General features: G+C 46.7%; 54 protein-coding genes, 1 tRNA gene and 2 pseudogenes. 31 read left to right on the forward strand and 26 right to left on the reverse strand.

Annotated elements, in window-relative coordinates; translation table 11 throughout:
- Positions 1–63: 63 nt before the first annotated feature.
- The 6 genes from Q0380_RS00985 to Q0380_RS01010 all read right to left on the reverse strand — a co-directional run bounded on the left by Q0380_RS00985 (position 64) and on the right by Q0380_RS01010 (position 6,774).
- Complete coding sequence (locus Q0380_RS00985; RefSeq protein ID WP_298959044.1) at positions 64–1,782, reverse strand: proline--tRNA ligase; 1,719 nt, start codon at positions 1,780–1,782, stop codon at positions 64–66.
- Entirely contained in the window at positions 1,772–3,325 is a 1,554-nt protein-coding gene (gene hemA / locus Q0380_RS00990; RefSeq protein WP_298959047.1) for a glutamyl-tRNA reductase, read from the reverse strand. Before hemA ends, Q0380_RS00985 begins: the two co-directional genes overlap by 11 nt.
- Entirely contained in the window at positions 3,325–4,317 is a 993-nt protein-coding gene (locus tag Q0380_RS00995; RefSeq protein WP_298959051.1) for a polyprenyl synthetase family protein, read from the reverse strand. The genes hemA and Q0380_RS00995 overlap by 1 nt, the downstream gene beginning before the upstream one ends.
- Before the next feature lies 1 nt (position 4,318).
- Positions 4,319–4,564 carry a DUF2018 family protein gene (locus Q0380_RS01000; RefSeq protein ID WP_291936998.1) on the reverse strand — a complete coding sequence of 82 codons (246 nt, stop codon included), beginning with the start codon at positions 4,562–4,564 and terminating at the stop codon, positions 4,319–4,321.
- Between the two features lie 935 nt (positions 4,565–5,499).
- A complete protein-coding gene (locus Q0380_RS01005; protein WP_298959055.1) occupies positions 5,500–6,414 on the reverse strand; it encodes an HAD family hydrolase in 915 nt (304 codons plus the stop codon).
- Positions 6,415–6,774, reverse strand: a complete 360-nt coding sequence (locus tag Q0380_RS01010; protein ID WP_177387463.1) for a hypothetical protein — start codon at positions 6,772–6,774, stop codon at positions 6,415–6,417.
- A gap of 191 nt (positions 6,775–6,965) precedes the next feature.
- Here Q0380_RS01010 and Q0380_RS01015 point away from each other — a divergent pair, with 191 nt between their 5' ends.
- From Q0380_RS01015 to Q0380_RS01045, 7 genes are all read left to right on the forward strand, one after another.
- Positions 6,966–8,237, forward strand: a complete 1,272-nt coding sequence (locus Q0380_RS01015; protein WP_298959058.1) for an aminotransferase class I/II-fold pyridoxal phosphate-dependent enzyme — start codon at positions 6,966–6,968, stop codon at positions 8,235–8,237.
- Entirely contained in the window at positions 8,237–8,650 is a 414-nt protein-coding gene (locus tag Q0380_RS01020; RefSeq protein ID WP_298786519.1) for an Rrf2 family transcriptional regulator, read from the forward strand. Before Q0380_RS01015 ends, Q0380_RS01020 begins: the two co-directional genes overlap by 1 nt.
- A 9-nt stretch (positions 8,651–8,659) precedes the next feature.
- Positions 8,660–9,574 carry a cysteine synthase A gene (gene cysK, locus Q0380_RS01025; protein ID WP_298959062.1) on the forward strand — a complete coding sequence of 305 codons (915 nt, stop codon included), beginning with the start codon at positions 8,660–8,662 and terminating at the stop codon, positions 9,572–9,574.
- 705 nt (positions 9,575–10,279) lie between these two features.
- Positions 10,280–11,482 (forward strand): replication-associated recombination protein A, encoded by a 1,203-nt coding sequence (locus Q0380_RS01030; RefSeq protein ID WP_298959065.1) that lies wholly within the window; start codon positions 10,280–10,282, stop codon positions 11,480–11,482.
- A complete protein-coding gene (locus Q0380_RS01035; protein WP_298959068.1) occupies positions 11,479–11,835 on the forward strand; it encodes an MmcQ/YjbR family DNA-binding protein in 357 nt (118 codons plus the stop codon). Before Q0380_RS01030 ends, Q0380_RS01035 begins: the two co-directional genes overlap by 4 nt.
- 116 nt (positions 11,836–11,951) lie before the next feature.
- The gene (locus tag Q0380_RS01040; protein ID WP_298959071.1) at positions 11,952–12,950 is read left to right on the forward strand and encodes a hypothetical protein; all 999 of its coding nucleotides are present in this window, start codon (positions 11,952–11,954) and stop codon (positions 12,948–12,950) included.
- 62 nt (positions 12,951–13,012) lie between these two features.
- On the forward strand, positions 13,013–13,210 hold the full coding sequence (locus tag Q0380_RS01045; protein ID WP_298959072.1) for a hypothetical protein: 198 nt from the start codon (positions 13,013–13,015) through the stop codon (positions 13,208–13,210).
- Here the strand turns inward: Q0380_RS01045 and Q0380_RS01050 are convergent.
- The 5 genes from Q0380_RS01050 to lolA all read right to left on the reverse strand — a co-directional run bounded on the left by Q0380_RS01050 (position 13,197) and on the right by lolA (position 16,579).
- Positions 13,197–13,961: a hypothetical protein gene (locus Q0380_RS01050; RefSeq protein ID WP_298959074.1), complete on the reverse strand. Its 765-nt coding sequence runs from the start codon at positions 13,959–13,961 to the stop codon at positions 13,197–13,199. The genes Q0380_RS01045 and Q0380_RS01050 overlap by 14 nt on opposite strands.
- 94 nt (positions 13,962–14,055) lie before the next feature.
- Positions 14,056–14,985 (reverse strand): hydroxymethylbilane synthase, encoded by a 930-nt coding sequence (gene hemC, locus Q0380_RS01055; protein WP_298959077.1) that lies wholly within the window; start codon positions 14,983–14,985, stop codon positions 14,056–14,058.
- Positions 14,982–15,434 carry an FxsA family protein gene (locus Q0380_RS01060; RefSeq protein WP_298959080.1) on the reverse strand — a complete coding sequence of 151 codons (453 nt, stop codon included), beginning with the start codon at positions 15,432–15,434 and terminating at the stop codon, positions 14,982–14,984. The genes hemC and Q0380_RS01060 overlap by 4 nt, the downstream gene beginning before the upstream one ends.
- 65 nt (positions 15,435–15,499) lie before the next feature.
- Positions 15,500–16,060, reverse strand: coding sequence for a low molecular weight protein-tyrosine-phosphatase (locus tag Q0380_RS01065; RefSeq protein WP_298959083.1), 561 nt, complete (start codon positions 16,058–16,060; stop codon positions 15,500–15,502).
- Between the two features lie 6 nt (positions 16,061–16,066).
- Complete coding sequence (gene lolA, locus Q0380_RS01070; protein WP_298959086.1) at positions 16,067–16,579, reverse strand: LolA-like outer membrane lipoprotein chaperone; 513 nt, start codon at positions 16,577–16,579, stop codon at positions 16,067–16,069.
- Between the two features lie 120 nt (positions 16,580–16,699).
- On the opposite strand from lolA, the gene secA reads away from it, so the two are divergent.
- Positions 16,700–19,318, forward strand: coding sequence for a preprotein translocase subunit SecA (gene secA, locus Q0380_RS01075; RefSeq protein WP_298959091.1), 2,619 nt, complete (start codon positions 16,700–16,702; stop codon positions 19,316–19,318).
- A 726-nt stretch (positions 19,319–20,044) separates the two neighbouring features.
- Positions 20,045–21,235: an ABC transporter permease gene (locus tag Q0380_RS01080; RefSeq protein ID WP_298959094.1), complete on the forward strand. Its 1,191-nt coding sequence runs from the start codon at positions 20,045–20,047 to the stop codon at positions 21,233–21,235.
- Between the two features lie 27 nt (positions 21,236–21,262).
- On the opposite strand, the gene Q0380_RS01085 is transcribed toward Q0380_RS01080, so the two are convergent.
- Complete coding sequence (locus Q0380_RS01085; protein ID WP_298959097.1) at positions 21,263–21,391, reverse strand: hypothetical protein; 129 nt, start codon at positions 21,389–21,391, stop codon at positions 21,263–21,265.
- Between the two features lie 198 nt (positions 21,392–21,589).
- Between Q0380_RS01085 and Q0380_RS01090 the strand changes: the two genes are divergently transcribed.
- From Q0380_RS01090 to Q0380_RS01140, 11 genes and pseudogenes are all read left to right on the forward strand, one after another.
- Positions 21,590–21,727, forward strand: coding sequence for a hypothetical protein (locus Q0380_RS01090; RefSeq protein WP_298959100.1), 138 nt, complete (start codon positions 21,590–21,592; stop codon positions 21,725–21,727).
- Positions 21,728–22,028: 301 nt separating this feature from the next.
- Positions 22,029–22,886: a bifunctional methylenetetrahydrofolate dehydrogenase/methenyltetrahydrofolate cyclohydrolase FolD gene (gene folD, locus Q0380_RS01095; protein ID WP_298959103.1), complete on the forward strand. Its 858-nt coding sequence runs from the start codon at positions 22,029–22,031 to the stop codon at positions 22,884–22,886.
- The gene (gene lepB / locus Q0380_RS01100; protein WP_298959106.1) at positions 22,887–23,732 is read left to right on the forward strand and encodes a signal peptidase I; all 846 of its coding nucleotides are present in this window, start codon (positions 22,887–22,889) and stop codon (positions 23,730–23,732) included. It abuts the gene before it with no gap.
- A gap of 9 nt (positions 23,733–23,741) precedes the next feature.
- A pseudogene (locus tag Q0380_RS01105) lies at positions 23,742–23,906 on the forward strand (RpiB/LacA/LacB family sugar-phosphate isomerase); the annotation flags it as partial.
- 306 nt (positions 23,907–24,212) lie between these two features.
- Positions 24,213–24,455, forward strand: a pseudogene (locus tag Q0380_RS10465) (RpiB/LacA/LacB family sugar-phosphate isomerase); the annotation flags it as partial.
- Between the two features lie 650 nt (positions 24,456–25,105).
- Positions 25,106–25,348: a hypothetical protein gene (locus Q0380_RS01115; protein WP_298959109.1), complete on the forward strand. Its 243-nt coding sequence runs from the start codon at positions 25,106–25,108 to the stop codon at positions 25,346–25,348.
- Positions 25,345–25,893, forward strand: coding sequence for an adenine phosphoribosyltransferase (locus Q0380_RS01120; RefSeq protein WP_298959111.1), 549 nt, complete (start codon positions 25,345–25,347; stop codon positions 25,891–25,893). Before Q0380_RS01115 ends, Q0380_RS01120 begins: the two co-directional genes overlap by 4 nt.
- Positions 25,894–25,895: 2 nt before the next feature.
- Entirely contained in the window at positions 25,896–26,513 is a 618-nt protein-coding gene (locus Q0380_RS01125) for a DedA family protein (protein ID WP_298959113.1), read from the forward strand.
- Positions 26,488–27,948: a leucyl aminopeptidase gene (locus tag Q0380_RS01130; RefSeq protein ID WP_298959116.1), complete on the forward strand. Its 1,461-nt coding sequence runs from the start codon at positions 26,488–26,490 to the stop codon at positions 27,946–27,948. Before Q0380_RS01125 ends, Q0380_RS01130 begins: the two co-directional genes overlap by 26 nt.
- The gene (ychF, locus tag Q0380_RS01135) at positions 27,949–29,052 is read left to right on the forward strand and encodes a redox-regulated ATPase YchF (RefSeq protein ID WP_298959119.1); all 1,104 of its coding nucleotides are present in this window, start codon (positions 27,949–27,951) and stop codon (positions 29,050–29,052) included.
- An 886-nt stretch (positions 29,053–29,938) separates the two neighbouring features.
- A complete protein-coding gene (locus tag Q0380_RS01140) occupies positions 29,939–30,388 on the forward strand; it encodes a hypothetical protein (RefSeq protein WP_297896481.1) in 450 nt (149 codons plus the stop codon).
- Between the two features lie 508 nt (positions 30,389–30,896).
- Here Q0380_RS01140 and Q0380_RS01145 read toward each other — a convergent pair.
- The 3 genes from Q0380_RS01145 to tmk form a co-directional block, all read right to left on the reverse strand.
- Positions 30,897–33,902, reverse strand: coding sequence for a TonB-dependent hemoglobin/transferrin/lactoferrin family receptor (locus Q0380_RS01145; protein WP_298959122.1), 3,006 nt, complete (start codon positions 33,900–33,902; stop codon positions 30,897–30,899).
- 653 nt (positions 33,903–34,555) lie between these two features.
- Positions 34,556–35,152 (reverse strand): hypothetical protein, encoded by a 597-nt coding sequence (locus Q0380_RS01150; RefSeq protein WP_298959124.1) that lies wholly within the window; start codon positions 35,150–35,152, stop codon positions 34,556–34,558.
- A gap of 314 nt (positions 35,153–35,466) precedes the next feature.
- Positions 35,467–36,093, reverse strand: coding sequence for a dTMP kinase (gene tmk, locus Q0380_RS01155; protein ID WP_298959127.1), 627 nt, complete (start codon positions 36,091–36,093; stop codon positions 35,467–35,469).
- Positions 36,094–36,451: 358 nt separating this feature from the next.
- Between tmk and Q0380_RS01160 the strand changes: the two genes are divergently transcribed.
- A complete protein-coding gene (locus Q0380_RS01160; protein ID WP_298959129.1) occupies positions 36,452–36,586 on the forward strand; it encodes a hypothetical protein in 135 nt (44 codons plus the stop codon).
- Here the strand turns inward: Q0380_RS01160 and Q0380_RS01165 are convergent.
- The 6 genes from Q0380_RS01165 to murA all read right to left on the reverse strand — a co-directional run bounded on the left by Q0380_RS01165 (position 36,583) and on the right by murA (position 41,915).
- Entirely contained in the window at positions 36,583–37,674 is a 1,092-nt protein-coding gene (locus Q0380_RS01165; RefSeq protein ID WP_298959133.1) for a hypothetical protein, read from the reverse strand. The genes Q0380_RS01160 and Q0380_RS01165 overlap by 4 nt on opposite strands.
- A 73-nt stretch (positions 37,675–37,747) precedes the next feature.
- Positions 37,748–38,224: a pantetheine-phosphate adenylyltransferase gene (coaD, locus tag Q0380_RS01170; protein ID WP_298959134.1), complete on the reverse strand. Its 477-nt coding sequence runs from the start codon at positions 38,222–38,224 to the stop codon at positions 37,748–37,750.
- On the reverse strand, positions 38,224–38,778 hold the full coding sequence (locus Q0380_RS01175; RefSeq protein ID WP_298959137.1) for a UbiX family flavin prenyltransferase: 555 nt from the start codon (positions 38,776–38,778) through the stop codon (positions 38,224–38,226). The genes coaD and Q0380_RS01175 overlap by 1 nt, the downstream gene beginning before the upstream one ends.
- Positions 38,779–38,854: 76 nt before the next feature.
- Positions 38,855–38,929, reverse strand: a tRNA-Gly gene (locus Q0380_RS01180).
- A 61-nt stretch (positions 38,930–38,990) separates the two neighbouring features.
- On the reverse strand, positions 38,991–40,172 hold the full coding sequence (locus Q0380_RS01185; protein ID WP_298959141.1) for a molybdopterin molybdotransferase MoeA: 1,182 nt from the start codon (positions 40,170–40,172) through the stop codon (positions 38,991–38,993).
- Between the two features lie 474 nt (positions 40,173–40,646).
- A complete protein-coding gene (murA, locus tag Q0380_RS01190) occupies positions 40,647–41,915 on the reverse strand; it encodes a UDP-N-acetylglucosamine 1-carboxyvinyltransferase (RefSeq protein WP_298959144.1) in 1,269 nt (422 codons plus the stop codon).
- 124 nt (positions 41,916–42,039) lie between these two features.
- Here murA and Q0380_RS01195 point away from each other — a divergent pair, with 124 nt between their 5' ends.
- The 4 genes from Q0380_RS01195 (at position 42,040) to Q0380_RS01210 (ending at position 45,775) form a co-directional block, all read left to right on the forward strand.
- Positions 42,040–42,675, forward strand: coding sequence for an NlpC/P60 family protein (locus Q0380_RS01195; RefSeq protein WP_297990381.1), 636 nt, complete (start codon positions 42,040–42,042; stop codon positions 42,673–42,675).
- Between the two features lie 765 nt (positions 42,676–43,440).
- On the forward strand, positions 43,441–43,998 hold the full coding sequence (locus Q0380_RS01200; protein ID WP_298959147.1) for a rhomboid family intramembrane serine protease: 558 nt from the start codon (positions 43,441–43,443) through the stop codon (positions 43,996–43,998).
- 44 nt (positions 43,999–44,042) lie between these two features.
- Positions 44,043–44,717 carry a histidine phosphatase family protein gene (locus Q0380_RS01205; protein ID WP_298959152.1) on the forward strand — a complete coding sequence of 225 codons (675 nt, stop codon included), beginning with the start codon at positions 44,043–44,045 and terminating at the stop codon, positions 44,715–44,717.
- A gap of 410 nt (positions 44,718–45,127) precedes the next feature.
- A complete protein-coding gene (locus tag Q0380_RS01210; protein WP_298959155.1) occupies positions 45,128–45,775 on the forward strand; it encodes a ferritin family protein in 648 nt (215 codons plus the stop codon).
- Positions 45,776–46,719: 944 nt separating this feature from the next.
- On the opposite strand, the gene Q0380_RS01215 is transcribed toward Q0380_RS01210, so the two are convergent.
- Together Q0380_RS01215 and Q0380_RS01220 are read right to left on the reverse strand one after the other, a co-directional pair.
- Positions 46,720–47,781 (reverse strand): tyrosine-type recombinase/integrase, encoded by a 1,062-nt coding sequence (locus tag Q0380_RS01215; protein WP_298959158.1) that lies wholly within the window; start codon positions 47,779–47,781, stop codon positions 46,720–46,722.
- Positions 47,778–50,366 carry an AsmA-like C-terminal domain-containing protein gene (locus Q0380_RS01220; RefSeq protein WP_298959163.1) on the reverse strand — a complete coding sequence of 863 codons (2,589 nt, stop codon included), beginning with the start codon at positions 50,364–50,366 and terminating at the stop codon, positions 47,778–47,780. The genes Q0380_RS01215 and Q0380_RS01220 overlap by 4 nt, the downstream gene beginning before the upstream one ends.
- A gap of 130 nt (positions 50,367–50,496) precedes the next feature.
- On the opposite strand from Q0380_RS01220, the gene mltG reads away from it, so the two are divergent.
- The 6 genes from mltG to Q0380_RS01250 all read left to right on the forward strand — a co-directional run bounded on the left by mltG (position 50,497) and on the right by Q0380_RS01250 (position 55,662).
- A complete protein-coding gene (gene mltG, locus Q0380_RS01225; protein ID WP_298959166.1) occupies positions 50,497–51,447 on the forward strand; it encodes an endolytic transglycosylase MltG in 951 nt (316 codons plus the stop codon).
- A 110-nt stretch (positions 51,448–51,557) separates the two neighbouring features.
- A complete protein-coding gene (locus tag Q0380_RS01230) occupies positions 51,558–52,439 on the forward strand; it encodes a malate dehydrogenase (RefSeq protein ID WP_298959169.1) in 882 nt (293 codons plus the stop codon).
- Positions 52,440–52,832: 393 nt separating this feature from the next.
- Positions 52,833–53,144, forward strand: a complete 312-nt coding sequence (locus Q0380_RS01235; protein WP_177388316.1) for a 4Fe-4S binding protein — start codon at positions 52,833–52,835, stop codon at positions 53,142–53,144.
- Positions 53,144–54,265, forward strand: a complete 1,122-nt coding sequence (locus tag Q0380_RS01240; RefSeq protein WP_298025446.1) for a 2-oxoglutarate synthase subunit alpha — start codon at positions 53,144–53,146, stop codon at positions 54,263–54,265. The genes Q0380_RS01235 and Q0380_RS01240 overlap by 1 nt, the downstream gene beginning before the upstream one ends.
- Positions 54,266–55,111: a 2-oxoglutarate ferredoxin oxidoreductase subunit beta gene (locus tag Q0380_RS01245; RefSeq protein ID WP_298959172.1), complete on the forward strand. Its 846-nt coding sequence runs from the start codon at positions 54,266–54,268 to the stop codon at positions 55,109–55,111.
- Positions 55,108–55,662 carry a 2-oxoacid:acceptor oxidoreductase family protein gene (locus tag Q0380_RS01250; protein WP_298959175.1) on the forward strand — a complete coding sequence of 185 codons (555 nt, stop codon included), beginning with the start codon at positions 55,108–55,110 and terminating at the stop codon, positions 55,660–55,662. The genes Q0380_RS01245 and Q0380_RS01250 overlap by 4 nt, the downstream gene beginning before the upstream one ends.
- Before the next feature lie 115 nt (positions 55,663–55,777).
- Here the strand turns inward: Q0380_RS01250 and Q0380_RS01255 are convergent, their stop codons facing one another.
- The 3 genes from Q0380_RS01255 to Q0380_RS01265 all read right to left on the reverse strand — a co-directional run bounded on the left by Q0380_RS01255 (position 55,778) and on the right by Q0380_RS01265 (position 57,570).
- Positions 55,778–56,281, reverse strand: a complete 504-nt coding sequence (locus tag Q0380_RS01255; protein WP_298959178.1) for a hypothetical protein — start codon at positions 56,279–56,281, stop codon at positions 55,778–55,780.
- Positions 56,282–56,331: 50 nt separating this feature from the next.
- Positions 56,332–56,844, reverse strand: a complete 513-nt coding sequence (locus tag Q0380_RS01260) for a hypothetical protein (RefSeq protein ID WP_298959181.1) — start codon at positions 56,842–56,844, stop codon at positions 56,332–56,334.
- 228 nt (positions 56,845–57,072) lie between these two features.
- The gene (locus Q0380_RS01265; protein WP_177388326.1) at positions 57,073–57,570 is read right to left on the reverse strand and encodes a hypothetical protein; all 498 of its coding nucleotides are present in this window, start codon (positions 57,568–57,570) and stop codon (positions 57,073–57,075) included.
- Positions 57,571–57,671 lie beyond the last annotated feature (101 nt).

Genomic DNA, 57,671 nt, shown 5'->3' on the forward strand with positions numbered 1-57,671 from the left:
CGCAAATTTCAAAATATGGCGGCAAAATTTAACCCAAATTTAGGGCTAAATTCCATACGCTTACTAATTTTTCTCGGCTAATTTTTTCTCGATAAGTTTTAAAATTTCATCCGCGCTTACGCTCTCGCGTTTTAAGTCTGTACGGGTGATAAACTCGACGCTTCCTTCCGCTAGGGCCTTGCCCACGAGCACTGCGTACGGAAAGCCCATCAGCTCGAAGTCATTCATCTTCACGCCGAAGCGCTCTGCGCGATCGTCGAGTAGCACGCGAACTCCGCGCGCGCGGCACTGCTCGTACAGTTTCTCGGCAAATTCTACCGCAGCCGCGTCTTTGTGGTTTGAAATGATGATCTCAAGCTCGAAAGGCGCCAGCTCGCGCGGCCATATGCAGCCTCGCTCGTCGTGGCTGCTTTCGATCGCCACGGCGATTAGGCGGCTTGCGCCGATGCCGTAGCAGCCCATGTAAAACGCACGAGCCTTGCCGTTTGCGTCCAAAAATCGCGCTCCCATCGGCTCTGAATATCGCGTGCCGAGCTGAAAGATATGACCCACCTCGATGCCTTTTGTAATGCTAAGCTCGCCGCCACAGCACGGACATGCGTCGCCTGCGCCCACGGCGGCTAGATCCGCAAAGCGCGATTCGTTAAAATTTATCACGCTAGCACCCACGTAGTGGTAATCCGGCTCGTTCGCGCCCGCGATCATCTCGCGCGCTCCTTTTAGCTCGGTATCGATGTAAAATTTCGCTCCTTCGCCGAGCCCGAAAGGTCCGCAAAAGCCCGCCGTAAAGCCAGCTCGCGCGATTTCATCTTCGCTAGCATCCGCAAGCTCAAGTGCGCCGCAGGCGTTTTGCGCCTTGGTCTCTTGCAGCTCGTCGCAGCCGCGGATAAAAAACGCTACGATCTCGCTGCGATCCTCGTATAGCGCTTTTTTGATCACCGCCTTGATGGTGTAGAATTTATCCACTTTGAAAAATTCCGCCACCGCATCGATCGTTTTCATCGCGGGGGTTTTAAATTTCATCATACCGTCGGTCTCGGGCGCGGCGGCGTTCGTAGTTTTTGGCGCACGGCGCGCAGCCTCGATGTTTGCGGCATACTCGCAGCGCTTGCACACGACGATATCGTCCTCGCCGTTATCCGCTAGCACCATAAACTCCTTGCTGCCGCTGCCGCCGATCGCGCCGCTGTCCGCATCGACCGCGCGAAAATTTAACCCCAGTCGCGTAAAAATCCGCGAGTACGCCTGCCTCATTACCTCAAACTCGCGCTTCATATCCGCAGCGTCTGCGTGGAAGCTATAAGCGTCCTTCATCGTAAACTCGCGTCCGCGCAGAAGCCCAAATCGAGGGCGCGCCTCGTCGCGGAATTTCGTATTGATCTGATAGATATTTAGCGGCAGCTGCTTGTAGCTCGTGATCTTATCCGCTACCATCAAAACCGCCGCCTCCTCGTTGGTTGGGCTTAGCACGAAGTCGTTATCCTTGCGATCTTTGAAGCGCAGCAGCTCCTTGCCGTATTTGGCGTAGCGACCGCTTTTTTTCCATGCATCCGCAGACGTCACGACGCTAAAAGAGACCTCCTGCGCGCCCGCGGCATCCATCTCCTGCCTGATGACGGCGCAGATCCGCTCCAGCACTATCCTTCCTAGCGGCAAAAAATTATAAAGCCCGCTGCCCAGCTGCTCGATAAATCCCGCGCGGATCAAAAGCGCGTGGCTAGGTAGTACCGCGTCTCTAGGGGCCTCTTTGAGGCTCGGAGCGAAAAGCTTGCTAAATTTCATTCTGTTTGTCCTTTTTCTCGTTTTCTTGATTTAAAAATTTTTCGTAGCTTTCTTGCAGTTCAAAAATTTCGACCAGCGCGTTTACTGTGCCGTCAGCATCGTCCGCTTCGCCAAGGTTTTTCAAATTTACCGTCGGAGCGTGCAGAAACGCTTTAAAAACCTGATGGATCAGTTTGCGCGCCTCCTCCGCATCGCTGTGCTTTAGATAGCCCTTTTTAAGCGCTTTGGCTAGCTCTAGCTCGGCTACTTGCTTCGCGCTTTGACGCAAAGCCTTGATGATCGGCGTGGATGCAGCCGCCTTGAGCCATTTGAAAAACTCATTCGTGCATTTTGCCACGATCGAGTAAGCGATCTGCGCCTGCTCCTCACGAAGCAGCAAATTTTTCTTTACGATCTCCTCCAGATCATCGACGCTGTAAACCTCGACGTCCTCGCTCTGACTAAGCTCCACGTCGCGCGGTACGGCTATATCGAAAAAATATCGCTTAAAGCTTTTGGGCTCTAACAAGCTATCGGTAATGATCGGCTCTTGCGAGCCCGTAGCGCTGAAAAATAGGCTATTTACGTTTAGATATTTTTTCAGATTATCCAGCGCGTCGGTCTTGATGCGAGCCGCGTAGCCATTTGCGCCGTCGCTTAGATTCGCGCCGCCCGCGTCATCGTAGCTCGCACGGCAGCCTGCCGTAGAAATTTTATCCGTAGCCGCGCAGCTGCCCGCGTCGCCGTTTGAGCCAGCTTCCGCGCAGTTTAAATCTGCGCCGGCGTCTAAATTTACGCCGCAGTTCGCGCTTGCGTTATTTAGATTAACATCCGCGCGATTTAGATCCGCACTATTTTCCGAATTTGCGCCGGACTCCGCGCTGATCAAAGAATCCGCCAGCCTTCGCGCGCCGGCTAAATTTCGATTTAAGATCGTGATATTCGCGCCGCTTGCGAGCAGGTGTTTGCACGCTAGCTCGCTCATCTCTCCCGCGCCCACTACCACGGCGTCCGCGCCCTGCAAGGAGCCCAGTTTTTCCTTTGCCATCGCCACGGCGACGCTTGAGACCGAGATCGGATTTTTTGAAATTTCGGTTTGGTTGCGGATGCGCGCCGCGCACTTTAGCGCTTCATCTATCGCTCTTGCGATCTGCGCGCCGGCGCGAGCGTTTTGCATCGCGAATTTATAGGCGTCTTTGAGCTGGCCTACAATCTGCGTTTCGCCCACTACGAGGCTATCAAGAGAGGCTGCGACGGCGAAAAGGTGGTGTATAGCGCCGTAATCTTCGTAAATATCGGCACGCTCGGCTAGCTCGTCGTAGCTCACGCCGCTAATGCGCGAAAGTGCCAAAAGCACGAACTTTTGCGCTTCATCAAAGTCGCTTACGACGGTAAAAATTTCTACTCTGTTGCAGGTGCTAAGCACCAAACACTCCTCTATCGCGGAGTTTGAAGCCAAAAGGCGCAAAATTTCTTTCTTGCGCACATCGTTTGAAAACGAAAGTTTCTCGCGAACCGTGATATCCGTGTTTTTGTGGGTGAAGCTCACGCTCATATACGCCATCAAAACTCCCTATCTATCATATCTCGCACGATTTGCTCCAGCTTGTCGTTTTTAAATTCCGCCACGGCTTCGAGCGCCTTTTGCCCGTAGGCACGAGCTTCGTTTATACAGCGCTCGATAATGCCGTGCTCGCTAAGCTTCGTCTTGATCCATGAAATTTCGCTCTGGCGCAGCTGCTTTTTAAAAAATGATTTTAGCTTTTGCCGCTGCGCATCATCTAAATTTTCGTATAAATAGATGTAGGGCAGAGTGGTTTTACCCTCCGCGAAATCGCTCAAGCTCGGCTTACCTAGCGCTTCTGAGCTTTGCGTGACGTCTAAGATGTCGTCGATGATCTGAAAGGCAAGCCCAAGGTTTTTGCCGTATTCGCCGAATTTTACACTCGCGCTTAAAATTTTATCATGATCTTTCGCAGCGTTCGGATTCCTATCCTCGTTTTTTGCGCAGCTTATATCTGAAATTTCGCCACGATTTTCTGCGCCGCCGAATTTTAAAAACGCCCCGCAGCGCGCGACTTCTTCGATCAAAGCGGAGGTTTTTAGATAGATCATCTGCAGGTATTTGCTCGCATCGTCGTTAAAATCATTGCTTAAGCTCACGTCCATCAGCTCGCCCACGGCTAGTTTCGTGACAGCGCCTGAAAGCGCGGCGGCGATGCGGCTTTCAAATTTAGAAAGCTCGAAGTATGCCTTGGAATAGAGTATGTCGCCCAACATCACGGCGTTTTTGGAGCCGTAGGTGGCGTTTATCGAGGGCTTGCCGCGGCGCACCGAGCTTTCGTCGATGACGTCGTCGTGCAGCAGGCTTGCGGCTTGAATGAGCTCGATGATCGCGCACAGACGCAGCGATTTTTCATCCTTTTGCGCGATGTTTAGCAGTAGCTTGGAGCGCAGTTTTTTGCCGGGGCTTAGCCTATCAAACATCTCGCTAGCGGGCTCATATCCGCAATCTGCGATGAAACTTTTCATAATTAAATCAATTTGATCTAGCATTTTACTCGTCGTTACTTAGGATATTTCCGCTTATTTGCAAAAATTTGTCGTTTAGCTCGTCTTGTAGATCCTGCTGCGCGATGAAGCTTTCGATCTCGCGCTCGCTAATGCCGCGCGCTTCGCAGAGCCGCTCACAGGCGATTAGGCGGATTAGAGCTTCTTCGATTTCGTTTTGCACCAAAGTAGGGCTTGCAGCGGATAAAATTTCAAAAAATTTCTCTCTTGGGCTGCCTTCAAAAATATCCATTTACCTTCCTTAAAATTTCGCGATTATAGCAAATGTAAAATTTAATTTAGGTTAGGGCGCGGCAAACTATCGGGGCTTTTAAACAGGAGCGATTAAGCAGATTTTGCACTTGCGTGCGGTAAATTTTAAGCTTAAGCGCGGGATTTTGGGCTTTGAATCTATAAATTTTAAAATTTTACTTGTTTGCGAGATAGGCAGAGCGAGCGGAATTTAAAAATTTAATCTTGGTCGCGTGGCGTATTAAACGCGAAGCTTTGCAGATAGGCGGAATTTTACATTTATAGATAAGCGGCTTGATTTTTTTGCGGAAATTTTAAAATTTTGTGGCGCGAGTGAAATTTTAGGTTTCGCTTGATCGGATAGAATTCCGCTTTATTTGAGCGGTAAAATTCTTGAATTTCGCGTAGGCGGAGAGGATTTTCGCTTTGCTTGTGCGGTAAAATCTTGATTTCTGAGCGGCGGGTAAATTCTATTCTCACAAAATTTACTCGCGTGCATAACACAGATCAGGCTTTTTAAAATTTTAAAAAGCCGCCGCTTTGCGAGAATTTGAAATTTCATGGACGCGGTAGAATGCTAAAATCGCGTTTGGCATTAAATTTTTAAACTATAATTTTGAGGCAAATTTTAAATTAATCTGCGAGAGTATCTCTAAATTTAGAATTCCGCCACCTTTTACAAATAGGAATTTCATTTTTCACGCAGATAAAATCGCGCACTACAAAAGCTACTTTTAAAATTTTAAATTCCACTCGCGCAGATGAAATCCCGGTTTCTCGTGCTAGTGGAATTTTTCGCGCAAGGATCATTTTTAAATTTTAATTTCGCTTGCGTTGCACGCGAAGATGGAATTCGCTCCGTTTTAAGAGCCTAAGCGTGATTTTACCCTGCTACAATACTACTTTAATTAGCTATGCCTCAAAAGCCAGGCTACTTTAAATTCCGCCGATGATTTCGCGCGCTTGCGTGATGCTTAGAGCATTGCGGCTTAGTTTGCTAGGCTCGCCAAACCCCCAGCATACCTGCAAATACTCAAGTTTTGCGCCTCTTAGATCTGCCAAATTTGTTTGAAAGCATCGTGCTGCCGCAGCTTGTGAGTCTTCCGTCGCTTCTGCTTTTGCGGAAATTTTAGCGCCTTTAAAGCTTAGTGTTGCCGCCCCGTCAGCATCTGTGTCGTTAGGGCGGAATTTTTCATCTGCGTTAAGATTTTCGCCGCAAGAGCTTAAGCTTCCGCTGCTAGCGCTAAAATTCTTTCTATTAGTGCCACGGCTAGCATTTAAGCTCTCGCCGTCATTGCCGCCTTGAAATTCTAAATTTTGTAAAAATTCCGCGCCGCGGAGTGCGGCTAGCTCATCCTTTTTGCTATCGCCCAAAAAAATCGCGTTTTTGTGCGGCGAGCGCGAGATTACGTGTAGCAGCATCGCAGGATTGGGCTTTGATGGCATCTGCTCGTCCGCGCCTACGACCAGATCAAATAGCCCGCGCACGCCCGTTTTTTCTAAGATCGCGCTTATGGTGTAGGAAGGCGCATTGGAGGCGACTGCGAGGAAAAATCCTGCTTTTTTGCACGAGTGCAAAAGATCCTCGATACCCTCGTAAAGCACGGCGAAATCGCGGTAATTGCTTACGAATTCTTTTTCAAAAAACGCAAGCTCTTCGGCGCTCGCTTCGGTTTTGCCATAAAATTCCAAAAAGGCGTTTTTGCTTGGATCGTTGATGGTGTGGACGATGAAATTCTTTTGTAGCGGCGCTAGTCCGTAGAGCTCGCGGCGAGTGTTATTGACGCTGATTTCGATCGCGCGCGAGGAGTCGAGCAGCGTGCCATCCATATCAAAAATCACGGTTTTCATCTAATAATCCTTTAAAAAATCGATTTTGTGCTTGTCTTTTTTGTAACTCTTATTATTTTTGAGCTTTTGCAAAGCGTTTGCTTCATGCTGTAGCGCCGATCTAAACGCAGCATCGCTGATCTGTCCTGCCTCGCTAGCATCAAGGACGTTTTTAGCAAAGCTCTCAAGCGCCTTGGTGTAGGGACTATCGAGATTTGTAGCGGCCGCTTTAGATAAAATTTCATAGTTTTTAGCTATTCGCTTCGCAAAAAGCTCTGCGTCGAAATCCTCGCGCTTTAGCAGCGCTACGGCGGATTTTACGAAGCGTTCTAGTGCGCGGATATATTTAACGCGCTCATCTTTTTCTTTGATTTGCATGATCTTTCCTTAATTAAAGCGCGCATTATAGCAAAATTCGAAATTTTGGCAAAATTACGCATATTGTAAAACTATATTTTAATAACATTTTTTCTATAAATCCTGTATTATAGGCATTTTAAAATCATATAAAAATACTTGACTTTATTTTAAAATTTAGCTATTATTCGTCAAATTTTTTACAAAGGACGAAAATGCAAAAAGAAACCCTCGCAACTCATTTTGGTTACGACTCCGTCGCCGGCTACGGCACGATGGCAGTTCCCATTTATCAAAGCACCGCGTTTAACTTCGGTTCTAGCAAAAAGGCCGCCGATCGCTTCGCACTTCGCGATCTAGGGCCGATTTATGGGCGTTTGACAAATCCTACTACTGATGTTTTTGAGGCGCGACTTGCGGCGCTGGAAAACGGCAAAGCCGCAATCGCGGTCTCTAGTGGGCAGGCGGCGATATTTTTTGCGGTGGCAAATTTAGCCGCGGCGGGCGAAAATATCATCATCGCGGAGAAAATTTACGGCGGCGCGACTACGCTTTTGGCGCATACGATCAAGCGTTTCGGCATCGAGGCTAGGATTTTTGACTCCGAAACGGCAGATAATTTGGAAGGTTTAATCGACGATAAGACTAGAGCGATCTTTTTTGAGACACTTTCAAATCCTCAAATTTCGGTTGCAAATACCGCTAAAATCGCTACAATCGCAAATAAGCACGGCGTAGTAACGATTGCGGATAATACGATCCCAAGCCCTGCGCTTTACAATCCGCTTGATGACGGCGCCGATGTCGTAATCCACAGCGCTAGCAAATATATAAGTGGGCAGGGGCTTAGTATCGCTGGTGCGATCGTTGCGGGCAAAGGATTAAATTCCAAACTCAAAGGCAATCCGCGTTACGCACATTTCAACGAACCTGATGAGAGCTACCACGGCTTAGTTTATGCAGATTTAGTAGATAATTTCGACATTTATACGCTTAGGATTCGCTTGTCCCTGCTTCGCGATATTGGCGCGACGCTATCGCCGTTTAACGCGTTTCAGCTCATCCAGGGGCTTGAAACACTGCCGCTTCGCATGCAAAAACACTCGCAAAACGCGCTAAAGATCGCAGAATTTTTACAAAATCATCCGAAGGTAAAGCAGGTCAATTATCCGGGGCTTGCAAGCTCGCCGTTTAATGCCGCGATCAAAGCAAAATTTAAAAACGGCTACGCAAGCAGTCTGATGAGTTTCATCGTAGATAGCGAAGAAACAGCGCTAAAGGCGGTTAGTAAGGTTAAAATTTTCTCCGTCGTAGCAAATATCGGCGATACGAAGTCGATCATCACTCATCCTGCGAGCACGACGCATTCGCAGCTAAACGAGGAGCAGCTAAACCGCGCTGGCGTACCTGCGAGTTTAATCCGCCTAAGCGTGGGTATAGAGGACGCGAATGATTTGATTTCCGATCTTAGTGAGGCACTGAAATAATGGCACTTTTAAGCACAAAGGGCGTTTATGGGCTGGCTGCGATTTTGCAGATCGCCAAAGCTAGCGAAGTAGCGCCGATAAGTATAAAAGAGATCGCCGAGCGTACGGGAGTTTCTAAGAATTATTTGGAGCAAATTCTAAATACCCTTAGAAACGAAAAGCTAGTGTGTAGCATCAAAGGTAAAAACGGCGGTTACCACCTAGCCAGAGATGCTAGCGAGATTTCTTTCGGTGAAATTTTTACCGCTCTTGAAAAGGATCTGCGGATGACTAGCATTCAGATGAGTGATCCCGGACTGCGGGCGTTTTTTGAAAAATTTGACGTCAAGCTGGCAAAGATATTTAACGAGCCTCTAAGCAGCTACGAAGAGATGATGGCGCGAAGCGTTCAGTATTTAAATTTCAGCATTTAAAGGAAAAATATGAAAATAGCAAACGATGTTACGGAGCTCATCGGCAATACTCCGTTAGTCAGAATCAATACGTTTGGCAAAAATGCCCTCATCCTAGCCAAGGCGGAATTTTTAAACCCAAGCCACTCGGTCAAGGATCGCATCGCATGGCAGATCGTAAAAGACGCGCTAAGCTCAGGTAAGATCGATAAAAATAGCGTTTTGATAGAGCCTACCAGCGGAAACACGGGTGTGGGGCTTGCGATGATCGCAGCAAAGCTCGGTATGAAGCTAATTTTAACGATGCCAAGCTCGATGAGTATCGAGCGCCAAAAGCTCATCGCCGCGTTCGGCGCCAAAATCGAGCTAACCGATCCAAAATTCGGAATGAAAGGCGCGGTAGATAGGGCAAATGAGCTGGCTGCGAGCACTCCAAATAGCTTCATCCCGAGCCAGTTTGATAACCCGAGCAATCCAAAAGCGCATTTTCAAAGCACTGGACCTGAAATTTGGGAGCAAAGCGGCGATAAGGTAGATATTTTAGTCGCGGGATTTGGCACCGGTGGCACGCTCAGCGGCACGGCGAAATTTTTAAAATCTAAAAATCCAAACCTAAAAGCCTACGGCGTGGAGCCTGCTAGTTCGCCGCTTCTTACGTGCGGCAGTGCGGGCGGGCATAAAATTCAGGGCATCGGCGCAAATTTTATCCCAGCTAATCTCGACAGAAGCGTCATCGACGGCTTTTTGAGCGTTGAGAACGACGATGCGTTCGCCGCAGCTAGACAGCTGGCACAAAAAGAGGGCCTGCTCGTGGGCATCTCAAGTGGTGCGAACGTTTATGCTGCCGCTCAGATCGCCGCCAAGCCCGAGAACAAGGGCAAAGTGATCGTTACGATCCTCTGCGATACCGGCGAGAGGTACCTTTCTACCGAGCTTTTCAAATAGTCGGCGGTTTTTTTGCTAGAGGGGCGGTTAGCGCGGTAATTTTTACGCATTTTTCGCGAGCACAGAGCTTGGCGCGATTAAATTTTATGCGGACGCTAGAATTAGCGCGATGAATTTGCGCGATCGCGCGGGTTATTGCGACGATTAGAGATTATATTTTGCATTTTTCGCGCTATGCCGGCGCGAGAATTAATACGATAGTTTCTGCGCGGGCGAGGCGATAGTCGCGATGGTTGCGCGATGACTTTACGCAAGTATTGCGATTTTTTGCTTTGTCGATTTTACGTTTATTGATTTGTTGATTTATCAGCTCGCCGCCCGTCGCGAGATAAAATTTAGCTCCAAAATAGGGCTAAATTTTAAAATTTCATCTTGCGCGTCGAGCTGATTTCGGGCGCGCTATGTATGACGGCGCGACCGCGCAATACGCAGGGCATTAAATTTAAATGCACCAAGTCCACTAAATCTGCGCGATCCGTTCTTGAAGCAAAATTTTATATTGCCGTCCGTACGCGCGGCACAAAATTTTAAAATCCTACTGAAATTTTTAAGCTTGCTAGTGCGGCTAAAATTCCAAGCCCGCGGCATGTATAAATTTCAAAACCTCGCCGTATGTAAAACCCAAACCGCTCTTTAAATTTAGCCGAATTTCAAAATTTAATCATAAAAACGCTATCATCGAGGCAAAATTTTTAAGGTTGCAAAATGAGTTTGAGCTTGAAATTTCGTCCCAAAAGCCTAGAGCAGATCTCGGGGCAGGGCAAGATCGTAGCGGTTTTTAAAAAATTCGTCGCCGCAGGCAGCATCCCGCACAGCATATTTTTCGGCGCCGCAGGCAGCGGCAAAACGACGATGGCGCGCGTGATCGCAAGCGAGCTGAATTACGATTTTTACGAGCTTGACGCCACGAGCCTGAAGGTCGAGGATATCCGCAAAATTCTATCCTCGCACGCAGGCTCTCTCATCAAGCCGCTCATTTTCATCGACGAGATCCACCGCCTCAGCAAGACGCAGCAGGAGGTGCTGCTAATCCCGATGGAGAACTACGCCGCGATCATCATCGGCGCGACGACGGAAAATCCGCAGTTCGTGCTAAGCAGCGGCATCCGCTCGCGCTCGATGATCTTTGAGTTCGAACCGCTTAGCTACGAGGATTTGGAGGCGCTTTTGGCGCGGGTGCAGGGCGAGATCGGCTTTGAGATGGACGAGGAGGCGCGAAAATACCTGCTAAACTCCAGCAGCGGCGATGCAAGGAGTATGCTAAATCTGCTGGAATTTGCGCTTTTGGCAGACAGCGCCATTACGCTGGATACGCTTCGTACGCTGCGTGCAAATGCCGTGGCTGCGGGCGTTAGCAGCGACGACGTGCATTATGAGCTAGCAAGCGCGATGATAAAAAGCCTGCGCGGAAGCGACGCCGACGCCGCGCTGTATTATGTCGCGAGGCTGATAGATGCGGGCGAGAGCGCGGATTTTATCGCGCGCAGGATGGTGATCCTAGCTAGCGAGGACATCGGCAATGCCAATCCAAACGCCCTAAATATCGCTGCCAGCACGCTAAATGCCGTCAGCAAGATCGGCTATCCCGAGGCTCGCATTATCTTAGGACAATGCGCGATCTATCTGGCGCACAGCCCCAAATCAAACGCCGCATATTTGGGCATCAACGCCGCTTTGAAATTCGTCCGCTCCGCTGCTCCGCTGCCTACGCCGCGCTATCTCATCAACTCCGACAAGCAGATAGCGGACTACAAATACCCGCACGACTTCGGCGGCTGGGTCGAACAGGCCTATATGAGCGAGCCGGCGAAATTTTACGAAAGTAAGGGGATTGGCTTTGAAAAGACGCTGGATGAGTGGCTGGCGCGATTGCGTAAAGAAAAGATCGATATTAAGGAACGAGAATGAACTTCAGCAGCGTCCTAAAACTAATGAAGCAGCGCTATGGTGCGGACGGCGAGTATCTGTGGGATGAATATCCTAATTTTGCGGTTTTCCGTCACGGTGGAGGGAAGCGCAAGTGGTTTGCACTTCTGATGCGCGGGCTTGCAAACGAAAAGCTCGGTCGCGCACTTCCTGGCTCAAGCGACGTGATAAATTTAAAAGTTTCGCCCGATTTGGCGGCAATTTTGCGTGACGAAAAAGGAATTTTTGCAGCCTATCATATGAACAAAAAGCACTGGATCAGCGTCTGCCTTGACGCGGTGCCGCGCGAACAGATTGAGGATCTAATCGAGCATAGCAGGGAGCTTACGAGGTAGAATTTGCGCCTGGGTTAGGTTTAAATTTACGTGAGGAAGAGACTAAATTTGAACCGAGAGCGCAGATTTTAGCGGCTCGCGAGGCTTAAATTTAAAAATATTCGCAAGGAGCGCGGATGAATGAGCAAAATTTGAAATATATCGCAAATTTAAAAGTGCAGGACGTGCCGTGGAGCAGGCTCACGACCGCTTACGGCAGGGCGAGCGGATTTCCCAAAATTTTTGAGAAACTCGCGCGGGTAATCGAAGCTTGTGATGCGACGCGCAGTTCGGGCGGCGAGCAAAATTTAAAAAATCATCCTGGCTGCGGGCAAAATTCTACGGATGCGGCAAGATGCGGCGCGGTGCAAAATTTCGTAAATTTAGCGCAAAAGAGAGAGTCTAAATTTAAAAAGGCGGATAACGAAGCGGCGAAATTTAAAGCGGGCGGAGAGACGGAGCTTAAAACGGACGCGGCGAAGTGCGGCGAGGCGGAATTTAAGAGTGCGGATAGCGCGGCGATAAAATTTAAAACGAGCCAGGCGAGTAAATTTAAAACGAGCGCGGCGGATAAGAGCTCGGATACGAGCGAGCGGGAGAAATTTGACGCCAAAGCCCTCCAGGATGCGCTTAACGAGATTTTTAACAAGATAGAGCATCAAAGTACGCTTTGGCACGCAACCCCTTTTGCGCTGCTGTTTTTGGCGCGTATCTTTATACAAGCACGCGCTGCGGCGGGCAAAAACGCGAATAAAAATAATCAAAACGCCGCGGCGGGCAAAAAGCGAAACATTGCGGCGGATAGAAACGGCGAAAACGAAAACAGCAAAGACGAAAACGGCGAAAATGAAGCGGCCGAGTTTATCGCGACCAAACTCGGCGGATTTTTTGCGTTTATGATTGAGATTTGCGATGATGCCGATAAGATCTCGCACGCAGCACCGCTGGCGAACTTTTCGGATATGCTTGCGGAAAAATATCTGTGGCCGCAGAGCGATGAGAATGACGAGGAGCGCTGGGAGGAGCACTTTTACGACGATGAGCTATTTTACAGCCTCTATTTTTATTCGCGGGCGGTTTTGGACGCGACGGGAGTGGACTTTGCGCAGTTTAAGTCCAAGTCGGGTGGCGTTTAAGGCTACGCCGCCTCGCTCGTTGGCTCTAAATTTAGGACGACGCGGCGCGCTTTGGCGATGCTTTGTTTAAATTTAGACTTCAAAATTTTAAAATTTCGCCCAAAAGTCGCGGCAGACGGAATTTGCAGACCGTCTGTTTAAATTTAAAATTAGCTCGATTTTTGATCGGCGATATGATTAAGATGCGGGTATCGCTTTTAAATTTAGATCGCCGCGAAGCTTCAAACACGCTTGCGGCGCGGCTTTTTATGTGGTTTTAAAAAGATACCAATTCGGCGCAATTTTTTCTATCATTATAAACTCGCTAGGGCTCATTTGCGGCAGATCCGCTTCATCTTGCACTCGCAAAAAGCCCACGGAGTTATCGGTGATCCCGCCGATAAGTAGTATAAATCTTTTGCCCTCCGTCTCGGCGTGAGAGAGATGCAGGCTTTTGATCTCCGCCTTTGCGCGCTCGGGCTCGCCGCCTGTGTAAAGCTCGTAAATTTTTTCAAATGCCGCTAGGTTTTGTTTCCCAAACTCCATAAGCTCTTTATCAGGCGCTAAGATTAGCTTTAAATTTATGATATCCGCATCGGTTCTTTGCTCAAACTCCCGTTTTTGCGCCTCGTTAAATTTTTCATATTCGCTTACGATAGCCTCAATAATAGCGGTTTGCGCTAAAACTCGCACGGCGTAGATTCCGTCCTCCTTAGTATAGACGTAAAGATCGAAGTGCTTCTCTTTAGAGCCCAAAAATACGTGAAAAATCTCGCTAAATTCGCTGCTGCGTTCAAGCAGAGCAACCGTGATTTCACTATAATTATCTGCCGCGTAGAATTTGCGCTTTAAATAGCTTCTCATCTCGCCTTTAAAATAAAGATTTTTATCGAAGTTTGCGTTGCTAAATAGCGAGCGGACGAGCTCTTCGTTAGAGCTCGCGTTTAGACCCAGCGCGCAGCTTGCACAAAATATGAGCGAGGCAAAAATTTTTGAAAATCCCGCCGTTTTAAAAAATCTAAATAAGCTCAAAATTTAACCTTTGGAAATTTTATAAATTTAAAAAGTCCATAAATTCTGGAAATTTTAAAATTTTGCAAATTTTAAAACTCCGTAAATTTCGTTTTTATAGGCTCGCCATCTCCTCAGCGCGCGCAAGAAGCTGCTTTGCGCCCTTTTCGATAAAAACGCGCGCGAGCTCCGTGCCTACGCTTCGGTATTGAGATTTTTGCGCGACGATGCTTTGTCGGATGCTCTCGCTGCCGTCCGGTAGGCCCACGATGGCGCCGATGTAGATATTTTCGCCGTCAAGGCGCGCGTTGATGCCGATCGGCACCTGGCAGCCGCCCTCCAAAACTCTAACGAAATCCCGCTCCACGGTCGTTTCGATGATTGCGCGTTCATCTTTTAAAAATTCTATCGCGCGCAGGATTTGCGGCTCGTCCACCGCCTCGATGCCGAGCGCTCCTTGCCCCATAGCTGGGATCATCTGCGAGACCTCAAAGGGCGCTATGTGCTTTACCTCGGCGCGTAAATTTAGGCGGTTGATGCCCGCCATCGCCAAGATGATCGCGTCGAATTCCCCCTCTTTGAGCTTTCGCAAGCGGGTTTGGACGTTGCCGCGCAAGGAGATTATCTCTAAATCGGGGCGCATGCTAAGCAGCTGCATCTTGCGGCGAAGGCTCGTGGTGCCGACTTTTGCGCCGTGGGGCAGCTCGTTAAATTTAGCGTATTTTTCGCTGATCATCGCATCGCGCACGTCCTCACGCGCGCAGATCGCCGCTAGCACGAGCCCCTGCGGAAACTCCACGGGCACGTCCTTTAGACTATGCACGGCGATGTGTGCTTCGCCGCAAAGCATGCTCTCCTCAAGCTCCTTCGTAAAAAGCCCCTTGCCGCCGATCTTTGCAAGCGGCGTATCTAAAATTTTATCGCCTTTGGTTTTCATGCTTTTTAGCTGCGCTTGGATGCCGTGGGCGTTAAGCAGCGATGCGATATGCTCGCTCTGCCACAGCGCAAGCACGCTGCCGCGCGTAGCGATAATCAAATTTTTCATTTTTCCTCCCCTATGCTCTTTCGGATCTCGATTTCGTTCTCCTCGATCACTTCTACGTCGATGACGTCGTCGTTTGCGCGGCTACGTCGCCAAAATTTTCGCTCTCTTTTTTCGGAATTTTCGCTGCTAGCGTTAAATTTGGGCACGTCGCTGGTGACGCAGTAAAACGACGCAGTGATTATGCAAACGCCCAAAATATCGCCGAAAATGCCCGGTGCAATGAGAAAAACGCCGCCTACGACGAATCCCACGCCGCTTAAAATTTCTTTCGGCGAGATTTTCATTAGATTAAAAAAGCCCATCCACGAGCGGTTTGCTACGACGTATCCGCCTAAAATCGCGCTTATGACGATCTCCACCGCATACGCCGCGAAGCCGTTTGCGCTTACGAAATAATAGGTCGTAAATGCCTCAATTATCAGATATGGAACGATCAAAAGCCTAAACATATTTTTCCTTGAATTATCGCTTTAAATCGCGCCTCTTTAAAGACGCTAAAATTTAATCGCGGATTTTAGCAAATTCCGTCTGAATTTTTAATGTATCGCAAAAGCCCCTCGCAGCCGCGCTTGATATCTGCGTAGCAGCGCTCAAAATCGCGCGTGTAGTAGGGGTCGGCGATTTGTAGGCATTCGGAGGCGGTTAAATTTGAACCGGCGTCTTTTAAACTTAAGGTGGTTCGTTTTGCCGCGCCTTTGAAATTTCGCGCATCGCAGTCTATAAAATTTTTCCCTGCAAATTCCAAAAGAAATTTTACCTTAGCCATATCCTTACCGCGAAAAATTCGCCCCAGCGAGCGCATATTTTCATCATCCATGCAAAGTATGAGATCATAGCGCTCGTAGTCTGCGGGCGTGACCTGCACGGCGCGATGCGCTACGAGCGGCACCTTTTGCTCTTTTAGCACGTGCTGCGTTTCGTAATAGGGCGGTGAGCCGATCTCGTCGGTGTGCGTCGCCGCAGAATCCACGCCCACGTGCGCACTTAGACCACTTTGATTAATGAAATTTTGCATCACGGACTGCGCCATCGGCGAGCGACAGATGTTGCCGTGACAGACGAAAAGTAGCCTCACGCGCGCCTACTGCGTGATGATGTCGTAGTTTTTCGGGATCGAGGGCTTAAAGATCGCCTCATTCACCGGCGCATTTTTACGGACGTTGCTTAGATTGATGACGACCTTATTGTCTATTTTGTCGGTGTAGCTGATCTTGCTCGGCAGATCGCCCTTCATCTCGATGAGATATTTCACGTCGTCGAAGCTCGCCTCATAAACGCCGTTTTTATTGGGTTTTGCGTTAGCTAAGATCGCCGTTAAATTCGGGGTTTCTTTGATATTCGTGACGATAGCTTGCTCAAGTTCGGGCTCGATTACGACGACCTTTGTGAAGCTAAAAAATATATTTTTTATCGCAGGGGTCTTGTAATGCCACACGGCGTGCTCTTTTGTGGCGCTAAAATCGCCGCCGTAGCTGATTTTCGCATCATCGCTCTGCACGGTTTGCGAAAAATTTGCGCTCAGTGTGTTAAATTCTATCCCACCTGCAAACGCAAAAATGCAGCTTGCCGCTAAAGAAATAAGAGTTTTTTTCATAAATTTTGCCTTTATTTTTGAAAATTTGCGCGTATTATAGCCGTTTTTCTAGGATTTAATTAAATAGAAACTAAAAATATGTTAATATGCGCGGTTAAAATTTTAAAACTAAGGTTTGAGATGTTTAAAAAGGTCATCCACGGGATTTTCGGTACTAAAAATGATAGGATCGTCAAACAATACGCCAAGCGCGCGGCACAGATCAGTGCGCTTGAAGAAAACTACGCGGCGATGGACGATGCGGCGCTTAAGGCGGAATTTGAAGCGTTAAGAGCGCAAGTTCGCGCGGGCGAAAAGAGCACGGATGACGTGCTTAACGAAGTGTTTGCTATCGTGCGAGAGGCGGGCAAAAGAGTGCTAAATATGCGCCACTTCGATGTTCAGCTAATAGGCGGTTTGGTGCTAAACGACGGCGCGATTGCCGAGATGAAAACTGGCGAAGGAAAGACCCTCGTAGCGACTTTAGCGGTGGTGTTAAACGCGATGGAGGGCAAGGGCGTTCACGTCGTAACCGTAAACGACTACCTAGCTAAGCGCGATGCCGCGCAGATGGGCGAGCTATATGAATTTTTAGGGCTTAGCACCGGTGTGATCGTAGGCGGCGAATACGATGACGCCAAGCGCAAAGCCGCATACGCGTGCGACATCACCTACGGCACAAACAACGAGTTCGGCTTTGACTATCTGCGCGATAATATGAAATTTAGCGCGGATGAAAAGGTGCAACGCGGGCATCATTTCGTAATCGTCGATGAAGTAGATAGCATCCTGATCGACGAAGCTAGGACGCCACTTATCATCTCAGGTCCTACGAACCGCACTCTAGACGGCTACATCAAGGCAAACGAAGTAGCTCGCCAAATGATCCGCGGTGAGGCGCCTGCAGATCCGAAAGGCAAGGCGACGGGCGATTTTACCGTAGATGAGAAGAACCGCGCCGTTTTGATTACGGAGGCAGGAATTTCAAAAGCCGAGAGGCTTTTTGGCGTCGATAACCTCTATAGCCTTGAAAATGCCGTGCTTAGCCACTACCTTGATCAAGCACTTAAGGCAAATTATCTATTTGAAAAGGATGTGCACTACGTCGTGCGCGACGGGCAGGTCATAATCGTGGATGAATTTACGGGTCGTCTTAGCGAGGGGCGCAGATTCAGCGAAGGCTTGCACCAGGCTCTTGAAGCTAAAGAGGGCGTGCAGATCCAAGAGGAAAGCCAAACTCTTGCCGACATTACCTTTCAAAACTACTTCCGTCTTTACGAAAAACTCGCCGGTATGACGGGTACGGCACAGACGGAAGCAACGGAATTTTCTCAAATTTACAAACTCGAAGTGGTCTCTATCCCTACGAATGTGCCGGTCATCAGAAAGGATCAAAACGATCTTATCTACAAAACCGAGCGCGAGAAATTTGACGCCGTCATAAATGAGATCAAGCGGCTAAATTCCAAAGGCCAGCCTGTGCTCGTAGGTACGGCGTCGATTGAAAAGAGCGAGAAGCTGCACGAGCTTTTGGTTAAAGAAAACATCGCGCACTCCGTGCTAAACGCCAAAAATCACGAGCGTGAAGCGCAGATCATCAAAGACGCAGGCGTAAAGGGCGCAGTTACGATCGCTACGAATATGGCGGGACGCGGCGTGGATATCCGCATAGACGACGAAGTGCGCGCTTTGGGTGGGCTGTATATTTTAGGTACCGAGCGCCACGAAAGTCGCCGTATCGATAATCAGCTCCGCGGACGAAGCGGGCGCCAAGGTGATCCGGGCGAGAGTAGATTTTTCTTAAGCTTGGAGGATAATCTGCTTAGAATTTTTGGCAGCGACAAGATTAAAAATATCATGGATCGCTTGGGTTTGAAAGACGGCGAACATATCGAATCAGGCATGGTTTCGCGCGCAGTAGAGAACGCGCAGAAAAAGGTCGAGAGCTTGCACTTTGAAGCGCGTAAAAATATCCTAGAATACGACGACGTCGCAAACGAGCAGCGCAAGACGATCTATAAATATCGCAACGAGCTTTTGGACCCCGACTACGATCTGAAAGATAAAATCATTCAAAACCGCGAGGAGTACATCTCTAGCGTGCTTGAGGAGCTTGAAATTTTCGACGGCGCAAATATCAAAGAGGTCGATAAATTCCCGATCGTCGCCAAAATCGCTCAAGAAACGGGCGAGGTGCTCGAAAACAGCGAGCTTGAGAAGGTCGATGATTTCAAAGAGCTGAAAGAAAAGATCATCGGCGCGCTTGCCGTTTCGTATGAAAACAAGATGGCGCCGATCGATCCGCAGCAGCGCAAAAGTATCGAAAAGATGCTTTATCTGCAGATCGTCGATCGCGACTGGCGGGAGCATCTGTATCAGATGGATATCCTAAAGGCGGGCATCGGACTTCGCGGCTACAACCACAAAGACCCGCTTACGGAGTATAAAAAGGAGAGCTACAATCTTTTTATGGAGCTTGTGATGCGCCTCAAATCCGACAGCATCCGCTTGCTGCATTCGATCCAGTTTAAATCTAGGGAGGAGATCGAAGCCGAACAGCGCGCGATGCAGGAGCGCATGGAGAGCTCAAACGCCAAAGAGCTCGCCGCCGCAAGCACGAATGAAGCACAGCTAAAGGGCGCAGAAGAGTTTGGCGACAAAAAGCCTAAGCGAAACGATCCTTGCCCTTGCGGCAGCGGCAAAAAATACAAAGACTGCCACGGCAAGGGCGGTCCGAAAAAAGGCGGCTTTGCGAGGTAGGCGCGGCGATCGGTCGTAAGTATCGTGCGATCAGTGATCTTGATTGTGAGCATTGCGCGATCGGCGCTTTTCAATCTTGCTTTTGTATTTAGCGGATCGGTCGAGGGCGGAAGGCGTCATAAAATTTTAAAGGGGAGTTTGATCGCGAGGCCGCGCGGACGGCGCGCAAAGCTGTGCGAGAGGGTGTAATTTTAGTTTTGAAATTTTAAAATTTCAAAGCGTCCTGATGTTTTGTCGCATATTTTTCATGGCGCCGTTGCGGTGTGCCGTGCGGCAAAACGCAAGCCGATCAGCGCGTGATACTTAAATTTAATACGCGGCTAGGACACTGCGTGGCATTTGAAATTTTAAATTTATGCGATTACGGGCGAGCTTGCAAGCAGACTCCGCCTTTAAATTTTAAGAATTTCAAAATTCTAAAAAAGTTTTAAATTTCTAAAATTTTAAAATTTCGAGGCGTTTGAAATTTTAAAATTTAGAATTTGAGTTTAGAATTCTGAAGTCTCGGCAAGACGATCTGTTTGATTTGCCGCATCCGATATCTTGGGGGCGAATTTCATTGCGTGTAAATGGATTTCGGCGCGATTTTAAATTTTTAAAACCCGCTGGAGCTTCTATATTTGACGCCGCAAAACCTATTTTTGGAATTTTAAAATTCCAAAATACTTAAAATTTCACATAAAATTTAACGCTAAATTTTATGTGAAATTTTACAAGGACGGCTTTTTGGTAAAGTATTTATTATTCAAATATCTCAGATTCGACCGCTCTCAGCCCTTCATTACGCTTTCGGCGCTGCTTGCGTTCTTGGGCGTCGGCGTGGGGCTTACGGTGTTGATCGTCGCGATGGCGATAATGAACGGTTTTGATAAAGAATTCGAGCGCAAGCTATTTACGATGAACTACCCGATCACGATACACAGCCACTTTCGCGGCGGCATTTCAAAAGACGACGTGGAGGGGCTGCGGGCGGACTTCCCCGATCTGATCTTTAGCCCCTACATCAGCTCGCAAGTCATCGCCAAAAGCGGCGAGAAGCTCGAGGGCGGGCTGATTTTCGGCGTAAATTTAAACGACGAAAAGCGCATCAACTCCGTCGTCGCAGCAGGCGCCAAAGACGCCAATCTAACGGACTACGGCATCATGATAGGGCGCGGGATCAAGGACGAGTTTATGCTGGATGAGGGCAGCAAGATCACGATGATCTTTACGAAGAGCGATCCGGGCGGCTTTGCGCTGATCCCTAAGATGAAGCGCTTTGACGTGCGCGCGGATTTTAGCTCCGGGCTGATCGCCTACGACAAGGCGTATTCCTACGCAGACGCAAGCGATCTAGCCAAAATTTTAGGCTACGACGAGGGGACATTTGACGGCGTGCATGTTTTTTCAAACGATCCGTTTAAAGACCTGGAGCGCATCAAAAAAAGCCTTCCTAGCGGCACTAACGCCGTAGGTTGGTGGCAGCAAAACGGAAATTTTTTCAGCGCCCTTGCGCTTGAAAAGCGCGCTCTTTTTATCGTGCTGATGCTAATAATCCTGGTCGCGAGCCTAAATATCGTAAGTTCGCTTCTGATGACCGTGATGAACCGCCGCCAAGAGATCGCGCTTTTACTTAGCCTGGGTGCTAGCAAAAAGGAGGTCAAAAGGACATTTTTCGCGCTCGGAGCCACGATCGGCGGCGGCGGCATCATATTCGGGCTTATTTTGGGCTTATTTGGCGTGTGGCTGCTCGGAAGCTTCGACATCGTAAATCTGCCGGCCGACGTTTACGGAAGCTCGAAGCTGCCGATGGAGCTTTCGCTAGGCGATTTGGCGATGATTTTAATCGGCGCGGTGCTTATCGTAGCGCTTTCGTCATGGTACCCGGCCAAAAAAGCCACGCAGATTGACGTGCTGCAAACACTGCGCAACGAGTAGAGTTAAACGCGGCGCTTTAAAATTTAGCTAAATTTTGAAATTTAGAGCGACGCGGCTGTATTTGGCGCGGTATTTTGGCGAGCGAGACGGATACTGCGTGATTTGCGCGGCGGATCCCATATGTTGAGAGTTTGCCGCATCAGATAAATGTCGCACGATACTGCGCGCCCTTAGCCGCGATCTTTGTGCATATTATAAACCTGCGTTTAAATCCGCGCAAAGTCTAAATTTTGTATCGCCAAAATCCGTCAAAATTTTAAAATTCCAAAAGGCGGAAATTCGACGAAGCGCCCTAAATTTTGTAAAATTTTAGAATCAAAATATAAAATCATAAAAATTTTGAAAGGATTCGTAGTGAAAAAGATCGCTTTGTTTGCATGCGCGGTGCTATTTTTGTGCGGTTGCTCTAAGAGCAGACCGCAAGATGTCCCAAAGCCAGAGCAAAATAAGGCACCGAGCCACCATCATTATACAGGCTACTATTACGCATAGCGTATATTGCGCGGCGGGCGACGATACGAGACGTTTAACGGCGAGAAAATGGAAACATTGTAGTTTTTGCTCATTCGTGGACAAAAGCTTTCAAGCCTGCAATACGAGCCTTAGCAGCGTTGCAGCTTGAATGTAGCGGCGCCAAGGCGTCCATCCGTCTATAATGACGATAAAATTTAGGCTTATTTGAGCAGGACGAAATTCTTTTTAAAATTCTTTCAAATTCCCATAAATCCCGCTAAATAAATCTAAATTTTATAAATTTTAGGGTAACATTCTCTATTTTTCAAAAAGGCTTTAAATGACTTTAATCGACGGCAAAAGCATAAGCGCAAAGGTAAAAGAGGAGATCAAATCGGCCGCTTCGGATCTTGCCGCAAAGGGCGTAGAGCCCGCGCTGGCGGTGATTTTGGTAGGCGAGGACGCGGCTAGCAAGACCTATGTCGCGAGCAAGGAAAAAGCCTGCGCCGCCTGTGGGATCCGCTCCGTAACGCACCGCTTGAACTCCGATGTGAGCGAGGCGGCGCTTTTAGAACTGATAGAAAATTTAAACGATGACGAATGTATCGACGGTATCTTGGTGCAGTTGCCGCTTCCAAAGCACATTGATACGAATAAAATTTTAGAAAAAATAAGCCCACAAAAGGACGTGGACGGATTTAGCGCGATAAACGTAGGCAAGCTTACTAGTGGGCTTTCGGACGGTTTTGTGCCTTGCACTCCGCTTGGCGTGATGCGCCTGCTTGAGGAATACGGCGTGCAGATCGCGGGCAAAAATGCCGTCGTGCTGGGTCGCAGCAATATCGTCGGAAAGCCGATGGCGAGCCTGCTGTTAAATGCCGATGCCACCGTCACTATCGCTCATAGCAAGACGAAAGACTTAAAGCGGCTTTGCGCAGACGCCGACATTTTGGTCGCGGCAGTCGGCAAGGCGCATTTTGTGGGCGCTGATATGGTAAAACAAGGCGCGGTGGTAATCGACGTGGGGATTAATCGCGGTGGCGACGGCAAACTAAGGGGCGACGTCGATTTTGATGCGGTCGCACCAAAATGCTCGTTCATCACACCCGTGCCCGGAGGTGTGGGGCCGATGACGATTGCGATGCTTTTGAGCAATACGATAAAATCGGCGAAAAATCGCTTAAGACAAAGAGTCTAAATGAAAATACTAAGCAAAATTTATAAATTTTTATCGAGTTGGACGGGAACGGTCATCGTCGTTTTATTCGTCATTCTTTTTGTGGCGCAAGCCTTCGTGATCCCAAGCGGATCGATGCGCACTACGCTTTTGGAGGGTGATTTTTTATTCGTTAAAAAATTTAGCTACGGCATCCCGACTCCACATATTCCCTTTGTGGAGTGGCAGGTAGCTCCTGATAGCGACGGAGATGGGCATATTATCCGAGGCGAGGGTCCGAAGCGCGGCGACATCGTGGTTTTTCGCTATCCGCTTAATGAAAAAATGCACTTTGTAAAGCGAAATTTTGCCGTAGGTGGCGACGAGGTGATATTTGATCTGAATAATTTCTACCTTCGTCCGCATGAAGGCGACGAGTTCATTGCTGCAAACTACGATGCTCGCGACATTGTGATTTTAGGTGGCGAAAAATATGTTAAAGAGCCGTATAAATTTAAGGGCATTCACTACGACCCTAATGCTAGAAACTCGATGCTAACAAATGTCAAAATCGCACTTGAGAAGGGTGAGCTTTCTATGAAGCCCATTAGTCTAAGCGAAATTCCTCACAGCTTCGAAGCTGCGGGGATAAGCTTCAATGCCTTTTACATCAAAGTGCCGCAGGATGAGTATTTTATGATAGGCGATAATCGCAATAATTCCGCCGATAGCCGCTTTTGGGGTCCGGTACCTTATCGTCTGATCGTCGGCAAGCCGTGGTTTACATATTTTAGTATCGATGCCGATCGCAAGATCCGCTGGGAGCGAATCGGGCGCTTCGTCGATACCTTGCAAAACGACGAGAGCCTAATCTATGAGCAAAAATAAGGAGCGGCAATGCAAATAAATAAAATTTTCATAGCGAGCGATCATGCGGGCTTTCGTGCCAAAGAACAAGCTAAAAAAGCGCTCGCCGCTTTAGGTTACGAAGCGGTTGACCTTGGCACGCATAGTGCCGAAGCGAGTGTGGACTATCCCGATTTTGCGGGCACGTTGGCGGATAAAATTTTAGCCGAATGTGAAGCCTGCGCGCGAAGTAAAAATTTTAAAGAAAGTAGCAGCAAAAATTCCGCTGCAGCCGCGGAAAATTCCGAAGCAGACGGCAGCGAAAATTTCGGCGCAAGTATAAACGGTAGCGGAAATTTTAACGGTACCGCGCAGCGCGGCGAGAAAGATAAAAATTTTAACGCCGTCAAGAGCGGCGACGGCAAGAATTTTGATGCGGACGTAAATACGACTGCCTGCGCAAGCGCAGTTGCCGTAAACGCGAGCAAAGATAAAATTTTAAATTCCACCAATTACGGCATTTACGGCGTTTTGATTTGCGGTACGGGCATCGGTATCAGCATCGCCGCAAACCGCCACGCTCACATCCGCTGTGCGCTGTGTCATGACGCGACGAGCGCTAGATTAGCCAGAGAGCACAACGACGCCAACGTCCTAGCCTTCGGCGAGCGATTAATGGGCACGCTGGTGATTGAAGATATGATTAGGGCATTTTTTAGTACCGATTTTGCGGGCGGTAGGCACATTAAGCGCGTCGCAAAGCTAGGCGCTTGCGGTAGTGCGAATTGCGCGCATGGATTTGACGAAGAAAATTCCATTCAGAATTCCGCTCAAAATTTTGCGGAACAAAGCAGTGGCGCTAATTTAAACGGGCGGAATTCCAAATCAAGCTTCGCCGGCAAAAGCCCTTCTAGCAAAAATCCTATCGACACGGATTCCGCATTAAATTGTGCACGGAGCTTTAACGATAAAAATTCCTTATTTACCGGCAAGAATCCCTTGATAAGCTTTTGCGGTGCACGTCATATAAATTTAGATTCGATGCACGCAAAGATAATCTTTAATGAGAAAAATCCGCTAGATAAAAATTCCATTAGCACAAATTCTACGTTAAATTTTACGCGCGCGAGCGTTTGCAAGAAAAATTTCGCTCAAAAAGTTAGCCGCAAAGATTTTGTCAGTTTGAACCCAGCAATTATAAATTTCAAGGCTACAAATTCTATTTGCATAAGCGTTAAGCCAAAAAACGTAAATTGCGCTAGTGCGGGTTTAACAGATGCGAATTCTGCTATTGTGAGCGTAAATTTAAAGGGTGCAAATCTTTCTAGTGCGCATTTTAGGAGCATAAATTCTGCCTATTTTAGCGCAACAATCGCTACTATGCGCTTTGTAAATCCAAATGAAGGAGGCGAGCAATGAGCGTAGCATTGGGTGTTTTAGCACTATTTTTTGCAGCACTACTTATTCTATCGATCCGAAAAAATTCTAAAATTTACGCCTTACTTCGAAAGAGCGAAGAGAGAATTTCAAAGCTTAAAAGCGATAACGAAAAGCTCAAAACTGCTCTTCGCTTCGGCATCAAGGCTCTGCAAAACGAGGAGAGCGAAAACTGCAGCTTAAAAATCAAAAACGCAAGATTGAAAAGAGGTAAGCTATGAAAAGCCTAAGCAGCGAGCAAAAAAGCTATTTATTTCGCTCGATCCGCACCGTGCGCGACTTCCCAAAGCCCGGTATTTTGTTTTACGATATCACGACGCTCGTAGGCGATCGCGAGGCGTTTAATTTCCTGCTTGATCATCTAGTCGAGCGCTATGCTGATTACGGACTTGATTACATAGTAGGCATAGAAAGTCGCGGATTTATTTTTGCAGCGGCACTTGCTGCGAGGTTGAGGGTTGCTTTTGTGCCAATTAGAAAGCCAAAGAAGCTTCCTTATATCACGATTTCGCAAAAATACAGCCTTGAATACGGCTTCGATCAGGTCGAGATGCACGTGGATGCATTCTCCGGCGTACAGGATGCCAAGGTGCTTCTAATCGACGATCTAATCGCCACTGGAGGCACGGCGCGCGCGGCATTAGATCTCATCGCGCAGACGCAGGCTAAGTGCGTCGAGGCGTGTTTTTTATTAAATTTGCGCGAGTTAAACGATCTAGGCGAGTTTTCGCGTCGCACAAACGTTTATTGCGTTTTAGAGGCGTGATTTTGGAAGAGCTACTTAAAAATTTACTGCAAGAATACCACCAATACGCCTATATCTTGCTTTTCGTTTGGTGCATTTTAGAAGGCGAAATCGCGCTGATTTTAGGCGGCATAATGGCGCACGAGGGACATATAAATTTGCCGCTAGGTATCTTTGTCGCGGGCCTTGGGGCATTTTGCGGTGATCAGTTTTATTTTTATATCGGTCGCTACAATAAAAAATATATCAGTAAAAAACTCGCGGCGCAGCGCCGAAAATTTGCGATTGCGCACCTGCTTTTGCAACGCTACGGCTGGCCGATAATTTTAATGCAGCGCTATATGTATGGCTTTCGCGTCATCATCCCGATGAGTATCGGCATCACTCGCTACAGCGCAAAGAAATTTGCGATTATCAATCTTTTTAGCGCTTGGTGCTGGTCGGGCGCGACGATGGTTTTGGCGTGGTATTTTGGCGAGGAGATCTGGAGCGGGCTGCGGCTAATCGAGCAACACTGGTATTTTGCGATACCTATCATAGGCGGAATTTTATATCTATTTTTTAGGTTATTTAAACGTATGGAAAATCACTTTATGAACTCACGAAAGGAACGAGATGAAAGTAAAACTGCTAGATCGTAAAATTAACGAGATAGAGGCGGATTTTGAAGTTATTTTAGTCGTAGATAAAAATTTAAATCACGAATTTATTAAAGATGCGGATAAGTTTGCGCTTTTTAACTACAAAGGCGAGGGCAATCTGCTGCTAGCCGAGAGCGGGCGGCTGTATGTGGGGATCAAAGAGCTTAGCTTCGATAGGCTGCGAGCGGCGCTTGCGAGCGCATACAACGCGCTTAAGGGCTATGCGATCAAAAATTTTAAAATCGCCTTTTACAAATGCGGCTGCGATCGCAGAAGCACGATGGCGATGGTCGAAGGCGTGCTTTTGGGCGGCTATGAGTTTAATAAATACAAAAGCGAGAAGAAAAACTCCAGCTTGAACGAAATTTTAATCTCTACGCAGGAGTACGGCGGAGCTAAGCCTGACGTGCAAAAGATGAACTACGGCGTGCAGCAGGGCATCGTGATGGCAAACGCTGCAAATTTCGCGCGCGACGGCGTCAATGAGATACCTGAAATTTACACGCCCGAAAAGATGGCGAGCGAGGCTGAAATTTTGGCGTCGAACTACGACGACGTGAGCGTTAAAATTTATGACGAGGACTTTTTGCGCGAGCAGAATATGAATGCGTTTTTGGCAGTCAATCGCTCCAGCGCTCATCCGCCGCGCCTCATCCATCTTATCTATAAGCCGCAGCGCTGCCTAAAGCGCGTCGTTTTCGTGGGCAAAGGGCTTACTTACGACAGCGGCGGGCTAAGTCTGAAGCCAAGCGATTATATGCTTACGATGAAAAGCGACAAAAGTGGCGCGCTTGCTGCGATGGGTATCATCAAGGGCGCTGCCGAGCTTGAGCTGCCGTTTGAGATACACGCGGCTATCGGCGCTACTGAAAATATGATCGGCGGCGATTCGTATAAACCCGACGACGTGCTGCTTAGTCGCAGCGGCGTAAGCATAGAGGTGCGAAATACCGACGCGGAGGGGCGGCTCGTGCTTGCCGACTGCCTAAGCTACGCGCAGGATCTTGCCCCCGATCTGCTAATCGATATGGCGACGCTTACCGGCGCTTGCGTCGTGGGGCTTGGCGAATACACGAGCGGCATCATGGGAAACAGCGAGGAGCTAAAGCGTAAATTTAAAGATCTTAGCGATTGTAGCGGCGAGCTATTTAGCATTTTGGAATTTAACGATTATCTGCGCGAGCTAATTAAAAGCAGTATCGCAGACGTTTCCAACTGCGCTTCCAGTAGATACGGCGGCGCGATAACTGCAGGGCTGTTTTTGGATAAATTTATAAAAGACGAGTATAAAGACAAGTGGCTGCACCTTGATATAGCAGGGCCCGCGTATCTGGAAAAGGCATGGGGCTATTACGCCGCGGGCGCGACTGGTGCGGGCGTGAGAGCAAACTTATATTTCTTGCAGGCTCTAGCCAAAGAGCTGAAGGACGCGTAGATGGGGCTGTCAGTAGGGATCGTAGGGCTTCCGAACGTCGGTAAATCCACTACCTTTAACGCACTTAGCGGTGCGCAAAACGCACAGGCACAGAACTATCCATTCTGCACGATCGAGCCCAATAAAGCGGTCGTGCCCGTGCCCGATGCCAGGCTTGGTAAGCTAGCACAGATCGTTAAGCCCGGTCGCATCGTGCATTCGACCATCGAGTTCGTAGATATTGCGGGCCTCGTGCGCGGAGCTAGCAAAGGCGAGGGGCTGGGAAATAAATTTCTTTCAAATATCCGCGAGTGCGAGATCATCCTTCATATCGTACGCTGCTTCGAAAGCGGCGACATAACCCACGTCGAAGGCTGCGTCGATCCTATCCGCGACATCGAGATCATCGAAACCGAGCTTATTTTAGCGGACATAGAGCAGCTTGGCCGCAAGATCGAGCGCCTCGGTAAGGAAGCCAAAGCAAATCAAAAGGGCGCTAAAGAGGCGCTAGCCGTGGCAAACGAGCTTTTAGCGCATCTAAACGACGGCAAGCCCGCTTCAAATTTTGCGCTCAAAGAGGATGAAAGCTACATCGCTTTAAATCGCGAGCTGCGCCTGCTCAGCGCCAAGGACGTAATCTACGGCGCCAATGTGGACGAAGACGGCATCGCGCAGGATAACGAATATGTCGCGCGCGTAAGAGAATACGCAAATGCCCGCGGCGCGGAGGTGATCAAGCTCTGCGCCAAGATCGAAGAGGAGCTCATAGGCTTAAGCGATGAGGAGACGCACGAGATGCTGCAAAGCCTGGGCGCGCAGCAAAGCGGGCTGGAGCTCATCATCAAGCGCTCATTTGCGAAGCTCAGCCTCATCAGCTACTTTACCGCAGGCGAGATGGAGGTGCGCGCGTGGACGATCACGAAGGGCTGGAAGGCTCCGAAGGCCGCGAGCGTGATCCATAACGACTTTGAGCGCGGGTTTATCAGAGCCGAGGTGATCGGCTACGAGGACTACATCGCGTGCGGCGGCGAGAGCAGGGCGAAAGAAGCGGGCAAGATGCGCCTTGAGGGCAAGGACTACGTCGTGCAAGACGGCGACGTGATGCACTTTAGATTTAACGTTTAAATTTGCGCTGCATTCGAGCGAAATTTAAAATTTTACGGAGTTTTAATTTACACCGAATTTGCACACCCGATTCAAATTTTTAAATTTGCGAAATTTGAATTTCTATGGCGTGTGAGAATTTGGAAATTTAAAAATTTTAGTTGAAAGCAGCGATTTAAAATTTTGAAATTTCATAAAAAATCCCCGGGATCGAATGTGTGCTCGGGTTTGGCTCGATTTTAAAATTATATAAAATTTAACTCGCGCAGGACGGAACTTTAAACATTATCGTAAGTAAGCTCAACTTTACAATTCTATGCATTTTAATCCGCCGTACCTTTCGGTGGGCGAATTTCGCGCAAGGACTATAGATATAAACCTTCTGCCAAAATCTGAAGCTAAAAGCAAAATCACGGGCAGAATCGAAAATTTGAGCGTCCAGACATTGCGAAAAGTATTGACACATTCGTGCTTTTTGAGATTAAGGGTGTACGTTTTCGCATACGCTGTGAAGCCTTTAATTCTAAACGAGAGTGATCACGTGCGCGTACATTTTCGCAAAGATAGGTATTTGGGTGTGCTTGCGGCTTTAGAAGTACGGCCACGCCCAAATGCTTAAGACTTTGCGCTATATGCTGTATCGGATATAATTCAGGTGCTGTATATAGCAATCGCATTTGGCTTTGTTTTTGCCGTGTCTGCGATACTGTTTGCAATATACTTTGCGTTTGCAAAAAAGGGGCTCGCTCGGTTGTAACGAATTTCTATGATTGCGTGTCGTAACATTGATTTTGATGGGACTTCTCGCCTATCTTAACGCGAGTGTGCAAAAATTAAAATTTTAGCGCGAACGCCACAGAAAGTAGTGTGGATTTTACGAAATTTTACCGAAATTTGGAGGAAAATAATGTGGCATTTAAAAAAGAAAGCTTCAAGTGAATTGAAATTTTTCACAATTATCGGCAAGATGGAAAACTTAGAAACAGACTGGGGGCGAGACGGACTGTATATAACATTTGAGGTAAAAGGAATAAGATTTTTCGACTATCCCGATCAATGGTTTGCTGATAACGGCGATATAGTCGAGGTAACGTATTGTTATCTTTCCCCTGAGTCTCCCAGTATAACGCATATTTCGATTTTAGCTAAGTATTCAAATTATATGAGAGTGAAACAGGCTCTAGCTATAATTTGGGATTTTATATTAATAGTTTTTTTAATCGTAACGTTTCCCATATGGTTTTACGGTATTAGTAAGTTGTCCATTTTATTATATATTGCCTTGGGGTTCTGTATCTTACAAAGAGCTTGTAAAAAAATCAAAATTTTATATGAAATCGAGAAAAATAGAGGCTAATTTATCTTTATTTTTCGGCGTATTAACGCGTAAATAAAAAATCATTTGTCTAAGCATCGTCTTGTGCGCCTTATCGTAGGTCTCATTCTGCCGCCGTAGTTTTTGCGTGCGGTTGCCAAACGCCTTCAGTGTTTTTAACTCGTCTTTATTAGGATCATACGGCGCGCAAATTTAGGTGATATGAAAGTTTGCCTTTGGCCTTAGTAAAAAGGCTTTATCGATAGAAATGTAAAATTTATACCGTACGGCGGTAGGTTCTGAGCCAAAACCGCATAAACGAAAGCAGCGATATACAAATTTAATGCGCGCGCAAAATGTTACCGTTCGGCGAAAATTATATCGCTAAAATTTTATCGAAATGCCAAAAATACGAAGCGATCTTGCTCTTGCGTTGCAAAGGCTCATTGGATAAATTTAAAGCATAAATTGCAATCCAGGGCTCGATTTGATCAACTTGAGCCCTGGATTCGAAATTCGTTTTAAATTTTGGATCGAAACACACCAAGAACTAAAACGTTACCTCCCAGTTAAATCTAAAATTTCTGCGCGGCGCATAAAACCTACCGATGCCTGCGCCGGTGTTTTGATCTATCAAATTCGTCGTTCCGAATCCCCTGATGGATCTGGCTGAATCCCAAGTGATATATTTGGTGTTCGTGATATTATAAACGCCGAAGCCGAAATTAAAATTTTTATGAGGTCTTGCGTAGGTTATGATGTCCAAAACCGTATAATTTCCGCTCCTCCATGCTAGCGTGCTATCGGTCACGGGTTTTCCTTTGATCTTTTTGCCGGGCACGATCTGACCGCTATCGGGGTCTATGTGCTCCATCTGCTCTTTCCAATACATATTGTAGCTATCTTTGGCCTTTTTCTCTCCGACGCTCGTTATGAAAAGGTCTATGCCGTATTTATCGCCTGGTGCGGAGTAGCCGATATTATAAACCGAAGTCGGCGGCTGAATGGCGTTCATCGGTATATCTCCGTCCATCCTACCTCTTTGCTTGGTAAATTTATATCCTATCCTAAAGCCTTCAAGCGCGGAGGAGACATCGCCTAATTCCATATGGGCGTTTATTTCAAAGCCATTGACTTTGGCGCTATCTCTGTTTTTGTTCTGCCAAAACGGATATTGCAAAGCGCTTCCTACTTCAACGGCCTTCATCCTTAAAAATACCAAATCTATAAAGTTATCGTAATCGGTTTTAAAAATATCAAACGTTATGAAGCTTTGATCTTTATAAAACGTCAAGGCGGCCTCTTTTGTTTTTGCGATCTCGGCTTTTAAATCAACGTTAGGCGCGATCGAAAAGCTCGGATGCTTAAAGGTCATATACATCTCATCCGATGTCGGAGCGCGAAATCCTTTTGAATACTTTAATTGAAATCTCATAAAATCGAGCGGATCTAAATTTAACCCAAACGAATAAGAATCGCTTTTAAATTCTTTATTTTGAAGCAGTATCGCTAAATTTTGTCTGATATTTTCGTTCATGCAAGGGGTATTGTATCCGCACGTAGCTCCCGGCCCGTAAGCATTGCCCGGTAGCGGCACGAATATGCCCGCTATCAAGCCCTTCGGCACGGGAATGTTATCGTCGTATTTGGGCATATGTTTTACCTTGTCGTATCGATAATTTAAATCGAGCCCCAACCAATCCGTGATCTTAAAATCATCTCCGATAAACAAAGCGGTAGTTCTAGTCTCTACGGGGATGAGATAGGTTTGCTTCATTCCCGTGTTGCTTTTCGGGCCATTGGCGCCCGGATACCAATTCGGCTTTAAAACATATCCGTTCGAATCTGCATTCGGATTGCCCGGCTCAAATTTATAGCCGTAAAATTTACTCGCCCACCATTTTTCATTTTCACCTTTAAAGCCGTCCTGATCTATCATTACTTTTTTCGTTTTTTCTAAAAGACCGCCGTATTTTATATAGTGCTGGGTTTGAAATACTTTAAGTTCTTTTTCAAATTTTATATCAAACTGATTCGTATCGGTATTTAAATCTCTGTCGTGATATTGATCTTCTGCATAGCCCGCCGATTTCGGCCTTATGATCCTTGTATCCTCGTCAAAGAAACCGCCTGAATCTTTTTCGACCTTTACTCTACCGTATTTCGTGCCGTCGGGAGCCGTTTTTATCTCAATATCTCTATCTACGTAGTCGTGTTTCCAGTTTCCCATATTATCTTGATATAGCCTTGAGACTCGAAATTTCTTAGTACAGTCTATCTTAGAGCAGTCTAAAAGCATATAATCGAGCCTACCTCCGTCTTCTTGCCACTCGACCTTGTTGCCTTTGCTGTCTCTAAAATCTCTTTCCGTACTCCATCCGCTGGTATCGAGATCGGGCGTAAGCTCTTTGCCGTATTTATCTACTATTTTATACACACCCGCTTTCTTATCATATACCAGATCTAGACCGTTTGGGTTTCTGACGTTATTGCACTTGTCGTTGTTGCAGTATTCGTCGGTCCTTGCTTTATTTCGTATCTTTTGCGTAGAATACGATACTTTAAAAGTATCCCAAAACGGCGTTTCTACAAAATTTTCGTAGGCGAATTGAATGTTTTTTCTATGAGATTTATCGTTCGTTATCCTCTCTCCCAGCTTCGTATCCTGCAATGAGTAGCTGTATGAGCGAAGCGAATAGGATAAATCCTCTCCTTTGGATTTAAGAGTTGAATCATCATTCATAATGCTAAATCTATGCTCATCGGCCGGCTGAAAACCGATCTTTACCATAGTGCTGGTGCGGGTTATATGATAGGGATCTGCCTTTTCTCTTTCCCTGCCGACTTTTGTTCTATCCTCTTTTGGCGAATAGATATTGTAGAAATAATTTTTGATCTCGTGGCCGTTTCTTTTCGTGTTTATTACCAACAGATCGAGCCATTTGTATCTTCCTGCGAAAGTAAGCGATCTCATATTTTGGGAATTCATACTTTGATATCCGTTTTTAAAGCCAAAGTGAAAGTCTTTGTTTATCAGATAATCCCTTGCGTCTTTCGTCTCAAACATTACCGATCCGCCCAGCGCTCCCGAGCCCGTTTTTATCGAATCCGCGCCTTTTGTTATGGTTGCAACTTTGACGTTTTCCATCTCCACGCTATTGCGGGTGTTATTGAAATTTCCGTAACCTTCAAAAAGCTCTTTGAAGCCTTGCGAGCTTAGAGTTTCCGCCTGACGAAGTCCGTCTATCGTTATGGCGACGCGGTTTTCATCCACGCCGCGCACGGCATAGCCGCTCGTGCCGAAACGACCGGCCTCTACCGCCGTAACACCCGTTTGGTATCGCACCAAGTCTCTACTATCGGTGATCTGCTGCTTCTTAATAGTCTGCGCTGTGGTTTTAGTTTCGCCGACCTTTTGCTCGGCTACGCTTTGCGAATCGACATTGCCCGTTACCTGGATAGTTCCCAGTTCTTGTGAGTTGGCCGGCTCTTCCGCGTAAAGCGAGCCATAAAAGAGCAGCGAGGCATAGAGAGAGAGAGAGAATCTTCTAAACATTCATATTTCCTTACTTAATGATTATAGAATTGATTATTAACGCGGCGAATAATAATACAAAGATTTTTAATGTTTAATTAAATTGCAGTTTAAATTCAAGTATAAATTTTAAATGGCTAAAATTTTGATTTTTAAGAAGTAAAAAATTTTGAATAGTCAAGAAATGCGTAATAGGCGTATTTTAAGCTTTAATATAGCCTAAATTTTGCAAAGCGTTTTTGAAACGGCTAGCAAAAATACTGAAAATTATAAAAGGGCGAATGATAACAAAGCGCATTTTATAATATGTAACGCGCTTTTTTAATTATGATATTTTGCCGGTAATTTTAAAATTTTATACTCAATCGCTGCATTGTAAATTTATCATTTTATAGATTGTCGCCTCTCGGGATTTGTTAGCAGATTTATTTATCGGTGCCGGAATAGGGCATAAATTTTTGCCGGGTAGAATTTCACGCTGCGCTATAAATTTTATGCGCCCCGAAATTTTGAAATTTCGTTTTGCACAAATACGGCAAGCTACAAAATTCCGCTACGCGAATAAAGCATACTATCACGTTACGGGCATCGATAATCTACTCGTTTATTCAGCCAAATTAGCCCATACCGCCGCAAATTTTATGTTTTAAAATTTCGCGCCGAATCTTTCGCGGCTAAAAAGCCCTAAGCACCGCCGTAACCTGTGCGCTTTTGCGCGGCGAGAAGTAGTGCACGAAGCTAGTGCAGGATCCATCAGGCACGCATATTTCGGTGCTTAGCTTATGCCTTACGTGGATGGAGTCGATACTCGGGATTGTTACCGATGCGCTTGCGATGCCGCTGTATTCGCCAACCTCTATCGGCGCCTCTAGCTCATCCTTTTCAAATACTACGCGCCCGCTCTTCTCCTGCTCGAGCTTGGTATTTTTCAGCACGATCTTCGGCGTATTTTCGCGGTTTATATAGTCAAATTTTATGTTTAGCTCATACGGAGCGCCCGTGGAGTTATCCTCCGAGAAATCAGGTAGCGGATCCCCTTGCCGATGCTCGAATCTCTTGCCGATAGTCGTAGCGCGCAAGTCCGTATCTATCATAAAATTTTGCAGCTCTACGCGGGCGCCACCAAAAGAACGAACTAACGTCATAGATTCGTAGTTGCGGCCGAAAAAATTATCTGCGATAACATAGCTACCCAAAAGCGAGCTTATGACCACCCAAAACAGAAATATAAATTTAAAAACCTTGCGTAAAACGAACTTTAACGTCTTCATCATTATCCTTTTAATCTAAAGCTTAAGCGGAATTCCGCCTGAAAATCCGTGGATTAAAATTCCGCGCGGGATTTCGCTTATGAAATTTTGCGCTTTTTCAGTCTGCGGCGGAATTTTAAGACAGAATTCCGTGGCTAAATTTTACTGCGAAATTATAAAACAAATTTCGCCCATGAAATTTTACCTAGAATCTCTCCTGTAAAATTCCATAACGAAATTCGAAGATGAAATTTTATGGGCGAAATTCCATAGCTAAAATTTTACGGCAAGTCTCAGAAATCAACTTCTGCGGCAAAATTCCACGCCTTAAAATTTTAAGAAAGTATGAAATTTTTTATCTGATCGCAGATCGCTTCTTCGGATTGTGCGGCATCGATTTGTAGGGTCTGAACGCCACACGCCTTGCATGCCTGCGCCATAAGATCTTGCACGCGCATTAGGTATTTAAGCCCGCGAGCCTCAATTATATCGCTACTAGCGCGCGTTTTAAGCCGCTTTTTGACGAGCTGTTCGTCCGCCGAAAATAGCACGATTTTATCTGCGAATTTGCCCCCGAGCGCAAATTTATTAAGCGCGATGAGTTCGCTAAGATCCGCGTTTTCGTCGTTTGCCAGCGCATAGGCAAGCCCCGAGATGAAGCCGCGATCGCTTAGCACGAGCCTGTCCGCGCCGCCCTTTATCACGCGCTCGTAGTGCTCGGCGCGGTCTGCGAGGAACAAAAGCAGCTCGGCGCGCTTTGAAATTTCGCCGCAGACCTCGCGCAGATTTACGCTGCCGCGCCGCCACTTAAAATCCTCGCCCAAAACGAGGCTTCGCACCGCCTCGCCGAGCTTCGTGCCGCCGGGCTCCTTAGTCATGATCGCTTGCGGAAAAGCCGCCGCTAGCCGCGCTACCTGCGTGCTTTTGCCCACGCCGTCGATACCTTCGAATACTACATACATTTTTCGCCTTTAAATTTGTGCGCTATTTTACAAGCTTATAGCTAAATAGCGGCTTTTTTAAACAGCGGGGCGCAAAATTTCGACTCCAAATCGGACTTTTGCGCGAGCTTGTGCGAGCCGCTTTTGATCTTTAGGCGTAAAATTTATCGGGCGCTTTATTGCTAGGCTCTTGCTTTTTGCGGCACGGCTCGCGGTTAAATTTAGCGCTCATACGGATGCGCCGTATAAACAGCGAGCGAGCAAATTTTGCGCTTACGGACATGTACCGAGCGGAGCAGGGCGCTAGTCGATAAATACGGCGCGCCGTATAGATGAAATGGCGCGTTATACAGAGCAGAATGTGTACTATGCGAAGCGGATGGCGTTATATGGAAAGGGCGGCGCTTTTGGCGGAATGGGGCGGCGGCGTCATTCGGAGCAGGGTATGTTTGTAGGCAGCGCGGGCGGGCAAAACGCTATGTGTGATGATAAAATCGCGACGATAAAATTTTAAATTTTGCCCTTATATGTGCTTACAAGCTCGGGATTTATCGCTTTGAAATTTTTCCGCAAATCGCTAAGATCATAATCGCTCGCTACGAGCGCAAAATCCTCGCTCACGTCGAGCCCGAGCTCGCCGATATCCGCCTTAAGCTGCTTCGCGCACTCCAAAATAAGCTTTTTGGCTTGCGAGTATCTGCCGTTTAGCCGCGTTTCTTGATTGAAAAGATCGAAAAGATTTGCCGTCTCGTCATCCTCGTCTATCTCGGCCTGAAACTCGTAATCGGCGACGTTCCAAACGATCCAGTTATCGTCATCGCCCTGCGCAAGCCACTGCGCGCGCTGTTCTTGCGAGCCGAATCCGATCTGAGGCGGCAGCGAGCCCGTGTCGTCGTAGGCTAAATTTATGCAGTAGAGCTTGCAGCCGGGCGCGTGCTTTTTGATCGTCTCTTTAATCGCGAGCAGCAGCCTTTGCGCGGCGAGATCATAGAGTTTTTTGTAGCTCATTTTTTTATCCGGTTTTCTGTAGTGCACATAGCCGTCCTCGACTATTAAGCTTAGCTCGCCTATAGTGTCAAATTCGTAGTTTATGACGCGGTCGAATTTGCCTCCGTATGGATCCGTGCCGCGCCACTGCTTTTGCGCGAGCTTGCCGCCTTCGTAAGCGAAATTCTCTATCCAGTAGCCTTCGCTTGCAAAAGCAGAGTAGATGGATTTTAGCACGCCATCCTCATAGACAAATCTTTTTACGTTCACACATTTTTTATCGTAATAATCAAATCGGTAGCTTAAAATTTCATCCTGCCGCCAAAAATAAAACTCTTCGTAGAAATATTTTTCGCTCACATACTGCCTCTTAAAAACGACGCGATCTTGCGCGTCAAAGCCGTATTCGTAGGCATTTGCGATGTTTTTGGGCGCTTCTTTTAAAACCCTACCTTTTGAGAAGCGGTTGAACTCAAAATAAAATGGCTCTAAATTAATATACTCGTCCGACGCCCAGCGTCTGCTTACGGCCTGCACTTCAGCCCTCTTTTTTAGGGCTTCGTAGTCATCTTTTGCGCTTTTAAAAAGCTCTCGCAATTTTTCTATCTCATCCATTTTTATCTCCCGTGCGGTTTGTAAATTTTAAATTTAATCGCACCTGTAGGCTAAATTTTAATCGCTTGCAAGCTCATTTTTTTAAAAATTTTAAAATTTCGCTTGGCACCAGGTGCGAAACGTCGCCGCCGTGGCTCAAAACGGAGCGGACAATCGAGCTTGAGATGAAGGCGTTTTTGAGCGTCGGCATCAAATACACGCTCTCAAATTCCTCCCATAGCGAGGCGTTTGCATAGCCGATCTGCAGCTCGTACTCAAAGTCGCTAACCGCGCGGAGTCCGCGGATCACGAAGCGCATGCCGCAAGATTTAGCAAAATCCACGAGTAGATTATCAAAGCTTTGCACGCTCACGCCACGAAGCCCGCGTGTCGCGGCTCGCGCCATCTCTAGTCTGGATTTTAGGCTGAAGTAGGGCTTTTTGCTCTCGTTTAGCGCCACTGCCACGATGACTTCATCAAAAAGCCCCAGTGCACGCTTGATGACGTCCAGATGTCCGTTCGTGATAGGATCGAAAGTGCCCGGATAGATACATTTTCTTGAGTTTTGCATTATTGCCACCTTTTAAATAGCTCGTTTTGCACGCCCAGCGCGTCGCACCACTTGCCGATTATGAAATTTTTTAAATTTTGCACGCCGCAGTAGCCTGCGATCACTGGCGGAGCGATGATGACGCCGAGCGCGGCTAGCTCGCTCATCTGACGCAGGCTAATCGCAGAAAGCGGCATCTCGCGCACGCCCAAAACCAGCCGTTTATGCTCTTTTAGCGCGACTGCGGCGGCGCGAGTGCTTAAACTGTCGCAAAGCCCGCCGTAAATCTTAGCCAAAGAGCCGATAGAGCAGGGCGCAAAGATTGTGGCGTCAATGCCGAACGAGCCCGAAGCGGGCGGCGCGCCCAGATCGGTGTCGGGATAAAATTTTACGTTCTTAAATTCCACGGATTTTAAAGCCTCGTCCGCATCTATGCCGCTTTCGGCGCTCAGGACGCGGCGCGCACCCTGAGTAAGTACGGCGTGGATTTTATGCGGCGAGCTGGCAAGAAATTTAAGCAGATCAAGCCCGATCTCGCAAAAACTCGCGCCGCTTACGCAAACTAAAATTTTCATTTCAAGGCTTTCATATCGAAATTTTGCGGTTTAAAAGCGAGCGAAACGGAAGGAATTTTAAAATTTGAAGTTGAAATGGAGCGGGAAACGAGAGTCGAACTCGCGACATCAACCATGGCAAGGTTGCGCTCTACCACTGAGCTATTCCCGCATGCGGTAAAAATAAAGCGCGATTGTAGCCTATAAATTTTCATTTGTCAATAATTTCTCGCTTAAATTTCATAAATTTTTACGATTTCTCCAGCGCGAACTTTGTCGCATTCGGGATCAGCCAAGAAAAAATGCGATGCCGCAGCCAGCGGTCTGATGCGCCCCGAAGGCGACGGCATGGGCGTAAAAACTCCGCCTTCATATGCGCCTACGGTTAAATTTACTCTGCCGCTTTTTAGCTTCAGATCGCTTGCGAGCTTGGCATAGATCGCCGCTTCTGCGCTAAAAGCCTCACTTGTACCGCTAAGCTTAAATAGTATCGGTAGTATGACTGCGCGCGTAAGCACGAAAGCAGCCATTGGATTGCCCGCCATTGCAAAGACGAATTTGCCGTCTTTTGCGAAGCACTTGCTGGGGCGGCCAGGCTTGATATCGATGTGATCGAAAACCTGCAAAAATCCAAGTTCGCTCATAGCGCTTTGCATAAAATCCGCCTCCCCAGCGCTTGCTCCACCGCTGGTAATTAGCACGTCAAATTTACGCGTAGCAGCATCTAGCGCCTCGCATACCGCGCTAAAATCATCCTTTAAAATCCCTAAATACTCATTTTCAAAGCCGTATTTTTGCAGCAATGCAGCAATACCACTAGAGTTGGCGTTATAAATTTCGCGCTCACTTGCGCTCTGCCACGGCTCTTTTAGTTCGTTTCCACTGGAAAATAGGGCGATTTTAGGACGCGCGTAAACGCTTACTTCGTAAATTCCTTGCGCGGCAAGAAGCATGATTTTAGCAGGGTTTAAAATTTCGCCACGGCGCAATAAAAGCTCGCCCGCGCGCACCTCCTCGCCTTTTTTACGAAAGCCGTCGTGGGCATGAACGGAAGCAGGGATTTTTAGAGTTCCACCTTGCACGTCTACATCCTCTAGCCTCGCGACAGAGTCCGCGCCCGCAGGCATTGGCGCGCCGGTCATTATCTTTTGCGCTTGCGTAGCCTTGATTTTGTAGAATTTCTCATCTCCTGCAAAAATCGTAGGCTCTACGATCTTTAGCTTTTCGTCTTTGAATTCCGCCGCGTAGGCATAGCCGTCAAGCGCCGAATTATCGAAGCAGGGCAGGTTTTTAATCGCAGAAATATCGCTAGAAAGAATGCGGCCTAGAGCGCTGGGAAGAGGCACCATTTCGCTCCGCCTGCTTGATGTGATTCTAGCCGTAGCCAAATCTATAGCCTCATTTATTCCTATCATTTTAAGTCCTTTTTATCATTTTTTTACATTTTAAATTCGCGCAGTTAAGACCTCACATAGTCTTAAATTCTATGTTTTGCCGGAGCTTGCAAAGCAAAATTTTATCCAAATGAGTGCGCAAAATTTCACGGGCTCAAACTTACCTTGTTTTAATGCGAGCGTTACTTAAAATTTCAAAACATATCACTCGTAAAATTCCGCTTTGCTGTAGAAATTCCATCCGCATGCGCTTAAAGAATTTCTCCAAGGCTCGTTCATTAAATTTTACCAAAGCTCACCACTTAAATTCTTAAGAGACTCATCCTTGAAATTCTACCAGCATTTCCTTCAAAATTCCGCCGCATTTAGCTTTAGCGATTTAAATGCATTGCTGCTATAGAATTTACGTGGCTCTTGCGCGGCACGTTATTTCGAAACGCGTTTTGCGTAAAATTCCACTTTGCTTGCTCGCACAAGATTTTTATTCCGAAGTCTTCATTCCTCGAGCCTCTGTATATCGGCACCAAGTGCGCTAAGCTTTTCCTCGAGCTTTTCGTATCCGCGATCTAGGTGGTAAATTCTATGTATTTTGCTCTCGCCGCTCGCCGCAAGGGCGGCTAAAACGAGAGCCGAGCTGGCGCGCAGATCGGTCGCCATAACGTCCGCGCCGTTTAGCTTGCCGCCGCTGATCGTCGCGATGTGTCCGTTTAAGCGGATATCTGCGCCCATTCTTGAGAGTTCGCTTACATGCATGAAGCGGTTTTCAAAAAGCCTCTCGTCGATGGTGCTGACGCCCGTGGCTACACACGCCAGCGCCATAAACTGCGCCTGCATATCGGTAGGAAAGCCCGGATATTCGCTCGTTATAATCTCTACGGGTTTGATCTTTGAAGCGGGCAGGATCGTGATCTCGTCGCCGCCGTTTGAAATTTCAAATTTAAAACCCATATCTTCAAATTTTGCAAGCACGGCGCCAAGATGAGCCGCGCAAGCGTGCGTGATCTTGATACGAGAGCCCGTGATCGCGCCTGCGCACAGATAGGTGCCTGCTTCGATGCGATCGGGAATGATAGAAATTTCGTTCAAGCTTAAAAGCTCGCCGCCGCTTCCTTTGATGAGGATTTCGTTCGTGCCGATGCCCTCTATGTCGATGCCTGCGCTTTTTAATGCGTTGCAAACGGCGATGACTTCGGGCTCTTTTGCCGCGTTTATGATATGAGTGGTGCCGCTTGCTAAGGCTGCTGCCATTACGATATTTTCGGTGCCGGTAACGGTAATTTTGTCAAAATTTATAGTCGCGCCCTTAAGCCCCTTTTTTGCGGTGCAAACGACGTAACCTTGCTCGATCTTAACCTCCGCGTCCATCTTTTCAAGCGCGCTAAGGTGCAGATCGATCGGTCTTGCGCCGATCGCGCAACCCCCCGGAAGGCTTACCTCGCAGTGTCTAAACCGCGCTAAAAGCGGCCCCAGCACCAAGATCGAAGCTCGCATTTTACGCACTATATCGTAGATCGCCTTGGTCGAATTTACCTCGCTCGTATCGATTTTGGCGGTATTGGCGTCAAGAAACTCGCACTTTGCGCCTAAATTTGAAAGCAGCTGAATTAGCGTGTGGATATCGGAAACTGCGGGTAAATTTTTAATTAAAACTTCGTTTTTTGAAAGGATAGATAGAGCTATGAGCGGCAGTGCGGCGTTTTTTGCGCCACTTATTTTGACGCTACCGCTTAGTTTTTTGCCCCCGTTAATTCGTAGATAATGCATAATTTCTCCGTGTAAAATTTCGGCGATTATACAGAATTTAGCTTTAAAGTTACCATTTTGTTACCACTGAGCGCTAAAATTACGCCCAAATTTAATTGTTACATAATTTTATAAGGATTTTTATATGAAACAACTAATTATTTGCGCTTTGGGTGCGTTTTTACTGATCGGTTGCTCCTCAAAAGCCCCGTCTGCCGGCAGCCAGCAAGCGTATGTCTTAAACGATCATGAAGAAGGAATAACTTCGGTGCCAGGAAGCGAGTTTAACCGCCCGCTAATCGCATCTGTGGACGATTACACTGGCACTCGCGCGGGAGGGGACTGCAGTGGATTTATCACCGTGCTAAATGATAAATACGATGATCTATTTTTTAACTCAAAAGATCTGCCGAAATACTTCACAAACGGACGCAAATCCCAAGCAATATATAATTATTACAGCCGTAAAAATTTACTCAGCAATACGCCACGAGTGGGGGATTTGGTGTTTTTTCAAAACACCTTACGTTCTAACAAAGGCAAGGTCAATAACGAGATCAGTCATATCGGTATCGTGCGTGAGATCTATGCTGATGGTCGCGTGAAATTCGTCCACAATACTCGCGGTAGAAATCAAGCGGACTTCGTAAATTTAAATAAGAAAAACGTCCATGTAGCGGGGCAAAAGATGGAAAATAGCTATATCGTCCGCTGCGGCAAAGACCGCATAAGCTGCCTAGCATCAAACCGCTTCGCAGGATACGGACGAGTGAATAACTAGAATTTTGAAAATTCTTTTCCGTATTTTTTGAAAAATTTCTTATAACGTTTGGAATTTATTAGATTTTATGGAATTTTGCTAGACCTTTTAAAAATTCGCGGCGGTTTGATTTATGCTCTAAAATTTCAAGTAAAATTTTGCAGATAATTTAGCTTGGGATTTTAGCTGTAACCTAGCTTTGTAGAATTTATTAAATTCCTAAAATTCCAATCAAATTTTAGAATTTTATGGTTTTTAAACTCCTGCAGCAAAAACTTACCAATAAAAACTCATTTTGATGCTGTTATGGCAAATCAAATTAGCATTTTTAACGCGTAATTATATATAACAAGCATTTAATAAAATATTACTCTAAAAATTTATTTTGAAATTAATTTAAACTCAAATTTTTATTATTCTTGGTGAAATTATACTTATAATTATACATAAAATTCTACGAAATAGCTTCATATAACTAAAATTTTATCGTCATTAAATTTGCAGCGTGCTTGTTTTTTAATTGATATCAGATAAACTTTATAAATTACGTAAAACTTTCAAAAAAGATTTATGGTCTAAATTTTATTAAGGAAATTTTAGTTTAAAGTTTTATATCTAAATTTTAAATTTTAACGCAGCTATTTTGATAAGGCGCTTGCAATTAAAACTATTCGCCGAAATTTTGATGCTAGCTTATTTATAATTTATCTCGAGCCTATAAAATTACACGACGCCTTTAATTTAATCAAAATTTCGCTACTATGCGTGAAAAATTTAAGGAGTTTCATGCAATCAGGCAAATTTACTCTCGCGATCATTGTGGCGAATGTCCTATTTTTCGTGATTTCATTCGCATTAGAATATTTTTTTGGCTTTAAGTCCTATCTATTTTTTGGGCTCAATCCGTATTTTTTCGAAGGGATGCCGTGGCAGCTACTAAGTTCATTTTTTATGCACGGCGGAGTGATGCATCTAGCGATGAATATGGCGGTTTTATATCAATTTGGTGGGATTTTAGAGCGGGCGTTCGGTGGGATAAAATTTACGCTACTTTACATCGCAGGCGGGCTGCTGAGCGGCGCTTTATGTCTGATTTATATCCGTTATGCCATGAGCATGGGAGAAATCGTCAATATCGTAGGCGCTAGTGGCGCTATTTGCGTGCTTTTAGGCGTGATTGCTTATTTTGATGAACGCAATGCGGGTGGGATTTTTATCGCGATTTTGATAATGAGCTTTGCGCCGATGCTAATGGGCGTAAATGTAGCATGGTATGCGCACATAGCGGGATTTGTGGTCGGTTATGGCTTTGGAATGATCCAGAAAAAATTTAGAATTTTGTAGAATTTAACGCTAAATTTTACATAAAATTTTGTGAAAGGATGCAGATGAAACGGATATACTTTATAAGACATGCCGAGGCGCAAAGCGGCAACGGAAGCGATTTTGAGCGGACATTAAGCCAAGTGGGCGAACTTTGCGCAATTAAACTCGGAGAAAAGCTGCGTAGTTTGGGACTTGCGCCTGATTTAATTATTACAAGCCCGGCTATACGAGCACTCCATACGGCGCAAATTATCGCTAATGCGTTGGATGCGACAAAAAGGGTAGCGTCATTGCGAGAGTTATACGACGCAAGCTTATGGGATTTGGCAAAGTTTGTTCGCAGCTTGGATGAGAAACGATTTTTTGGGTGCGGTGTGAATGTTGAAAAATACAATGTGGTTGGTCTGAGTAGCGAAAAACATCGCGACGCAAACGCTGAAAATTCTGCTTTTAAGAGCATTAAAATTCCCGCTAGCATTGGCGAAAATAATGCGCTATCTTGCAATGATGTGGAAATTTCTAGCACAGATGTTATGCAAAATTTTAACGCAGCTAGCGCAGAATGCGTATTTATCGTTGGACATAATCCGGCAATAGGCGGAATTTGCTCGCTTTTAGGCGAGAAGGAAGTCGATAAATTTCCTCCTTGCTCGATTTGTGGATTAGAATTTGATGTTCATAAATTCTCAGATATTACCGATCATAGCGGCAAAATGGTAATGCTACAGCGCCCTTAGTTACGCTTTTAACGCTTCATAATTACAATCGGGCGGCTCGTTCGCATTTATTTAAAGCTGCTTTTACCGAGCATTGTCATATACTCGTAAAATAAGACCATATGGTAAAATAGCAAATTGCTTTGAGATAACTTTAAATTTTTAAAAATTTCCAATGATGTGGCTCGCCTTGAAATCGTGGACTAAATGAGTCAGAAAACTAAATTTCATATTTTTAGATGATCGAGTGTTAGCACTTTCGCTTGAAATTCCATTTACTTTGAAAAATCTTAAGTTTAAATTTTTCGTACGGAAATTTCGTGCCAAAATTTTCTCAAAAATATAAATTTATTGAGAAGAATAAAATTTATTAAGTAAAATTTAATAGTAGCCGTGGTATCATTCCCTAAAAATTTTGATAGGGAATTGAAATGAGACAGTACGAAACTTACAGATGCGACAAATGCGGCGCGGAGGTCGAGGTGCAAAAAGTAGGCGGCGGCGGCGCGCTTAGCTGCTGCGGCGAGCCGATGAAATGCATCACCGAGGATCTGACGCAGGTAAATTTAATGAAGGCGTTCGCAGGCGAATCGCAAGCGCGCAACAAATACGATCTTTACGGCGATTTAGCCAAAGAGGCGGGCTTTCACGCCATTGCGCAACATTTTTACGAGGCTGCCGAAAATGAAAAATGGCACGCTAGAGCCGAGCTAAAGGCGCATCATGCAGCCGCAGGCATTCCGCTTGATAAGATGGATAAAAATCTGCTTGATGCTGCTGCCGGCGAGCGCTACGAGCACGAGAGCATGTATCCGAGCTTCGCTAAAATCGCGACCGAAGAGGGCAAAAAAGAGGTAGCGCGCCTTTTTAACGCTATCGGCAAGGTCGAGCAGGAGCACGAGCGCGAATACAACGAGCTTCAAAAGATCCTGCTAGAGGAGGGCTTTTTCGAAAGTTTTGACGAGGAAGTTTGGGTGTGCGAGGTCTGCGGCCACGTTCATCGCGGCAAGAAAGCCCCGGGCGCCTGTCCGCTTTGCAAGGCTCCGCGCGAGTATTTCAAAAAACAAAGGCTAGTTTAATTTGATGCTTGCGGCACGGCGTTTTTGCGATAACTTTTGAAGTCGTCGCAAATCTCGTTTATTGTCGCGAGCCGATCGCTTAAATCTTGGCTTAAATTTTGCGCGAGATTTCGTCTTTTTGCTCCTTTTTGCCGCGGGACTCCGTGGCTAGACGAAATCTCGGGCTAAATTTATTTAGCCTAAACTCCTTTTCTTATCCCCCTAAGAAATGAAATCCTGCTCGCAAGAGCGGGATTTCTGTCGTAAAATAAATCTAAAATAATCATGCCGATGATTTGATCTCTTTAAATTTTATTAGAAATTTATATATGATTCTTACGCTATTTACGAAACAAACTTCGCGTCAGTAAATTTTGCAGCAAACTTTGGTGGCAAATCTTTTGCATTTTTAAATTTTAAGGAGAATTCGGTGCGATGAGAATTTGAAGGCATATCAAACTATAAAATTTTGAGGGTTTAAATTTTAAATCAGAAATTCCATCCTTGCGGAATTTGCAGATAAATTTTATATCCGCTACCTCTTAATATATCGATTATCTTTTGCTTATAAAATCCTCGGATGAAATCCCGTATCGTCAAAATTTAAATGAAATTTTATACTAAATTTATCTGGAATTTTAGGCAAAATCGCATGAGAAAATCTAAAAAGTAAATTATTCTATATTCCAAAAGAGTAAAATTTTAGATTTTTTTGCGATCAAGCTCTAAGGCTCGCGCGTTAATTTTAAATTTTGCCGAGTTAATGAGTTAAATTCTAAAATGCGAAAGGCAGGATTTTTGGTCTTGTTATTCGAATATGAAAAACAAATTTTAAAATTTTTCAAAATAAAATTCCAAATTTTTTAGAAAATAAATTCCATAAAAAACGATTTCAAAGTCGCATCAAAACGAGATTTAAAAAATCTCGCTCAAGCAAGCCTCGCGCCATCTCAAATTTTAAAATTTCACTCCTCGAATTCCTCCGCGACCTTCGCCGCAAGGCGCAGTTTGTCGCTGTCGAAGTGGGTGTAGATGCGCGAAGTATTTAGGCTCGCGTGGCCGAGAGCTTCTTGGACGAGCACGAGGTCCTTTTGCTTTTTGTAAAGCATCGTCGCGAAGGTGTGGCGCAGCATGTGAGCGCCGTTTTTTTCCTTGCGGATGCCCGCGCTCATTAAAATTTTCTCCACGATGCCGCTGACGTAGGCCTGGGTAAGCGGCGCGCCGTTTTTGGTGACGAAAAGATAGCCCTCTTTGTTTGCAAAGTTCGTCTCCAGCGCGTTTAGATGCTCCTCGATCAGGTGGCGTTTAATCATCACGATGCGGTATTTATTGCCCTTGCCGCGGATTCGGATGATGAAAAGATCGCCCTCTGGCGCGATATCTTTGCGCTTGAGATTTATCGCCTCGCCCACGCGGATGCCGGTATAGACGATGATTTTTACGATCAGGCGGTTGCGATGCGCAAAGGAGCGAAACTCGCTTAGATTTATCGCGTCCAAAAACCGCTTCAACTCCTCCTCGCTCATAAACTCCGGAAGCTTCGTGCCGCGGCTGCCGCTAATGCCGCCCCAGTGCTTAAGCTCAATGCCGAAGTTGTGCGAGGTGCCGTCCTGCTCGTTTTGGCGGTCGATGAAGCCGAAAAAATTTATCAGCGCGATTCGGTAGTTTTTTTTGCTCGCATCGCTCAGCCCGCCCGTAATCGAGGCTAAAATTTCGCTCAAAAGTTCCTCGTCAATATTTTTCATGCTCTCAAGACCGTACTGCATGATCGCTTCGTAAAATTTTTTAAGCGGATTAAAATAGGTGTTGATGCCCGTAAGACCCGCGTTTCGTGCGTCTTTCGCGAGCCGCTCGAGTTCATTTATATTCGTGACCTCGTGATTTAGCGCCAGGCTTGCGCGGCGAAACAGCGCGTCGTTTTTCAGCTCCTTATTCGATAGCGCGCTTAGCTTGTAGCGCACGAATTTTACGAGCCAAAACAGCAGCGATTTTTCAAAGCTATCCTTGTAATCAAGCGGGAATTTCATTTAATCTCCTCGCTGTCGCCGAAGATCACAAAGGGCAGCATCAGCGTATTTTTGATGAGATTATACGGCGTTTTTAGCACGTCGGTCGCAACGCCGGTCGAGTAGGTAGGCTTTTTCATTGTGCCGCGAATCTCGATGATCGTGGAGATCGTATTGTTTTCGCCCAAGATGATATGATTTAGCAGCGGGATTTTTGAGATTATCGAGCTTGCGTCTTTAAGGTATTTAAGCTCCAGATCGATATTCAGCGCGCCGCTTTTCATATCCACTTCGCCGTTGCCCGCGATGTCGGCGCTACTGCCGGTAAAGTTCATTGCGTTTATGTAAATTTTATCGCCGCTACGGCGGAAGTAAATTTTGCCCTTCTGCACGCTAAAGCCGCGATCGTTGAAATCCGGCGTCTTAAACGTAAGCAGCGACGGCACGGAGTTTATAAAGCTAAGCAGCCTTTGATAGATGATGTAGTCCTTAAGATAGGTGTTTTGCACGTTGATCTCGCCGCGATAGTTGCGCGGATCGATGCCGCTTGCTTTCAGCGTAAATACCCCTCCGTCGAAGCTCTGCGAGCCCAGAAATTGATTAAGCGCCTCGCCGCTGATGTTTTGCGCAAAAATTTGAAGCAAACTCTTTTTAAAGATCAACTTCACGTCGCCGCGTTTAAAGCTTGCGTTTAAATTCATATTTTTGCCGTCCAGCACGCCGTTAAAGTGCGTAAATTTAAGCGTTTTATTTAGATCGGATAGCACGATGGAAGAGTTTTGCCCGCTGAAATTTATCGGCGAGCGCTCCTTTGTGCCGCTATTAAACTCGCTGGTTTGCACGCTCGTATTGATCGCGACGTCCACGTCTTTTAAAGAGACGAAGTTGCCGCCTTTGTTGATTTTAAGAGAAATTTTACCGCTTCCGCTAGAGCCGTCCAGATCGCCCCCGCGCACCCGAAGCGCGAAAGAGTCGTTTTTATAATGGCTTCCGTCCTTGTTCAGCAGACCGAAATCAAAGATGAGATTGTTGCTGCTGATATCTAAGTTTGTAAAATCGCTGGTTAAAATTTTAAGGTCTCCGCCGCTAATGCCAGCGTTTTTAAGCGTCTTGGAAAAGGGCAAAATTCCGCTAATATCGGGCGAGCTAATCTCGATCCGCTCGCCGAAGCTCATCTTCGCGCCTAAAAATTGCGAGCTCAGCACCGGCGCTTTGCCGCTAAAATCAAGGCTTATATTATCTCGCGCGTCACCAAATTTTAAAATTTCTTTGCCGTTCGGGGAGAGATTAAAGCTATGGATTGTGCCATTAAATTTAGCCTTGCGCGTGGCGATATCGATACTGCCGCTTGCAGTGGCGTTAAAAATTTCATTTTGCAGATTTGCGTCTTTGATATCTATTTTTTTCTCGGTGATGTGCACCCGCGCGGCTTTGGAGTGAAATTTCGCTTTAGAAATCATCAGATCGGCGTCTTTTAGCGTCACGTTCGCATCCACCTTGGCGCTTTCCTTTTCGACGTCTACGTCTATCAGCACGCGCGCATCGATCCCGCCGCCAAGCGGATATACGGGCTCGTCTATGCCGTAGCTTTGCAGGATCGCTATAAGGTCCTTGCCCAAACTCTCTTTAGTCCGCAGATCCAGATATACGATCGGCTTCTCTTCAAAGAGCCCGCCGATACGCACGCCGCTTCCTTCCAGGCTTTTGCCTTTAAATTTAGGCTCGTTCAGCGCAAAATTTAGATAATCGTTTTTGAGCGTGATGTTGGCGTCTTTTACCGTTACGGCTTCGATTTGCGGCTGAAATTTTATCGTAAGATCCTGCGCGTAGGCTGTAGCGCTAACGTTTTCGGCGATCGGGCGCGGATCTTTTAGATCGACTTTGGCGTGCAGATTTTCGATGTAGTAGTTCTGCGCGACCGCCTTGCCGTAGATCCACTCGTTCGCAAGAGGATTTAGCCCCGTAAGTGCGCCCAGCTCATTCATAAAATTTTTCAGGCTCAAGGCCGAGGCGCGGTTTATCTCGATATTTAGCTCCGAGCCGATATTGTGTACGTCAAGCTCGCCCGCGATCTCGTGCGAAGCGAAGGTGCCGTTAAAATCATACGTATCGGCTCTGAAATTTGCTCGTGCCGTGCCGTGCAGAGTGAGATTAAAATCATTTAGCTCAAGCTCGATCGGATCAAAGCTAAGTCCGTTTGCGCCAGGCGTGATCTTTGAGCTTAGCCTAAAAAACCGCGTATCTGCGTAAAAAACGTCGCTTTTGTATTTTAGTTTCAGGCTTTCACCTTTTATTTTCATATTGTCTACGTCGATCTCTTCAAAAAAGGAGTTGATGAGCGAGATTTTTTTGCTAAATTCTAAAATTTTCTCGCTTTGCGTGCGCAGATCGGTGGAATTTTGCTCTAAATTTTGTGGATTATTTTGCGTAATTTCAAGATTTTTGATACGCAGCACGAGACCTTTATTTAGCTTGAGATAAAACCCCTCGAGCTTTGCAAAGCCCACGTCCAGCTGTGAAATCGCAATACCGTGCTTTAGGCCTACCGCGCAGATTATAAAAAGTATGGTTATGCACAAAAAAAATCTAGCCAAAGTTCTAAACATCATCGCCTCATTAAAAAACTCCGCCCCAAAACCAAATCGGGCGTGCCGAAAAACTGCGCTTATAATATGAAATTTATTCAAAATTTTGGCTTATTTGCCTATAATTTCAGCTAAATTTTGAAAGGAACGCATGAAATTCTTTATAAAGCTCATCAAAGCGGCGTGCATTTGTATCGAGCTTGCGGCTATCGTCCTTTTGGCCGTGGGCTTTGATCTACACGAGCGCGTTGGCAACGCGGCAACCGTGCAGATAGGTCAGGGCAGCTCAACGAAAATTTTATCGCAACTCTCAAAGAGCTATCCAAAATTTAGCAAATTCGACGCGAGGCTGCTTTCTTTTTACGGCGGCGCAAAAACCGGCGAGCTGGAGCTTAGCGGCGAAAATTTGCCCAAATATCAGTTTTTATATGAGCTAAGCGTCGCAAAGCCCGTGATGAACGAAATTAAGCTGATCCCGGGCGAGACTACGATCGTGTTTTTAAAACAGCTTGCGAAAGATCGCGGGCTAAGCTTTAGCGAGCTTGAGCGCGAATACAACGCCACGGCGCCGTTTTACGAGGGCTTTTTGGTGCCTGAAACCTACAAAATTAGCAAAAACGAAAGCGAAAAAAATATCATCGACCACCTCGTCTCAACTGCGCAAAAATTCCACGAAGGATTGTCGCGCGAGCTTAGCGGCGACTATAACGCCACGGCGTGGAAGCAGGTGCTGATCAAGGCCTCGGTCATTCAAAAAGAGGCCGCAAACGCAGATGAAATGCCGCTCGTAGCCTCCGTCATCGACAATCGCTTAGCCAAAAATATGCGCCTTCAGATGGACGGCACGCTGAATTACGGCGAGTTTTCGCACGTGAAGATCACTCCGCAGCGCATCCGCACCGACACCAGCCACTACAACACCTATCTCAACGACGGACTTCCTAAAGAGCCCGTGTGCGTGGTCTCTCGCGATGCGATACGCGCCGTTTTCGTGCCCGCAAAGAGCGAGTATCTGTATTTTATGCGAAACAAAAAAACCGGGCTTCACGATTTTGCGCGCACGCAAGCCGAGCACGAGCGCAACGTAAAGGCGCAGAGGTAAAATTTAAGGTCGTTTTGGCATTAAATTTAAAAAACGAGATTTCGTCTTTAAATTTTAAAATTTAACCCCCCGCAGTTATAAAAATGCGGGCCGATATTTGGGAGATAACAATGAAAATAGCGATATTTGGCGCCGGAAACATCGGCGCAGCGGTAGCTAATGATCTTATCGTAAGCGATTCTTTGAGCCAAAAGATAGATAGCATCGCGCTTGTGGATGCGGTAGAGCGGATCGCGAGCGGCAAAGCACTCGATCTTGCCCATACGGCGGCGGTTTACGAGCGCGACCTGCGCATAAGCGGCAGCACGGAGCCCGGCGACATAGCGGACGCAGGCATCGTCGTGATCACGGCGGGGCGCGCAAGAAAGGCGGGGCAGAGCAGGGAGGAGCTGTTTGACAGCAACGCCGCCATCATCGCGCAATGCGCGCGAGATGCCGCAAAATACGCGCCTAGCTCCATCATCATCGTCGTTACTAATCCGCTTGATATGATGGTCTATGCGGCGCTGCAGGCTAGCGGGTTTGCAAAAGAGCGCGTCATCGGCATGGCGGGCGAGCTAGACGGCGCGCGGCTTAAATTTGAACTCGCGCGAGCGAGCGGCAACGAAATTTCATCGATGAGAAGTGCGATCGTGGGCCCGCATAGCGAAGAGATGATCGCGCTTAAAAACGAGCTGGGATTTGAAATTTCGGATGAAATTTTCGAGCGTGCGGTGCAAAATACCAAACGCGCCGGCGCGCAGATCGGCGAGCTACTGGGCACGTCGGCGTATTTGGCGCCCGCTGCGGGGATCGTAAAGATCATAAAATACATCCTTTTTGATACCTGCGGCACGCTCGCCTGCTGCGTCGCGGATAGATCGGGAGTGCCTTTGGGGCGCTTCGTAAGCGTCGGCAAAATGGGCGCGATAGAGAGAAATTTCGCCTACTCGGGCGAGTTTTACGCGCAGCTTGAACGGATGCGAGCAAGCGTAGCGGGGTTGAAGTTTTAGCGGGTATGGATGAATTCAGCGCGATGCGGAATTTACAAAGCGAAAATTTTAAAGCACAGGATTCTTGCGATAGGATTTTGCAGCATCAAATTTCACTTTGGCAAGAAATTTAAGCTCGCGGAATTTTGTAGCGTAAAATTTCATTCGCTGCGGAATTTTAAAATTTGCGCAATTTTGCCCGCTGTGAAATTTCATAGATTAAAATTTTACTTTGGCGCAGAATTTTGCGTGACGTAAAATTTTTAAACGCCACAAAATTTTAAAATTTAAACTCTGCAAAATTTAAAAACGAAAGGACTTTAATGCGATCAAAGCAGGCTTGCGCCGCAAAATTTCAAATTTTAAATCGCGAGGCGGGATTTAGTGCGGATTTTGATAAATTAAGGAGAAAATATGAGCGAAAATGAGAGCCAGCGCGCCGTTTGGACGGATGAGAGCCGCTGTAAGGCGTGCAATATCTGCGTAAGCGTCTGTCCTAGCGGCGCGATCGCGATGAGACAGGACGAGGGCGCCGTGCAGGGCATGATGATCGACGTGGTGGATGAGGGCGCCTGTATCGGCTGTAGGGAGTGCGAGTTGCACTGCCCTGATTTTGCGATTTTCGTCGCGCCCAAGGGCTTTAAATTCGCTCGTCTAAGCTCGCAGGCTAGAGAGATGGCTGAAAAAATCAAAAACAATAATTTTATGAAACCCAAGGACGCATAATGAGAGAGGTAATTTCCACAGGCAACGCCTTAATTGCGCGTGCGGCGATTGATTGTGGCTGTAATTTTTTCGGCGGCTATCCGATCACGCCGAGCAGCGAGATCGCGCACGAGATGAGTCGCTTGCTACCTAAGGTCGGAGGCAAATTTATCCAGATGGAGGATGAAATTTCGGGCATTTCGGTAGCTTTGGGCGCGTCGATGAGCGGTGCAAAGGCGATGACGGCAAGCTCTGGTCCTGGAATTTCGCTAAAATCAGAGCAGATTGGACTTGGCTTCATCGCTGAAATTCCGCTTTTAATCGTAAATGTTATGCGCGGAGGTCCTAGCACCGGACTTCCTACGCGAGTAGCACAGGGCGATATTTTGCAAGCTCGCAACCCCACTCACGGCGATTTTCAAAGCATCGCACTGTGTCCGGGCTCGCTAAAGGAGGCTTACACGCAGACTGTGCGCGCCTTCAATCTGGCCGAGCGGTTCATGACGCCGGTATTTTTGCTGCTTGATGAGACGCTTGGGCATATGCAGGCTAAGGCGGTGCTACCTGAAATTTCGGATCTAAAAATCGAGCGCAGGGCGGAATTTAAAGGTAGTCCGAAAGATTATGAGCCCTACGATGCCGCGCCCGATAAGCCTGCGGTGCTAAATCCCTTTTTTAGGGGATACCACTATCACATAACGGGGCTGCATCACGGCGCTAAGGGCTTTCCAACCGAAAATGAGCAGATCGTAGATCGCTCTATAAAAAGGCTTTTTAATAAAATTTCGGCGCATGAAGATGAGATCGTGCAATACGAGGAATTTATGCTGGATGACGCTGATGCTTGCATCATCGCCTACGGCAGCGTTAGCCTGGCAGCAAAAGACGCGATTTTAAAGCTACGAGGGCAAGGCGTGCGTGTGGGACTTTTTCGCCCGATCACGCTGTGGCCAAGCCCTGCGCGCAAACTAAGGGAGCTAGGGGAGAGATTTAATAAAATTTTGATCGCCGAGCTAAATTTAGGGCAGTATCTGCTAGAGGTGCAGCGCGCTTGCTTGAGGGATGATTTTAAGACGCTTCTTAAGGCAAACGGCAGACCGATCAGCCCTAGCGAGATTATCGAGAAAGTAAAGGAGCTTTAAATGGCGTTTGATTACGATAAATATCTAAGAACGGACAAGATGCCTACACTTTGGTGCTGGGGCTGCGGCGACGGAGTGATCTTAAAAGCGATCATCCGCGCGATTGACCGCATAGGCTGGAGCATGGACGATGTATGCGTGGTAAGCGGTATCGGCTGTAGCGGTAGGATGTCGAGTTACATAGACTGCAATACCGTCCATACGACGCACGGGCGTGCGATAGCTTATGCTACGGGTATCAAGCTCACAAATCCAGGCAAACACGTAATCGTAGTTACTGGCGATGGCGATGGGCTTGCGATAGGGGGCAATCACACGATCCATGGATGCCGCCGCAATATCGATCTAAATCATATCTTAGTAAATAATTTCATTTACGGGCTTACAAACTCGCAGACGAGTCCTACGACGCCGCGCGGGTTTTGGACGGTTACGGCGCAATACGGCAATGTCGATCCCAGCTTTGATGCGGCAAAACTTGCGATTGCTGCCGGAGCAACTTTTGTCGGACGCGAAAGCGTGACAAATCCTGAAAAAATCGAGCGACTTTTGGCTAAGGGCTTTGAGCACGATGGTTATAGTTTTTTTGATATTTTTAGCAACTGCCACGTAAATTTGGGTCGTAAAAATAAAATGAGCGAGGCGGTGCAAATGTTAAAGTGGCTTGATTCGCGCACGATTTCCAAGGCTAAATTTGACGCTCTTAGCAAGGATGAGCGAGCGGGGCTATTTCCGCTTGGGGTTTTACACGAAGATAATGAGCACACCGAATACACAAAGGCGTATCAAAAGGTGATAGACGCGGCACAAAGCGGCGAAGCGATAAATTTTGAAGGACTAAGATGAATCAATTAAGATTTGTGGGAGTGGGCGGTCAAGGTGTAATCTTAGCAGGTGAGATTCTAGCTGCGGCAAAGATCGCGCACGGCGGCTATGGAATCAAGGCATCTACGTATACCTCTCAGGTACGTGGCGGACCTACGAAAGTGGATATTATCTTAAGCGATGAAGAAACTCTATATCCTTACGCGAGCGAGGGCGAGATCGATTTCATGCTCGCAACGGCGCAGAGCAGCTACGATGCTTTCAAAAACGGCGTAAAAAAAGGCGGCGTGATCGTAATCGAGCCGAATTTAGTAGCGCCGAGCGATGAGGATAGGGCAAGCTTTAAAATTTATGAAATTCCAATCATCACCATCGCAAAATACGAAGTTGGAAATGTCATCACTCAAAGTGTCGTGGCTCTAGCGATCGCAGTAGAGCTTAGCCGCTGCATGGACGCAGGGCTCGTAAAAGAGCAAATGCTTCGCTCTGTGCCCGAAAAAACCCGTGCGCTAAATGAAAAGGCATATGATCTGGGGATGAAATACGCGAGAGAGGTTTTTGAGACGGAGTAAAATTTTATGGTGGCGAAACGATAGAAGTGGGCGGTACATTCTTAGCGGCTTTATTCTTGCTTTTTTGCGAAGTGCACCAGCCATAGGATGAAATTTTATCGCGTTGTTAAAATTTTTATTTTGGTACAAGTATACTTATCGCTTTTCTTATAGGATTACACTCGCTGTCATTTAAGCAAATTTCTAATTGTTCCTTTATCTTGCAAGAAAAATCCTTCTTGTCGCTGTTTTTTCCATAACAGACCTTATCAAAGTATCCGATAGCCCTATGTATATTTCCGCCGTAAAATATTTCATTCCCTGCTAGCAAAAAGCAATAATACATCATGTCTGCCTCACAAGCTTTCTTTAATGCTGAAACGGAATCTTTATATCTACCCATTGTAACCAAAAGCACCGCGCCGAGCGATCCGCAGCTTTCGTAATCTCCTTCGTCGCACTTCTTGGATAAAATTTCGACTAGCTTTGTGCATGCGCTATATTTTTCATCGCCGTTATCGCACTCTAAATTTAGCTCTTTTTCCTCCCAAGTTTTGAAAAAGCTCAAATCCATGGGTCTTGCCATACTAGAGCATATTGAAAATATTAAAGCTAGAATTATAAATTTAATTTTCTGCATTTTCTCTCCTATTTAAAATTTTGATATATAAAGCGGCTTTTTAAACAACATCATCTTACGCTTTTTAACAAAATTCTTGCTTTTTTTATAGGATTGCACTCGCTGTCATTTAGGCACTTTTCCAATTCCTCTTTTATCTTGCACGCTTCGTTTTTAAACAGGCTATTTGCTGCTTCACATGTCTTACCAAGATATTTAATTACCAAATTTACATCTCCGCCATAGTGTATTTCGGTCGCACTTAGCATATAGCAGTAGGTTACTACGCCGGCCTCACAAGCTTTTTTATAAGCGGAGGCGGAGTCTTCATATCTATTGGAGTCGAAAAGCGCTATGCCGAGCGATCCACAGCTTTCATAATCTCCGCCGTCGCACTTTTTGGATAAAATTTCGACTAGCCTCGTGCATGCGCTGTATTTTCCCTCGCCGTTATTGCAAGCAATCGCTAAGTCTTTTTCCTCTTGTGTTTCTAAATGATCTACGCTTACTTTTGCCGTAGCGGGGATCGCTGCAAATGCCGCTATAAGCGCAAGTGCCCAAATTTTAAGATAGAATTTTTTCATTGCCGCCCTCCGTTTTTAAGCGGCGATTATATATTAAAATATTTTAGCGGGCTCTTAAAATTTTGCAGAGTTAAAATTTCGATCGCTCGCAAATTTTAGCGGCACCATTTTCAAAAGCCGCGCCGCTTTAAAATTTAAAACATCGTTCTTAAATTTAAACATCGCGGTGAAATTTTAAAATTTCACCGCAAGCTTTAGGCGGCTTTAAATTTAACATACCGAGTTCTGTTAGCATCCCGAGTTTGGCTGCACCCGCGTTTCGCTGCCCGTGTGGATCAGCAGAGCCTTGCCGCGTCTAAATCTGCACGGCGGATCAGCTTGCACGGATGAGTACTCCTTGCCGTTTAGCTTGTAGATGATGTTGGAGCCTTGCACCGTTTTTTGGGAGTTTTGGATCGCATCTCCGGCGACTGCGCCCACTACCGCGCCGCCCACGAGCCCCACCGTCTCAGCTAAGCGCCTGCTGCTGCTATGTTTGCCGAGCTTATGCCCGATGACCGCACCCGTAGTTCCGCCCGCGACGCCACCTAAAATTTTACCCGTATTGCCCTCGGAGCGCTCTACATTGATTTTGGCGGGTAGGACATCGACGATCTCGATCCGATCGCTTTGCCTCATGCGGTTCGTTTCGCTCGCGTCATAAACATCTCCACCGTATCGATCCTGCGGGGTCGCGCAGCCGCAAAGCGCGATCGCGGCGATCAAACATAATGTAAAATTCTTCATGTTTTCTCCTTTGTAATGAGCTACGGGCGGCATTATACTATGGATTTTTATACGAGTGGTTAAGCGGCGGCGTTAAAATTTACCGGCTCGCTGCCGCTTAA

Source organism: uncultured Campylobacter sp. (assembly GCF_937959485.1).
Classification (GTDB): Bacteria; Campylobacterota; Campylobacteria; order Campylobacterales; family Campylobacteraceae; genus Campylobacter_B.

Excerpts from the sequence above, each read along its gene's own strand:
- Q0380_RS01195 (WP_297990381.1), top strand. The coding sequence starts at position 42,040 with ATGAAACAACTAATTATTTGCGCTTTGGGTGCGTTTTTACTGATCGGT.
- Q0380_RS01005 (WP_298959055.1), bottom strand. The coding sequence starts at position 6,414 with ATGAAAACCGTGATTTTTGATATGGATGGCACGCTGCTCGACTCCTCG.
- Q0380_RS01160 (WP_298959129.1), top strand. The coding sequence starts at position 36,452 with ATGGCGTTATATGGAAAGGGCGGCGCTTTTGGCGGAATGGGGCGGCGG.
- Q0380_RS01115 (WP_298959109.1), top strand. The coding sequence starts at position 25,106 with ATGAGCGTAGCATTGGGTGTTTTAGCACTATTTTTTGCAGCACTACTT.
- Q0380_RS01040 (WP_298959071.1), top strand. The coding sequence starts at position 11,952 with ATGAATGAGCAAAATTTGAAATATATCGCAAATTTAAAAGTGCAGGAC.
- Q0380_RS01060 (WP_298959080.1), bottom strand. The coding sequence starts at position 15,434 with ATGTTTAGGCTTTTGATCGTTCCATATCTGATAATTGAGGCATTTACG.
- tmk (WP_298959127.1), bottom strand. The coding sequence starts at position 36,093 with ATGTATGTAGTATTCGAAGGTATCGACGGCGTGGGCAAAAGCACGCAG.
- Q0380_RS01235 (WP_177388316.1), top strand. The coding sequence starts at position 52,833 with ATGAGCGAAAATGAGAGCCAGCGCGCCGTTTGGACGGATGAGAGCCGC.
- Q0380_RS01030 (WP_298959065.1), top strand. The coding sequence starts at position 10,280 with ATGAGTTTGAGCTTGAAATTTCGTCCCAAAAGCCTAGAGCAGATCTCG.
- Q0380_RS01035 (WP_298959068.1), top strand. The coding sequence starts at position 11,479 with ATGAACTTCAGCAGCGTCCTAAAACTAATGAAGCAGCGCTATGGTGCG.
- Q0380_RS01120 (WP_298959111.1), top strand. The coding sequence starts at position 25,345 with ATGAAAAGCCTAAGCAGCGAGCAAAAAAGCTATTTATTTCGCTCGATC.
- coaD (WP_298959134.1), bottom strand. The coding sequence starts at position 38,224 with ATGCAAAACTCAAGAAAATGTATCTATCCGGGCACTTTCGATCCTATC.
- Q0380_RS01220 (WP_298959163.1), bottom strand. The coding sequence starts at position 50,366 with ATGTTTAGAACTTTGGCTAGATTTTTTTTGTGCATAACCATACTTTTT.
- folD (WP_298959103.1), top strand. The coding sequence starts at position 22,029 with ATGACTTTAATCGACGGCAAAAGCATAAGCGCAAAGGTAAAAGAGGAG.
- Q0380_RS01210 (WP_298959155.1), top strand. The coding sequence starts at position 45,128 with ATGAGACAGTACGAAACTTACAGATGCGACAAATGCGGCGCGGAGGTC.
- Q0380_RS01250 (WP_298959175.1), top strand. The coding sequence starts at position 55,108 with ATGAATCAATTAAGATTTGTGGGAGTGGGCGGTCAAGGTGTAATCTTA.
- Q0380_RS00985 (WP_298959044.1), bottom strand. The coding sequence starts at position 1,782 with ATGAAATTTAGCAAGCTTTTCGCTCCGAGCCTCAAAGAGGCCCCTAGA.
- Q0380_RS01260 (WP_298959181.1), bottom strand. The coding sequence starts at position 56,844 with ATGAAAAAATTCTATCTTAAAATTTGGGCACTTGCGCTTATAGCGGCA.
- lepB (WP_298959106.1), top strand. The coding sequence starts at position 22,887 with ATGAAAATACTAAGCAAAATTTATAAATTTTTATCGAGTTGGACGGGA.
- mltG (WP_298959166.1), top strand. The coding sequence starts at position 50,497 with ATGAAATTCTTTATAAAGCTCATCAAAGCGGCGTGCATTTGTATCGAG.
- Q0380_RS01015 (WP_298959058.1), top strand. The coding sequence starts at position 6,966 with ATGCAAAAAGAAACCCTCGCAACTCATTTTGGTTACGACTCCGTCGCC.
- Q0380_RS01130 (WP_298959116.1), top strand. The coding sequence starts at position 26,488 with ATGAAAGTAAAACTGCTAGATCGTAAAATTAACGAGATAGAGGCGGAT.
- Q0380_RS01215 (WP_298959158.1), bottom strand. The coding sequence starts at position 47,781 with ATGAAATTCCCGCTTGATTACAAGGATAGCTTTGAAAAATCGCTGCTG.
- Q0380_RS01265 (WP_177388326.1), bottom strand. The coding sequence starts at position 57,570 with ATGAAGAATTTTACATTATGTTTGATCGCCGCGATCGCGCTTTGCGGC.
- Q0380_RS01020 (WP_298786519.1), top strand. The coding sequence starts at position 8,237 with ATGGCACTTTTAAGCACAAAGGGCGTTTATGGGCTGGCTGCGATTTTG.
- Q0380_RS01230 (WP_298959169.1), top strand. The coding sequence starts at position 51,558 with ATGAAAATAGCGATATTTGGCGCCGGAAACATCGGCGCAGCGGTAGCT.
- Q0380_RS01165 (WP_298959133.1), bottom strand. The coding sequence starts at position 37,674 with ATGGATGAGATAGAAAAATTGCGAGAGCTTTTTAAAAGCGCAAAAGAT.
- cysK (WP_298959062.1), top strand. The coding sequence starts at position 8,660 with ATGAAAATAGCAAACGATGTTACGGAGCTCATCGGCAATACTCCGTTA.
- ychF (WP_298959119.1), top strand. The coding sequence starts at position 27,949 with ATGGGGCTGTCAGTAGGGATCGTAGGGCTTCCGAACGTCGGTAAATCC.
- Q0380_RS01185 (WP_298959141.1), bottom strand. The coding sequence starts at position 40,172 with ATGATAGGAATAAATGAGGCTATAGATTTGGCTACGGCTAGAATCACA.
- Q0380_RS01145 (WP_298959122.1), bottom strand. The coding sequence starts at position 33,902 with ATGTTTAGAAGATTCTCTCTCTCTCTCTATGCCTCGCTGCTCTTTTAT.
- Q0380_RS01245 (WP_298959172.1), top strand. The coding sequence starts at position 54,266 with ATGGCGTTTGATTACGATAAATATCTAAGAACGGACAAGATGCCTACA.
- secA (WP_298959091.1), top strand. The coding sequence starts at position 16,700 with ATGTTTAAAAAGGTCATCCACGGGATTTTCGGTACTAAAAATGATAGG.
- Q0380_RS01240 (WP_298025446.1), top strand. The coding sequence starts at position 53,144 with ATGAGAGAGGTAATTTCCACAGGCAACGCCTTAATTGCGCGTGCGGCG.
- Q0380_RS01000 (WP_291936998.1), bottom strand. The coding sequence starts at position 4,564 with ATGGATATTTTTGAAGGCAGCCCAAGAGAGAAATTTTTTGAAATTTTA.
- hemA (WP_298959047.1), bottom strand. The coding sequence starts at position 3,325 with ATGGCGTATATGAGCGTGAGCTTCACCCACAAAAACACGGATATCACG.
- murA (WP_298959144.1), bottom strand. The coding sequence starts at position 41,915 with ATGCATTATCTACGAATTAACGGGGGCAAAAAACTAAGCGGTAGCGTC.
- Q0380_RS01175 (WP_298959137.1), bottom strand. The coding sequence starts at position 38,778 with ATGAAAATTTTAGTTTGCGTAAGCGGCGCGAGTTTTTGCGAGATCGGG.
- Q0380_RS01140 (WP_297896481.1), top strand. The coding sequence starts at position 29,939 with ATGTGGCATTTAAAAAAGAAAGCTTCAAGTGAATTGAAATTTTTCACA.
- Q0380_RS01255 (WP_298959178.1), bottom strand. The coding sequence starts at position 56,281 with ATGCAGAAAATTAAATTTATAATTCTAGCTTTAATATTTTCAATATGC.
- Q0380_RS00995 (WP_298959051.1), bottom strand. The coding sequence starts at position 4,317 with ATGCTAGATCAAATTGATTTAATTATGAAAAGTTTCATCGCAGATTGC.
- Q0380_RS01205 (WP_298959152.1), top strand. The coding sequence starts at position 44,043 with ATGAAACGGATATACTTTATAAGACATGCCGAGGCGCAAAGCGGCAAC.
- hemC (WP_298959077.1), bottom strand. The coding sequence starts at position 14,985 with ATGAAAAATTTGATTATCGCTACGCGCGGCAGCGTGCTTGCGCTGTGG.
- lolA (WP_298959086.1), bottom strand. The coding sequence starts at position 16,579 with ATGAAAAAAACTCTTATTTCTTTAGCGGCAAGCTGCATTTTTGCGTTT.
- Q0380_RS01150 (WP_298959124.1), bottom strand. The coding sequence starts at position 35,152 with ATGAAGACGTTAAAGTTCGTTTTACGCAAGGTTTTTAAATTTATATTT.
- Q0380_RS01200 (WP_298959147.1), top strand. The coding sequence starts at position 43,441 with ATGCAATCAGGCAAATTTACTCTCGCGATCATTGTGGCGAATGTCCTA.